This window comes from Bacillus cereus group sp. Bc010 (genome assembly GCF_027716745.1).
Taxonomy (GTDB): Bacteria; Bacillota; Bacilli; order Bacillales; family Bacillaceae_G; genus Bacillus_A; species Bacillus_A pacificus.
In genome coordinates, this window is sequence record NZ_JAQFUY010000012.1 from 1 (window position 1) to 57,248 (window position 57,248).

Consider the following 57,248-nt stretch of genomic DNA (forward strand, 5'->3'; position numbering starts at 1 on the left):
CCTCCATTGAATTTGCATACTTAGTATGCGAATTCAGGAGGTGTTTTTTTCATGTACCACTATTCGGGTTCACTTCATTATTCAAGTGGTCTTTTTCTATATACATTTTGCAATTGTTCAATTACGTTATCTGCTTCTTTCATCACTCGCTCCACTACATGCTGAGCTGATTCTATTCTTGCTAATGATGACGCTTGTCCTGCCCAAAGTGACATATATTCTCCATTATTTTGCTTTGCTGCTTGTTGGCGTATTTTAGAGGTTAATACATTTTGCACCGGATACATCGGAAGGTCTTCTTCTTTCCCTTCATGCTTCTCTATAAATTCATTACGAATACCTCGTGCATATTTCCCGGAAAACGCACGAGTCACAGTTGTACTCGTATCTGTACTACGTAAAACCGCTTTTTTATACACGTCATGCGTAATACTCTCTTCACTCGTTAAAAAGGCTGATCCCATTTGAACAGCTTCTGCTCCCAGTGTAAATGCCGCAACAAGCCCTTGCCCGTTCATTACACCACCTGCTGCAACAATCGGGATATGCGGAACTGCTGCTACTAACTGCGGAATTAATGCGAACGTCCCAATCATAGCGTCCTGTTCTTTCCCGATAAACGTTCCTCTATGGCCCCCTGCCTCACTACCTTGACCGACAATAATATCTACTCCTAATTCAGCAAGTACTTTCGCCTCTGCCACATGAGTAGCTGTTCCGATGACTTTTATTCCGCTTCTTTTCAAGTCATTTATTTCTTCTTTTTCTAACGTTTGAAATGCAAAACTAACGACTGGCACGTTTTCTTCTACTAACACTTGTAATTGTTCTTTATAACTTTTTGGAAGCTTTAACTGTTCTTCTTCCTCTATACCGAATTCTCTATTCACTCCGCTAAGTAATCCCTTGGCCAAGTTTATCTTCTCTTCTTCTATTTGTATCTCTTTCGTTAATAGTAAATTAACACCGAAAGGCTTATCTGTTCGTTCCCGTATTTTATAAATCGCTTCACGAATTTGTTCTGGGCTCATATAGCCTGCTCCAAGCGTTCCTAATCCTCCGCTATTACTCACAGCTGCAACGAGTTCTGGCGTTGTAATCGCACCCGCCATACCGGCTTGAATGATGGGATACTTAATTTGTAATGTATCTATAACTCGACTTGTAAACATCATTTCTCCTCCTATTCCCTTTATATCTTCTTTATTTGACAAACTTTCCCCTTCTTTTACAAGGGTTGAACTTCCTATGAAGCGAATATATTGAAAGTGAAGGAGGCTGAAAACAATGATATATCCAAATGCATTACAACAAGGTGATACAGTAATGATTATTGCACCATCCGGGCCACCAACAATTGAAAATGTATTAAAAGGTGTAAAGGTATTACAAGAAATGGGTTTATCTGTAGTAATCGGGAAGAGTGTCTATGAGAAATATGGATATTTAGCTGGAAGGGATCAAGTCCGGCTCAATGACATACATGAAGCATTTTCAAATCCTGAAGTAAAGGCTGTTTTCTGTGCACGAGGTGGTTACGGTAGCGCTCGTCTCCTCCCTCACATTCAATATGAAATCATTCGGCAAAATCCAAAAATCTTTTGGGGATATAGCGATATTACAGCTTTACATACTGCTTTTTCACGTTATGCAAAGCTTGTGACATTTCATGGCCCAATGGTTGAAGAATTAGGGAAAGGTGTAGATTCTCTTTCTTTATCTTCTTTCAATCAACTCTTTCATCCGTATTCAACCATTTTATCTGCATCAGAATGTATCGTACCTAGCCCTTCCCGTACAGTTACAGGTCAGTTAGTTGGAGGCAATTTAGCGGTGTTAACGAGTATCATTGGCTCCTCCTACGAGATAAATACAGCCAATAAACTTTTATTGCTTGAAGACATTGGGGAAGAACCATATCGCATTGACCGTATGTTAAATCAGCTACTTTTATCTGGAAAGTTTCATGAATGTAGTGGTGTTATTTTTACAAGTTGTCATGACTGCACTCCTTCTAAACCATCTCAATCATTGCAAACAATACTATATGAATATTTCACTTCATATGCTATACCTGTCCTATTCGGTTTACCGATTGGACATATAAGCCCAAACATTGGGATTCCTCTTGGAGCTACAGCGACAATAAATACAAATAATAAAACACTCTCTATTTCTTCTGGCGTAGCCACCCCGTGTTCAAATTAAAAAGGAAAAGCGATTCCGCTTTTCCTTTTATCCCACTTTAATGGGCAGTAAGACCCCCACCTCAAAATGCAGCGAAAGCAAAGAAGTTAGGTGGGGGTCGGGCTGCCCATTAAAGCCCGATTGGTTCAACTAATAATCAGTGGGGGATGAAGAAAACCCCCACTGATTAAAGTTTCACTTTATTTATAATAGTTAAAAATTCGTCCAGATGCGATATCTGCAATTTCTTCTGGAATAAATGTTTTACTTATATCAGTACCGACATTTAATACTGCTGTAGCATCTTTCTCAATACTACTAAATAATTCTTTCCCACGTATCGTAATAAGGGGTGTTCCTTCTGGCAACACGTCTTTTACAAATTCCATTTGTGTAAAGAACGGAACGATCCATCTACCCTCTCCTTGGAAATGACGCAAGCGAAGTATTCCTTCTGTTGCCCCTTCCTCTGCTTCTAGTGAGCCAGCAACATAAAACTCAGTAGATAAGAGCAATTCATAAAATTCCTTTTGCTTTTGTTTGTCATCCCCTGCTACAACAAGTACTTCTTCTATTCTCTTTACCGGAATTTGCTCCATATGATGCCACCCCTATTTTCAAAATGATTATACTTAAATTATACGAAATATTCTTATTTTTTTCTACATAATTCGCAATTATTTTCTTAAAATAATTTTAATGCTTCGTTTGGCTGTAATTGAAATAGAAAACCAAGTTGTTGCGATGCAGTAATAAAACAAATATAAGCGCAAAGCTCTACAATTTCTTTTTCCGTCCAATATTGTTTTAATACATGAAACATATTATCATCTATCGCCTTTTTGTCATGAATAAATGTATGCGCAAAAGTTACTGCTACACCAATTTCTTCTACCTTTTGCATATCATCAGGCCTTCCCTTTGCCATACAGTACGGGCATTCATTCCCGTACGCTAATGTTCTTCTCACTTGTTCCTTCAGCTCTGCTGAAAGAGTTCCTTTATTGTACAGTGTATTTTCTAATGTACTCCACGAATGTAATATTTCCGGATTATGACCTAATAACTTTTGAAACTTTGTATCTCCTACATTTGATAATGAAATTCTCTCCATCATTTCCCCTCCTATTTCCTTCTGTTTTATTGTAAAATAAATAAAGCTTATTTTACATTTCATATGAATCTTAATTTATATTTTTTCTTTACAAAAATTATTATTTTACTGGAGGTATATTTACAAATGCAACTAGACCGTGTTGACCGAAAAATTTTAAATGAATTATATAATGATAGTCGCCTTTCCATGCGTGAATTGGCGAAACGAGTAAACTTATCTGCTCCGTCTACTGCAGAGCGTGTTCGTAAACTCGAAAGTGAAGGCGTGATCCAAAAATACACAATCGATATCGATTATAAAAAAGCAGGACTTGTTTTAGACTGTATTTTAGAAATCACTTTAAAAAACGGGGATACAACACGTATGCAACAGTTTATTCAGTCCTATCCATCTGCAAGTTTTTGTTACCGCGTAACAGGAAGCTTATGCTACATTGTAAAAATTTCTGTTCCTTCACTCGTTGAACTTGAAGAATTTATTAATGATGTTTCTTCATATGCAACGACTGTTTCTCATATCGTATTATCAGAAATATCTCTTACCCCTGATATTGAACATATCTTCCCAGAAGATTAATTAATTTTTATTCATAAAATATATAAAAACCTCTTACAATAAGAATAAAAATAATATATTATGTATTAAAATACATAAAGTTCGAGAAAGGGGCTTTACATTGAAAATCTGGTTTTATGAAAAAACGGGACAATTAGATGACTTGCTTGGCATTTGGGATAATGTTCCGACTATCCCTCGAATTGGTGAAAAAGTTGAGATTTTAAAAGCAGTTCGTACTGTTACAGATATTAAATATGTAAAGAACGGCAATAATTTTCGTGTAGAAATTATTACAAAGTAAAAAGTAGCTCACAAAGAGCTACTTTTTACTTATCTATTATGTGCTTTCTTTATAACGATTTTATCGTCTTCTACAGATACTGTTACATAATCATTTTCTTCTAATCGGAGCTTATTTACAGCCTCATCTGGTAGCTCTACAGCCATCAATCTATCTGTTACAATCACTTGACTATACACTTCATTTCCTTCTGATGCACTCACTACTTTTTCCTCATGTATGAAGCGCACTGGTGGCACACCCACTTCTTTTACCATACGCCATTGTTTCCAAACATAAGGAATTAACCAAAGTAATCCAACGACTGTAAGACCGATACCGATCCATAAATTACTTTGCGCTTGTAATTCAGGAATTGAAATGGCGCTGCTCTCTTCTCCGCCGACAAATTGCATACTTGTTGCAATGAAATTATTTAGAGCGTGCACAGCAATATTCGTCCATATATTTTTTGTCTTTATGTATAAAAGACACATAACAACACCAAACATAAACGCACCAATAACATCAAAATGTCCTAAGCCAAAAATAATGGAAGATATAATGACAGCTTTTTTAATTCCCCATTTATAAGCCATTCGCTGTAAAAAGAAGCCTCTAAAAATAACCTCTTCCATAATTGGTGCTAATACACATGCTGAAATGAAAGTAAATATCGTCATATATATGTTACTCGTATTAATAACAGTTCCGTCTTCTAACATAGTAACTAAGAAATTCGGTAACGTATGTGCTAATATATAAAATTGAATATGAGATATACCAACGGAAAAAATCATTCCCATTATCGTTGCTAACACAATTAATCCCCACGGTAAACGTCCTGGTTTATCAAAAAAACTGTTAAATATAACATTATTTTTATTGGTTTTTACGTATAACCAAAATATCGGAAATACAAAAAACACAGTTATTTGTGAAATAACCTCCGTCGTATTCTCAGAAACATTTGATAGACCTAATGGGATCATCGTAAGGAACAGCCCTATAATCATCCATCCAAAAAAACTGCGTAGTCTTATGCGTGAAAATGCATCGTGCATATCGAACACCTCCAAAGATAGTAAAAGTACATGTTCAGATAACTAAATTATAATATGAATATAGTTGAAATTCTTCCTATTTTTCTCAAATACTTTTAAACACCATATATAGTAATCATTCTTTTCTTTCGGTTGAAATATACGAGAAAGTTATGTAATAAAAATCCCCGTTTTTACAAGCGGGGATTTCTTTTATTATAATACGTCACGTTTTTGGAATAATGCACTTGATGCTACAAGTAATACAACAAAGTATGCAGCTACAAGTAATAATGAAGTTGTAAATGTAAACTCTGTAAATGTTGGTTCTATTCCGCCACTTACTAGCTTATTGCTATCGTACACACTTAAATTTAAATGGAAGAACACTACAAACTTCGCTACACCTTTTGCAAACATCATCAGTACCATATTAATTGGTCCTTGTAAAAAGAAGAGGAACATCGTAATAATTAATGGTAAGACAGACTTTCTAAATACGTTTGCTAAGAAAAATGCAAGCGTCGCAAAGAAGAACGGTGAAAGTACTTGATATAAAGTAGATTTCATTACGATTCCTATCGTTAATTCTGTTTTACTACCATCCATTGCAATTCCGCCAATAATCATTGAAATAATCGTGTTAGCAAATATGATAAATACTATAGTAAGTAACACTGTAATATATTTAGAGAATAAAACTGTCATTCGTTTTCTTGGACGAATTAATAACTGCTTAATTGTACCTTTTTGGAATTCATCCGTAATTATACGAGAAGCAATCGTAATGCCAAAAATCGTTGCAAACAAAGTAATTAAACCAATCTCTGAACTTGCAAAATCTAAATATGATCCTTTAAATTCAGTTCCATCTCCCCATTTCAGCATCGCTAAAACTCCCAAAATCTCCAATACTGCAATAACACCAATTAAAATATACATACCTTTTTTCGCATGCAACTTTAAAAATTCATTTTGAATTAATTTAAACATTACGCTTTCACTCCCCCTGTAATCGCTAAGAACTCATCCTCTAACGTTTTATTTTGAACGGTAACTCCGTATACAAGCACATCTTCATTCACAAGTTTCTTTACAAGTTGTGGAATTTCTTCTTTCTTTACAGATACTACAATGACATTTCCTTGCGCCTTACCTGTAATGATTTCATTTGCTTTCTGAACTTCATCTACTTCAAACGCTACAACTACTGTCTCATCATGTTTTGCTTGTTCATGTAAGTTGTATTCTTGTACAAACTCACCTTGCTTAATAATAACGACGCGATCACACATAAGTTCAATTTCACTTAATAAGTGACTTGATACGATTACAGCAATATTCTCTTCTTTCGCTAAACGTTGTAAATAATCACGAATTTGGCGAATACCAGCTGGATCTAATCCATTTGTCGGCTCATCTAAAATTAAAATTTTCGGCTGATGCAGTAATGCCTGTGCAATTCCTAAACGTTGTTTCATACCAAGTGAATATGTTTTCACCTTTTTATGAATTGCATGCTCTAATTCAACCAGTTTTACAATTTCAGCAATGCGCTCTTTACTAATTGGTGTAATTGCCATGTTCGCAAAATGCTTCAAGTTTTGCATCCCTGTCATATAATCATATAGTTCAGGATTTTCTACAATCGCTCCAATTTGCTCTAGCGCCTTTTCACGCTCCGTGCGAATACTATGACCACAAATTGTAATATCGCCCTCTGTCATTGAAATAAGACCTGTCATCATACGAATCGTTGTTGTCTTACCGCTACCGTTTGGTCCAAGGAACCCGTATACTTCCCCTTCACGAACTTCAAATGATAAACCACGAATAATGTCAGTTCCACCAATTCTTTTTCGAACATTCTCTAACTTTACTACTACGTTTCCCAATGCTGATTCCTCCTTTAGACTTCTAGTTTTTTATCGATAATATAAGCAATTACATATACTATTAGAGCACTAACAATTACCATAAAACTTATATTAAAAATGTTTAATCCATTTTCTTGAAACATATCAAGAAATAGATTTTTACTTTCACTACGATATTCTACTCTTCGTAGTCCTTGGAAAGCTGGAGCTAATTTTCCTAATACAGTTGTAACAAAAGTAATCACTGCACTTACTATTAGAAAAATAATGACAATCAGTATATTTTGTAACTTTTTCTTCTTAGTAAACAATTTAACTAGAGTAACTACTAATAAAATTTGTAACACCCCAAATGAAAATTCAAATAAATCACTCATTGTATATATTAAATTGTTTACTATACCTGTTTGTATCATCTCTTGTGCATCTCGATATACATACGTCGTAGGAAATGCTAATACATAACCTATATAGAAAAGAATTCCACATATGCCATACCATATAGCCATTACAATAAAAAAGTAGATAAGTATAGAAAAAACATATTGCTTCCCAGATATTGCTGTAACCCGTAACAATGGATTTGTTAGTAAACGTGAACACGACTTCATCGTTTGTAAAAACATATACAACACATAAAACATGAAAATAATAATAATAAATCCAAATATCGCTTCTTGTTTCACAATAGCTGCCTCACTCTTTTTTACCATCATTTGTGAAAATAAAACTGCTTCAATTAACACAAAGACTAAAAAAGTAACAATATATTTTTTCTTATTCACATTCCATAAATAAGAAAGTAACGACTTCACTTACTAAACACCTCCTTAAACAATTCATGAACTGCTTTTCCTCTTTGAAAACGGAGGTCTTCTACATTCTCATATAGCACAATTTCTCCATCTTTTAAAAAGATCACTTCATCAAAAATATTTTCTATTTCATTTATTAGATGGGTTGAAATTAACATTGTACAATCTTCTCTATAAAATTGTAATATTAAATCTAATACATGTTCTCTAGAAACAAGATCAATCCCGCCAAGCGGCTCATCTAGTACATATAATTTCGCCCTCCGAGAAAAAGTTAAAATGATTTGAAGCTTTTCAACCATCCCTTTTGATAATGCTGTAATTCTCTCTTCCAGTGGTATTTTAAATTCTACTATCGTATCTACCGCTTTTTGCATATCAAAGTCCTTATAAAAGTCTCTGTAGAAAAATAAAGAATCTTTTACAGTCATCCACTCATCAAATACTGACTTATCAGACATAAATGAAACGATTTCTTTCGTCTTTAACCCTACCTTTTCACCAGCTACTGTAATACTACCTTCCGATGGATGCTGCAGGCCAGCAATCATTTTCAATAACGTCGTTTTCCCGCTCCCGTTATCTCCAACAAGCCCTACGATTTTTCCTTCGGTAATCTCTATGTTCAATTCACGAATCATCGCTTTTAATCCGTATCTTTTCCATAAGTTTTCTATTTTTAATAGCTCTGTCATTCGCTCTCCTCCCTTTTCTCATGTAATGAAGAACGAAGGATTGTAAGAATTTCTTCTTCCGAAAAACCTAAATTGTCCATTCCATCTATAAAAGAATGAAGTAATTCTTTCGCCATCTCTTTTCGCAGCTCCATAATTTTCTCCCCTTCATTCGTTACATATCTTCCCATTCCTCTACGTGTTACAACAACCCCATCTCGTTCGAGCTCTTGAAATGTACGCTGGATCGTATTTGGATTTACTTGTAATTCACTCGCTAATTCACGCACAGAGGGAATTTTATCACCAGGCAACAAATGTCCTGTTACGATTTCTTTTTTTATGTATTCCATTACCTGAATGTAAATTGGTATATTTGGAGAAAACTCTATTTTCATTTCTTCCCTCCTTTCGTATCAGTGTACTAGTTAAATAATACACTGATACAAAAGGATTGTAAATACCCATTTACTTACAAAAAAATTCTATCCAGCTAATGGATAGAATTTTTCAACAGAAATCGTTATACGAAAATAATAGTGTTATGTAAACAAAATTATAAAGAAAAGCTGTCTTATTCATTGATAAGACAGCTTTTCTTTATGATCATATATTAAAAATTAAACACGAAGTCATCATCAGATAACTTTTCAACGTTCGTTGCTTTTACGTAACCATTTCCCTTTACAGAGAAGAAATCATGGTTTTTCGTATCTGTACGTAAACCATTTAAAACGATTGGGTTAATTTCTTCTTCTTCAAACTTCGGCTCTAGTCCTAAGTTCATAAGTCCTTTATTCGCATTGTAACGAACGAAACGATTTACATCTTCTACAAGACCGATAGAAGTATAAATTTCTTCTGTGTATGCCATTTCAATTTCATATAGTTCCATTAATAACTCTTGCGTTTCTTTTTGCACTTCTTGTTGATCTTCTGCAGAAAGTTCCGCGAAGATTTGTTGTGCTAAAATACCGACGAATACGCCGTGAATTGACTCATCCTTTACCTTCACATAGATTCGCTACTCCTATGCCGTTTACACAGCTTACAGTTTCCTGCAAGAAGAGACTATATCATCTACCTTCTCAGGTAGCCCTCCATTTCGATTTAAGGGATTCTCACCCACCGCTTGGCCCTACTCCTATTGCGGAATTTCACCGCCATTGGGATAGTCGTTGAACGTTCCTTTATCTACGTATCGCACCCACCACTGTTTATACAGTTTTCGGTGTCTAATACTTCCGTACATGTTATCGCTAAATAAAGGCTTCGCTGCTGATTGCCCTATCAGCTATTCTCCTTTCCATCTATTGATAGTTAGAGAATAACCTGAATGTATATATTCATCAATAATAAAACAGATAAATTTACAATAGGGGTTCCCAGCAATTAAAAGGGTTTTTCAATTGGTATCTCTACCAAAAGCCGCTATTAGTTAACGGATAATAAGGTTAATAATCTCACCACTTGCTGTTAGTTTTCCTTGACCAGCTAAGTAAAGTGGATAGAAGAATCCACTATAGAATAGGTAACTTTCTAAGAACACACTTGCTACCATTGCCATATATAACTCTTTTTTCGTTACTTCAGGCTTTAATAAACGACGATAGTAACTTGTAATAATACCAGCCTTTTTCTCAAGTAACGGATGGTTGTCTACCCATTCGAAAATATCATCGATTTCTTCTTCAGTAGCTAACGTTGTGAAAATATGACTGTAACTCTTCGCATGTACTTCTTCCATAGCACCCATGAAAGCTAATACACTTTTTGCTTGTAAATTTTCAAGATGAACAAGTACAAGAGGCATCCCTTCGCCACCTTGTTTCGTATCTAAAAGTGTTAAACCACCTAATACACGCTTATAAGCAATTTGCTCTTCTTTCGATAATTGCACCCAAGTATTTTTGTCAGACGAAACCGCAATTTCTTCTTCTGTCCAAAACTGAGCGATGTTTTGCTTCCAAAACATTAAACTGAAATCGTCTTCTTTTTTATTCCAGTTAACAGCGCGCATTGAATCACCCCTATATCTATTATTGTTCTACTGAACGGTTAAATTTCCATCTAATAATGAAAAGCTAACCGTTTAGTAGAACAAACCAAGTATGAGCAGGGTTCATAACCCTGCTCATACTGTTGGGTTATTCATTTAGTATGGCAATATGCCATTAAACAGTACAAGCCACACACTCTTCCACGCTTAATTTACGTGTTCTCGTATAATACAGACTCTTTAAGCCTTTTTTATGTGCATAGATGTAATAACGTGCTAATTCACGTGTTGAAATATCACTATTAACGTAAAGAATTGTACTAATTCCCTGGTCAATATGTTCTTGAATTTCTGCGATTAAATCAATTAATTTAAACTGATTCATATCGTAAGAAGATTTATAGTACCAGAACGTATCTTTTGATAAATACGGCATTGGATAATATGTTGTCGCATTCGCATACGTTCTTGATTCAATTTGACTTACAATCGGCATTACGCTTGAAGTTGCATTTTGAACGTAACTGATCGATTGCGTAGGAGCGATGGCAAGACGATATGAGTTGTATAAACCATTCTTCTGCACTTGCTCTTTTAAACTTGTCCAATCTTCTTTTGTCGGAATATGAATTCCTTCAAATAATTGCTGAACTTTTTCAGTTACTGGGCTATAATCTGTCGTTTCATACTTTTCAAAGTATGTGCCGCTTGCATAATCAGACTTATCAAAGTCTTTAAATGTTTCGCCTTTTTCTTTAGCGATTTCCATACTTTTCTCAATAGAGTAGTAATTTAACATCATAAAGAATGTACGAGCGAACTCTTTCGCTTCTGCACTTTCATAAGCGATTTTATTTTTTGCTAAATATCCGTGCAAGTTCATTGCGCCAAGCCCTACTGAATGAAGCTCATCATTTGCTTTTTTCACAGTTGGTGCATTCGGAATGATTGTCATATCAGAAACAGCTGTTAAAGCTTCCATTCCCGCATGAACTGCTTCACGAATTTCTTTATTTTCCATTACGTTTACAATATTTAACGATCCTAAGTTACAGTTAATATCACGACGGATAATGTCATCTGTACCGTAATCGTTAATTTCAGAAGTTTCTTGAAGCTGGAAGATTTCTGTACACAAGTTCGACATCTTCACAGTTCCAATATCCTTCAATGGATGTTGGTTATTTGCATTTGATTTAAACATTAAGTACGGATAACCAGACTCAAGCTGAATCATAGCAATTTTAATAAGCATATCACGTGCACTAATATCTAGCGGCTTCTTCTTCACTTTCGGATTGCTCATTAATTCATCGTACATTTCATCGATATCAATATCATCTAAATGCTTTCCGTATTCTTTATACACTGTATAAGGCGCGAAAACATGGAAAGGTTCGTTTTTCTCAGCAAGCTCAAAGAACTTGCTTGGAACGATAATTCCGATTGATAGAGACTGAATACGGCTCTTCTCATCGGCATTTATTTTTTTGGTCAACTCGTCTTCATATTTCTATGAAGGTTGGACTATATCATCAACCTGCAACTGGTTGCCTTGCACTTCGACTGGTACCTATTTCCAGCCTACTCTACTAGCTTTCGTCTAATGACGTGCGTTCGATAGTCTCTACACCTTCTTGAAAGTATTGATAATTAGGAAAGTTATTAGAACTACCAATATAAAACTTCCTATTTTCCTTATTAATTATCAAATAAATTCCACAATTCATGGAATCTCGCCTCCGGTGAATATAAGATTCCACTTCACCCAAATAGCATTTCTTCCAAGCTTGGCACGGTATTACCTGCTATCCACGTACATGGACCGTAGGCTCTCTTAGTCAGCTTCTTCGCGGGTTCTTTTTCTTTTACCCCTTATTCAACTGATACCGTTAGCCGCTAATGCGACACCCTATTGGTTAGGTTCACAAGGTTTTCTCATACACATTACTGTATAGAGGGACTACCAATTAATCCAAGAATTCAATAATATCCCAATGGAAAATGTTTAAATATACTGCGCCAGCACCTTTTCGTTGGCCAAGCTGATTCGCATATGAAAACGAATCTTCAAGTAATTTCATAACAGGTACTACACCACTTGCAGCGTTGTCGATACCTTTAATTTGCTCACCGCGTGCGCGTAGCTTAGATAAGTTTAAAGCTACTCCACCACCGATTTTTGATAATTGCATTGCAGTATTAATGTTAAAGCCGATTGAATTTAAGCTATCATCCATCTCTAACAAGAAACAAGACACCATTTCTCCTCTTCTGCTTCTTCCCGCATTTAAAAAGGTTGGTGTCGCTGGTTGGTAGTTTTGTTTGACAATCATGCTTGCGAATTGTTTTGCCTTCGCAACATCACCGCGTCCTAAGTATAATGACACAATTGCTACACGATCTTCATAGCTTTCTAAGTATTGTTTTTGATCATTTGTTTTTAACGCATAATCTTTGTAGAACTTAGATGCTGCCATATAAGATTGGAACTCGAAGTTTTCACCATAAGCGATGTTATATACCTCTTCTACTTCCTCCAAGTTATACTCGTCCAGAACGTTGTAATAGTAATCATGTTCTTTCATATACTCCATTCGCTCTGCCACGCTATTAAAATGAACGGTATTCTCTCTAGCTTCTTCCATAAAGACTTCTAATGCCTCTTTATCTTTATGAAGCTGATAAAAACCGTCCTGCATTTGCGTGATTTCATTATTCAGTTCAATGTGTCGCAATCTCCCGCACCCTTTCCTTAAAATATTCTACATCGTTATTTGTTCCTGATAACTCAAATTTTGATACAATAGGCACTTCATATTTAGCAGAAATTTTGTCAGCACTTGCACCGAACATGTCTCCCCAGTTACGATTGCCGCTTGCAGATACGCCTTTTAATTTTTCATTATTGCGCTCTAAAAATTCTAAAACACGTTCTGGTACATTGCCAAAACCTGTTGTATACGTAATTAAAATAAAGTCTTCATCTATTACTAGATCTTCACCAATTTGAACGGCCGGCATATTTAATTTGTGGATGAAACGCTTCACGTTTCCTGTCATAGAATCATATGCAACTAACATTTCCGACCCTCCCTTTTCAATCTATACTCTCTGTATGTTGTTTCTTGATTTCTCTATATATTGTATTACGTTTCAAAATAAGACACAAGATATATGTATAAATTCTTTCTTTTTTTAACTTTTACTTTTCGACAAGACCGTCGATTTTTTTCAATACAATGACTATGAAACAACATTCTAAAACTCATGTCAATAAAGTGCTTTTCAAAAAAGTTGTCAACGAATTTAACCTTATTTTAAAAAAAGTTAACAATATATTTTGTCATAAAACGGCAAATGCTGGAGGAATATATTTCTCCAGCATCACGCAAAAAAGAACAGACATGAAACGATAATCTGTTCTAAAAAACGATTACATTTATCAACTTTGCTTTATTCAATATTATACATATACTTTCAGTTCGCGTTACATACTAAAAGATAACTATTATAGAAAAAGATTATCATTATGGAAATTCAACTTATTTATGAAAAGATTATTCAGAGTGCTCAATACGCAAAATATCTTTTACAAATATATGATGTGGATTTTCATCTTTATCAATCATTGTACATACAGGAGCTTCTTCATCAAAGTACACAATCATTCCTTCAACGTACTGATATGTATGTTGAACTTGTACCGTTACTTTAATTTCTACAGCCTCTTCATATGCTCTTTTTATTTTCTGAAGCATTTTTGCCGAACACTTTCGTTTCTCTGGATATATGACCATCCCCATAAATCGATTTCCGGCTCTATCTTTCCACATATAATCCCAATGCGGTAATATGCCTTGTTTAAAATCGCCCATAAGTCTCCTCCCTATATTCTTTTAGTTACGAACGTGGCGTTTCTGAATATGTATAAATGACCTGTCCGCCGCGCTGTGCGTTACCAATGAAATGTTTAAAGTCTTCTCGATTTACTAAAACTTCTCTGAACGTATAAAATACATCTTTCGTAACAACATACTCCTTTATTTCACCATTTTTCAGCTGATCCAAAATTGTATTTGCTAATTCTTTATCCATGTATTTCACCTCTATGCAATATTTTATTTTATCTTATATTCTATAGGTCAACAACTGTAAAATTATCCAGATGCTATACCTTCATTTCATTTTCATTATTTTTCAAAAAAGATATCGTTAGTAGATGTCCACTAAATATCATATACTAACATAGCTACTTCTCTATATCAATCATTTCATCATTCCATTATGCAAAGTTCCATACCACTATGCTACAATATATAAATAGAACTAGGAGGGATACTATGATTCGGAAAGCAAAAAAGACAGATGCGAAACTGGTAGCACCTTTATTGTATAACGCTCTGCACGAAATTGCTGAAAAAATCACAGGTAGCACAGTTGAGACAGAAGTATTACTAGGACTTGAAACATGGTTCTCAAAAGAGAGAAATCGACTGAGCTATGAAAACTGTTTTGTATATGAGCAAGACGGGGGTGCAGTTGGAGTTATTGTCGCTTATCACGGTAGTGAAGCAACAAAGCTTGATGCACCAATTGTACGTCACTTAAGAGAATTACATAAAGATGAATCGATTACGTTAGAAAAAGAAGCCGAGCTTGATGAATATTACATTGATACTTTATCCGTTTCAAGTGCATATGGCGGAAAAGGAATTGGTTCTAAATTAATTGAAGCTGCTGAAATACATGCAACTGAAAAGGAGTATGAAAAAATCGCATTACTTGTTAATTTAGAAAACAAACGCACCTATTCACTATACGAAAAACTAGGTTATAAAAAAGATCAAATCGTCATGCTTGTAGGCGAACCTTATGCACATCTCATAAAGCCATTAAACATCAAAATTTCTATATCTTAAAAAAAGCACACGATTTATATAAATCGTGTGCTTTTATGTTAAATTCGTATTCAATACATTTCCATTCATCGCCTCATGAAACGTATATGTTGTACATCCCCATGGCTCTCTGTGCAAAATAGGAGAACCAGACCATCCCATCGCTCTCAGTTCGGCACCAATCATTACATTCACATAATTATGACCTACAAGAGCAATACTTCCATGTACGAGAGCGTAACGATGTAATAAGCAAGCCGCTTGTCTTGCCCTCTCTCTTACTTCCTTATAAGACTCCACACCTTTATGGTAACCAAGTATCCATGCTGTTCGTCCGATAAACATCCATACGTTAGGTTTACACTTCAACCATTTTGGAGCATAAAAACTCGTCGGAACTTCTGCTTCCCTAAATAGAGTATTTTGCATAAAAGATAAAGAATCCGTTAATTCAGCTGCTGACTGTACAGCACACCTTTGATCACTCGTTACAATCAATTTTGCCGCTTCAACCGCTTCCCTTGTTTCCGTTGGTATAGGTGCTTTTTCTGTTATAGTATGTAAGTCATATCCTTTCATCCATTCACGAAAGAATGTAACCGTCATTGGTTCTATAGTACGGTCTAAGCGACCATGACGAATAAAAGAAATCTTCATTCTTTCCACTCTCCATTCATCACTTACGAACTCTATTATGTACTATTTTTACATATCATACCACGCAAAAAAAGAAAGTTATACACCTTTACATATCCACGCCACTCTCATTTGTGACCCCAGCATGTATCCCATCCATCCCATCAAAATATGTAGTCGTTTCATGATGACGGATCTTTTTTAAATGTATATAAGAAAATACAAATAAAATTAATGCTATAACACTCCCCACAAATTCAAACACCATTTTACCGCCTCTAATTTCTCCCACTTTAGTAGGTTATTGTATTTTTTATTATACCCCTATATAAAGATATCTGCATTTAAACCTTTCTTTTTTTTCTAATAACATGACATTTTTGCATATTTCCTTACAAAAAGTGAATATTTTTCGAATTTTTACTTTGGAAACATTTACAAAATGGACAATATGGTTCAAAATAGGAAGAAATAAAAAAACCAAAATTATTCTTTTTTGGGAAAACTGTAACAAGGAGAGTTGCTTATGCAGATCGCAGAAACTGGAGATATCATTGAATTTAAAGGTGGAATGCAAGGCCGTGTTCAAAAAGTAAATCAAAACTCCGTTATTGTAGATATAACAATTATGGAGAATTTTAGAGAACTAGATATGGAACCTCTTACAGTTGTTAGTCATAAAAACTATACTGTCATTAATCAAAATGCATAATATAATAGAAAGAAAGGATCTGTATGTTATACAGATCCTTTCTTTCTATTATATATTAACGATTATCAATTGTTTCTGGATATAAATCATGGTTCATCATGCGGTAGTCAGCCATTTGTTCATACTTCGTTCCTGGGCGACCGTAGTTGCAGTAAGGATCAATGGAAATCCCTCCACGTGGTGTGAATTTACCCCATACCTCGATGTAACGTGGATCCATTAATTTAATTAAGTCATTCATAATAACGTTCATACAATCTTCGTGGAAGTCACCATGATTGCGGAAACTAAATAAATATAGTTTTAAAGATTTACTCTCTACCATTCTTTGTTCTGGAATGTAGCTAATATAAATTGTTGCAAAATCCGGTTGGCCTGTTTTCGGACATAAGCTTGTAAATTCAGGGCAATTGAATTTAACAAAGTAATCACGGTTTGGATGATTATTATCAAATACCTCTAAAATTTCTGGGCTATATTCAAATAAATATTTTGTATTTTGATTTCCTAACAATGTTACATCTTTTAAATCTTCATCTAATCTTCCTGCCATTTTAAACATCCCTTCTCATTATACTCCGCGTTTATTTCCCCATACTAACGCATGAAGCTGCGGCAATACTTTTGCATTATTCATTTCTTTACGATTAACTGCTTTTTCAATTAACCACTCATACTTATCTAATAGCTTTTTAATCAACATCGCATCATCCACAGTTTTTGTATCATCATTTCCTACTTGTAAGAAAAATGGTACATGTGGATAACGTTCGTGCATCTTAACTGCATACTCGAAATCATAATCGTCAAATACTACTACCTTTAAACTAATATCTTTTCCTGCTAGTTTCTGAATCATAGCATCTAACTTCTGAAAATCAGTTTTCATTGTCGAACTTGGTGGTTTTGGAGAAATCGTTATCTCATCAATTTGAAGTAACCAATCTTGCCATTTACTCCCTTGCGTTTCGATTGCTGTTCGCATTCCATTCTCTTTTAATATAGAAAGAAGAAACTCAATATTTTTCAGCAATGCCGGATTTCCACCTGAAATCGTAACATGAGAAAAATTTTCGCCGCCAATTTCTACAAGCTCATTCCAAACGTCTTCCGCTGTCATCTGTCTAATTTGATCTTTAGCAGATCCATCCCACGTAAAAGCTGAATCACACCAAGCACAGCTATAATCACAGCCAGCTGTACGGATAAACATCGTCTTTTGTCCTACAACCATTCCTTCACCTTGAATAGTCGGACCAAATATTTCTAAGACAGGGATTTTACTCATCTAGCATCCACTCCCGTCTTACTTCCGCATAACTAGTTGGAGTCTCAAACAGCCGAACAAATTCAACACGAGCTCCTTTATATTCGTTCGCACGATTATCTTTTGTTAACGCTTCTGCCATCTTTTCATAAATCCAAACGACCATATTTTCAGCAGTTGTATTCATCGCTGGTAACGTTTCGTTTAAATAACGATGGTCTAAATAAATTTCTATTTCATTCTTCCAAATTTCTTTTATATCTCCAAAGTCAATTGCAAGACCGATTTCATTTACATATCCACTAATCCCAAATACAACTTTATATGTGTGACCATGTAAGTTTTTACATTTCCCTTCATAACAGTGTAAATGGTGTGCTGCATCAAATGTAAATTCCTTGCTGACCATTACTCTTTTATTATGATATTTAAGCTGTTTACGCTGAATATCCTTGTCCATTTTTTGCAAACTTTCTACAACGCGAAATCCAAAGAAATTATCCATTAGTTACTCGCCCCTTCGCGTTCTTGTAGGTACGTATCTAATCCTGCTTTACGAAGTTGACATGCTGGACATTCACCGCAACCATCACCAATGATTCCGTTATAACATGTTAATGTTTTTTCTCGAACAAACTCGAATGCTCCAAGTTCATCTGATAATTTCCATGTTTCCGCTTTATCAATCCACATAAGTGGTGTATGAATCACAAACGGATAATCCATGGATAAATTTAAAGTAACGTTTAACGATTTCACAAACACGTCACGGCAATCTGGATAACCACTAAAATCAGTTTCACATACACCCGTTACAATATGACGTGCTCCAACTTGTTTTGCTAATACAGCAGCAAATGATAAGAATAGTAAATTTCGTCCATCTACAAACGTCGATGGTAATTCCCCTTCTTCATGTGTAATCTCCATATCCGTTCTCGTTAACGCGTTTGGAGCAAGTTGATTTAATAGACTCATATCTAGTACCGTATGTTTAATTCCTAGCTCTTTTGCAATTTCCGCTGCACAATCGATTTCTAGCTTATGACGTTGATTGTAATTAAACGTTACAGCCTCTACTTCTGCAAACTGCTCTATTGCCCAAAATAAACATGTCGTACTATCTTGTCCTCCACTAAAAACAACAACTGCCTTTTCTTTTTTCATTTCACTCATTCTCCTTCTCTACTACGAATAAGAAGAAAGAACGTTCTTGAACTGTCACAATAAAAAAACAAAACAATACCTAATGATATTGTTGTTTCCATAGTTTTTTATAGAGGGAGTTCGCGAACCTCTCCCGTGCATTACACGGAATTCCTTCTTTCATTGACAAAGCTTATTGTAACATATTGTATACTACCAGAAAAAATTTCTGATTTTTCCGCTATTTCGCATTTCATTTCTTGCATTTTATAGTATGATTAATCTAATGTGAGAAGAGAGGAGGCATCCCACTGAAACCCTTTATTATTTATCTCTTTTTAAATATATTATTCATCCTTGTTACAATGCTCGTATACCATTTATTTTGGAATCAAAAAGGGAAACGTTCTCCTAAATTAAATTCAACTATATTTATTACATTATGTTGCCTCGCTACCATACTATGTATTACTTTCGGAGCAAAAACAAATTATGGATTTCAATTTGATATGCGTCATATCGTATTAATTGTCGGTACATTAACAGGAGGTCCTATTGCCGGTGCTTCCATCTTAGCTGTATTAAACATATATCGCTTTTTATTAGGCGGAATTGGTGTCTTTCCATCCCTTATCGCCTCGGTTCTACTGTTTATCGTTCTACTGTTAACATACAAACTATTTAACCGCAGTTCTAATCGTATAAAAATAGCACTCGCTATCTTTTACAGTCTCATATTTGGCTTGGGCTGGATACCATCTTTCCTTTCAGAGGTTACAAATAGCGCAGATTACATACCACATATTATCGTGTACGAAATATGTACAATAATTGGAACAATTCTTATCTTATATTTGCTACATATACTACAAATGCAAGTTCGTCTTCAAAACGAACTTATGAATGCTGAAAAATTCCATTTAATCGGCGAAATGGCAGCGTCTATCTCTCATAAGATTCGCAATCCATTAACTTCAACAAAAGGATTTTTACAACTTTTGCAGTCAGATACATGCACTGAGCAAGAGCGAAAATTATATATCGACATAGCCATCAACGGAATCGAACAAGCAAATCATGTTCTTACAGACTACTTAACTTTTGCGAAACCAAGTATTGAAAAAGAACAACAATTACAAATAGAGGAAGAATTATTGCATGCCTTATCTTTAATCACACCTCTTGCTAATTTAACAAATGTTCGTATCCACTACATCAAACAAAGTACATCTTTCTTTATTGCTGGTGAAAAACAAAAACTGAACCAATGTTTATTAAATATTTTCAAAAACTGTATTGAGGCTATGCCTACAGGCGGTGATCTCGTACTTACTTTAGTTCCAGAACATAAACATATACAATTGTATATAAAAGATACAGGAATTGGTATGGATCAAGAACAAGTAAAACGCCTTGGATCCCCTTTCTACTCAACAAAAGAAAAAGGCACTGGTCTTGGAATGATGGTCGTATTCAGTGTTGTGCAAGCTATGAACGGAAAAATTGATATTATAAGTGAAAAAGGTACAGGTACAACTTTCTTATTAACTTTTCCACTCATACAAAAAACGTGATGAAATACTCATCACGTTTTTTCTGTTCCTTCAACTAATTCAGCAAAAGCTTTCACTTTGCCATGTGGTTTTTGATTTTCTTTACGTGCTTTCCATGCGCGCTCTTCTTCTTTCTTTTTCTTGGACATACTTTTCAACTCCTTCTTATCTTTCTCTCTGTAGTATTCCAAAATAAGAAGAAAAACTATGCACATACGAAAAAGAAGTGGTCTCCCACTTCCTTCTAATTATCGCTGTAAAATTGCGTGTTTCGCCTCTTTTAACTGCGTAAGATGTCTTTGTTCATGCAAATCAAGAAATTGAACCCACTGATACAAATTCAAATCATTAAAAACAGGATGCTTTAATCCATTTTCAAATAGATCTTTTTCATCTAAAACACTATGAAGCGTGTGTAATAGTTCTTGTCGTGAATGTTCTAGTAATTGAATTCCTTGCTGTTTTTTCATTAGCGTTTCTGTTGGTTTCATTTGCTGAGGAGCTTCTCGTTTATGTGTGCGATCCAGCGTAAGTTGGAGGTCTTTAAATGGAGTCGTGTTTCTTTCGTTTTTTTGTAAAGCATATGCAAGGGCAGACGTGACAGATTGTTCAACTAAATGCAAGTGATGCAAAATTTGAATAATACTCCATTTATCACGACGTGGCTTTACATTCACTTCTGTATCATTTAACATTTCAATTTCTGATAATAGCGTGCTTCGGGTAGACTGTAATGAGTTCACCAAACTTTCTAAACTCACATCCATATTAGATTGAAGCATACTTCTTTCCCCCCTTTTGTTGGTGAAAAGAGGTGCTCCTTATTAGAAACACCTCTTTAGTATTCTGAATTTTCTTTTATTATCTCATCATTTTCTCGTTATGTCGATGTTAAACATGTGAAAAAAAGCGCATGTTTTTTACAATTTTGTGTCGTCAATTGCTTGTAGCCATGCTTCAATTTCTGTAATAACACTTTTCACACAGCCTTCAGCAAATGGTGATGTTAAATTTGCAACTTCTACTAGTTCCAAGAATGATTTACTTCCACCTTGTTGGCACAGATTCACATAATCTTCCCACGCCTCTTGTCTATTATCTCTTGCACGTTTCCAAAATTGCAGTGCGCAAATTTGTGCTAACGTGTAGTCAATATAGTAGAACGGGGAGCTATAAATATGCCCTTGACGTTGCCAGAATCCACCGCGCTCTAAATAATCATTATCTTCATAATCACGATGCGGTAAATACTTTTTCTCTATATTACGCCATGCTGCCTTGCGCTCTTCTGGTGATGCTTCAGGATTTTCATATACATAATGTTGATATTCATCAACAGATACACCATACGGTAAAAACAGAAGTGCTGAACTTAAGTGAGAGAAATAATATTTATCTGCATCTTCTTCAAAGAATAACTTCATCCATGGCCATGTGAAGAATTCCATACTCATAGAGTGAATTTCACACGCTTCATATGTTGGCCAATTATATTCTGGAATTTCAAATTTACGACTTTCATATACTTGAAAAGCATGGCCTGCTTCATGTGTTAATACGTCAATATCACCAGACGTTCCGTTAAAATTCGAGAAGATGAACGGCGCTTTATAATTCTCAATATATGTACAATATCCACCGCCAGCTTTTCCTTTTTTCGCAACTAAATCTAATAAATCATTATCTAACATGAAATTGAAAAATTCATCTGTTTCAGCCGATAACTCTTTATACATCGTTTTTCCATGATTAACAATCCAATCCGCATCTCCTTTTGGAGTTGGGTTACCTGTTGGAAATTCAAAGTTTTCGTCGTAGTACGCTAACTTCTCTACACCGATACGCGCTTGTTGACGTTTTCTTAATTCCGTTGTAACGGGAACGATATAATCTAGCACTTGCTGACGATAATTCGCTACCATTTCCGCATTATAATCTGTACGGTACATTCTTGCATATCCAAGTTCAACAAAGTTTTTGAAACCTAAAGATTTGGCGATTTTCGTTCTCACTTTAACAAGCTCGTCATAAATACGATCTAACTCTTCTTCATTCTCAGCTAAAAATCCGTAATACGCCTCACTTGCTGCTTTACGTTCACTTCTCTCTTTCCCTTGCATAAATGGAATAAGCTGTGATAACGTTCTTTCTTCTCCTGCAAAATCAATTTTTGCAGATGCTAATAACTGTGTATATTGTGAAGACAATTTATTCTCTAATTGTAAATCCTTCACGACTTCATCAGAATATGTTTTTAAATCACACTCCGCAAGAGCAAATAATTGCTTCCCATAATACGCTTCTAATTCTTCACGGAATGGAGAATGAATTAACGCATTATAATACTTTGTACCATATCCTTGTACAACTGGAGAGAATTCATCAAAGAAATCTTGCTCTTCCTTATAAAAAGCATCTGTTGTATCAACAGAATGACGAATGTAACAAAGATTCCCCATTGTACCAAAATCGTTACGAATTTCGTTAATTGCATGAATGACTTGTTTTTGTTCCTCTACAGTTTTTGCGTTATCAAACTTCTCTAAAGCAGCTGTAAACTTCTCTTTTAATTCTTCAATATTTGGCCTTTTATATTCATAGTCTTTAAATGACATGAACGAGCCTCCTCTCCATTATATGCATCCTTACTATAATTCAATGCTTACTTCCAAATCTCCTCTTATTCTTCAACAAAATATGGCATATACTGCCATCATTACATGTAAACAAAAAAGCTTTGGATTTCTTTATCCAAAGCTCCTTTGGAACATATTATTACTTTTCATACTTTCCAATCTTTTTTAATAGATCAAGTAATTCGTCCTTTTCCTCTTTCGTTAACATTTCAAAAGACTGATGAATAACTTGCTCATGCCCTGGAAAAATAGAAGCAATAAAGTTCTCTCCAGATTCAGTTAATTGTGCATAAATAACACGTCTGTCATTCGGGCACGGAATTCTTTTTACTAGTCCCTTTTTCTCTAACTTATCTACAACATATGTAATGCTGCCACTAGCTATTAAAATACGCTCACCAATTTGCTGAAGTGGTTGACCGCCTTTATGATATAGCAGTTCTAATACAGCAAACTCAGTTGGATTTAAACCGTTACTTTGTATAGACTTATTTGTAGTATCCATAACAGAACGATGTACACGAGATAATGCAATAAATACTTTTAAAGATTGAGAAATATCTTCTCGTTCATTATTTGATGTCATACAACTTTCAACCCTTCACTTAAATTCTCAGTAATAAAAAGAACAAAATAGTACTTCATATAAATTCCGAATGAGTATTCACTCATTCATTACCTCTCCCCAAATATATTATGAATGATTCTTGAATAAAAACATGACAATTTTAACATAGTTTATATATAATGATAATAAAAAAGAAGGAGTACCAAATTTGAAATTCAAATTCCACAGCATAGTTATATATATATTGCTTGTTATCCTACCAACAATAGGGATTGGTGCTACATTTTATTCATATCATTCGTATAAAATGAAACAAGAAAATAAACAAGTTGCCCATACGGTTCTCTTTTTATATAGAGACTATTTAGATCACCACCTTGGCGAAGCAATTTCTGCCCTAGAAATGCTCGCAAAGGTCGTAGGAACCGAGACTGGAAATATTAATGGAATGAAAGAAATTGTACATGATACGGATGGAAACGATGCACATTTTTCTGGTCTATATTACGCTACACCAGAAGGTATCATTACAATCGCATCGGAAGGTGACCGACCACCTGTTGATGTCTCAGATCGTAAATATATTCAAAACGCATTACAAACTAAGAAAACAACTGTATCATCCGTCATTACAGATCGTGTTCTTGGCCATCAAGCTATTATGATTGCTTCCCCCATTTTCAATAAACAGAAGGAGCTCTCAGGCTTATTGTTAGCAAGTTTACGCTTTGACTACATTTCATCATCTTTAAATGCCATTAAGCCACAATACCATTTTGAAGTAACTGATAAGTATAATGTAGTTTTTCTAAACGATGATAATAACGAAACAAGTGATGCTCATTCTAATATGCTTACTACTCCACTCCAAAGATTAGATTGGAAAGTCTCTGTTTCTCCGTTACCTATTCATCAAAAAACTTTAAACCAGTGGGTTGCCATAGAATGTATAGCTACTTTATTTTTAATGTCAATTTTATTTTTACTCGCTCAATATATGTTGTTAAAACGACAAACAAAACTGGAAAGACAACAAAATGAACTACAAAAAATTGAATTAGTTGGAACTTTTGCAGCTAGTACAGCCCACGAAATCCGTAATCCACTTACCGGAATTAAAGGGCTCGTCGCTCTATTAAAAGAGAAATATAAAGATGAACAAGATCAGTTCTATTTTTCCATCATCGAACAAGAAATAGAACGAATTAATGAAATTGTAAGTGAATTTCTTATTCTTGGAAAGCCAACTGCAATCATCGAACAAACATATGATGTGAGAACCATTCTAAATGAGGTAGCATTAATTATTCAATCTGAGGCGAATCTACATAATATTGTATTCCATTTACATTTGCCAGACCGTCCTGTTCATATCCGGTGCTCAAAAGACCATATGAAACAAGTGGTTTTAAACATTACAAAAAATGCAATTGAAGCTATGACTTCTGGCGATACACTAACTATTTTCGTAACAAACAATGAAACACACGCACAATTGCAAATTATAGATACTGGAAAAGGGATTCCAAAACATATTCAAAAACACCTCTTTCATCCGTTCTTTACTAATAAAGATACTGGAACAGGTCTTGGACTTGTCATATGTAAACGAATTATAGAGATGTACAACGGGCATATTTTTATTAACAGTATAGAAAACGAAGGAACGACAGTTCATATCGAAATTCCGTTACACATAGTATAATTATCCTTATCCCTAAAGGGTAATTATACTTATTTCATAAAACCAGCCACAAGCATTCGCCAAAAATTACTTGATTTCCCTTCATACCCAATTTGAAAAATAGGTACCTTTATAATTGATAACCATTTTGGTGTTTGTTTTTCTTTATAACACTGGTACTGTAAAATAAGCTTGTCCAATTCTTGACTCACTTGAATCGTCTCCGTACTATTTAATCCACTCGTTAAACCTAATTGAATCATCTCTTCACGTTTCATATGAATATCACGTGAAAGCTTTTCTAATGTGTACTTCCTTTTTACAGTAAACATTCATATCCCCCTTATTATACTTCCATGCTCTCTACTTCACTTCTCCATTGAACTTTTAACTGCTTATCATATTTGAATTTGAAGAATCAGAAAATTTAACATTTTCTCCCTGTAATTTACAAATCTTTACCCTCACTTTGAGAATTATTACAAATTATTCTATCTTTGTAAATACATTCGCAATAATAGACAATTTTTTCATCTTCTTTTTTTACAAACACCAATTAAATAGCGGATTCCCTATTTTCCATATACTTTTCTTCGACATTTTTTGTTTAATTTATATAAAAACGCAAACCATAATGGTGATTGATAATATAGAAAGGAAATAGTTATATGCGCAAATATACGATTGCATTGCTTATTTTGACTATGTTTTTACCATCTTTCTTGTTTCCTGTTGAGGCCAAGGCTCATACAAATAAAGTAGCTATTGTCATTGATGACTTCGGCAATAATATGAAAGGAACTGATAAAATGTTATCACTTCCTATTCCACTAACTGTTGCTGTTATGCCTTTTCTTCCTTCCACAAAGGAAGATGCGATAGCGGCTCATAAGAAAGGACACGAAGTTATTATACATATGCCAATGGAACCGATTAAAGGTAAAAAAGAATGGCTTGGACCAAAAGCAATTACAACTGATTTAAGCGACGAAGAAATAAATAATCGACTCGAACAAGCGATTCAAGAAGTGCCACATGCAATTGGGATGAATAATCATATGGGATCAAAAGTGACTGCAGACGAAAGAATTGTACGACTTATACTTGCAGCTTGTAAAAAACACGGTTTATTTTATTTAGATAGCAAAACAAATCCTAAGAGTGTCGTCCCAAAAATCGGGAAAGAATTAGGAGTGCCAATTATTGAAAATCAATTATTTTTTGATGACGTGTACACAGCGGCACATATTTCAAAACAAGCCCAATTACTCATTAAAAAACTTCAAGAAAAACCGATTATGGTAGCTATCGGACATGTTGGGCCTCCAGGTGAAATTACATCACGTGTTATAGAAACCTCTATTCCTAAAATTCGTGAACATGCAGATTTTATTTTTTTATCCGATTTAGCATTATCTCCGCCTCCTGTTTCAAAATAAGATTCATGACTCAAACTAAAAAAGAGAGCAATCTGCATATAGCAAATTGCTCCCTTTCCTTTTCATCTTAAATATAATCTACATGACTCACCCTGAATCCTTTTTTCTCTATTTTTTCGATTAATTGCTTTAATCTTTTTTCATTTAACTCATCTGTTATATTGACAATAACGCGGCGAATATATTGATCGCCGTTATCTAGCGTAAATAGTCCACCGATATGAAATGCTTTCAACAATGTCCCAAGTTCTTTAATCGTTCCCTTACAATCTTGTGTTGCAATCGTTAATATATAACCACCCGTCCGCATACCAAATGAATCCTCAATAACATCAAATATATTGGAATGAGTTAAGATGCCAACAAATTCATTATAATCATTTAGTACCGCTAAAAACGGCAAACGACGAATAACATAAAATGCTCTGAAAAAAGAGTCCTTTTCAAAAATAAATGCAGCGGAATCTTCTAGCATATGTTCCGTACTTAATTCCTCTAATCCACCATTACACTTCTTTTCTAAAAGATCCACTTTATAAATAATCCCCATGAATTTCTTTTCATCTTCTGCTAATACAGGGATTGCTCGAAATCCCGTTTCATTCATAATTTGCAGAGCCTTCTTACCTGAATCGTTCATTTTGCAAAATGTTACTTGCTGTTTTGGCAGAAAATGATATTTAACTCGCAAAATATGTTCCTCCTTACATGTCAACATGTAATCTATATATAATAAGGAGACCTATATTTTATGAGTAAAATTATTTTTAAAACGCTTTCATTCATTTGTGGATTTGTAACGAAATCACAAACATTTCATATAACAGAACTCTTTGCGCCTTTTATCATTAACAATTTTACATGGTAGTTCATTAAATATTCTATACCCTCCAACCATTTTTTCGCGTATTCTGGAGTTTTTCCCCACACAATCATGCCATAATTATGAACGAGAACTACTCCTCCACCTTCACTAAAATTCGGCACATTATTTTCTAATAAATCAGCGAATTTTTTCTCATCTTCTACAATGGGAATTGTCATTTCTTTTATACCTTCTTTTCCAAAAACACGTTCCACGCTACGTTTATCGAATGTTACTTCCCCTTTTTCTCCATACAACTCTGATATTAAATGACTATCTACAGTCTGTACTTGTAAAATACATTCTGCACTACTTTTTTTATAAATATCTGCATGCATAAATGATTCCGCAGCTGGTTTTTCTTCATTTTCAAATACTGGTTCACACATACAGTTTACAACAATAAAATCTTCTTCTGAAAATAACCCTTTATCTCTTCCTTCAACGTTTACTAAAAAAGTTAACGGCTCTTTTGACGTACAAAGTGATAAGCTAATTTTTGTACCATAAAACCAATCACGAAGTGCTAGTTCAGATTTCACATCTTTTAATTCATTCCATTTCTTTAGAAAAAATAACATTTCGTCACCCCCGGCGTAATATTCATATAATGTTCGAATCCTTTCTATGTAAAAGGAGTATTTTTTGATTATTTTAAAAATTTAATTGAATTATCACATGAGAACGCCTTTTTGTCAATATAGTTTCACGTCTCTTCTTTAAAAAGGGCTATTCATATGTCTATACTCCTGTATATTGACTATTTCATTTTATACATAAAAAATACGTTATTCTTTTTCAATCAAAGAATAACGTATTTTCTCATCTTTTATTTCATTATTGCGTTATATAAGAACTGTGCATATTGTTCACGTGTTACAAAATCATCACCTAAAAAGTTTCCTTTTCCATCACCTTTTGATATGTTATTGTCCGCTAACGCTTTCACATATTCTTCTGCCCAATGACCAATTGGTACATCATTAAAGTTCACTTTATTATTTTCATCTTCTTTTAGCTGAAATACTTTATATAATACTACAGACATTTCGTATCGAGTTAATACTCCATCTGGACGAAACTCCCCAGTACCATCTCCTTGCATAATTCCAGCTTGCGCAACTGTAGCAATATCTTGCTCAAACATATGTCCTTTCGTATCTGTAAATCTCTCTTTCTGCTCTACTTTATTTTCTAATTTCAAATACCTTTGTACTAAAGACGCAACTTGTCCACGAGTAATACGATCCCCAAATCCAAATTGTCCATTTCCATATCCCTTGAAAATATTTTCTTTCGCTAAATAATGAATTGCTTCCTCTGACCAATGTCCTTTTGGTACATCTTTAAATTCTACTACTTCTACTTTTTCATCTTCTTTAGAATTATTGTCTTCTTTACTTTCTACCACATTTTGAATCACAGATCCTGTGAAGAAGATTCCTGTATCCGCAAATGGATCTTTTACACCAAATTCATATACTTTCTCACCTGGTGTACTCCACTTAACTGCATCATTACTATACGTACCACCTTCGCTCTTTAAACGAATTTTTGTAGAGATTTTACCATCTTTCTCGTATATAGGTACTTTTACTTCTTTATTTACTTCTGTTTCCTCTAAAAATACTTTTTGATTTTGAACATTGATATAGGCTGTTTTACTTAGTTCTATAACTGGTCGAACATCACGAATTTCATTTGCAACAAAACTTAAGAATACTAACTTTTTCAAATTGCTAGCTGGTGTTAAGTCTGAAATATAATTCGCTTCTAAATCAAGCTTTTGTAAGTTTACTAGACTTGATAATGGAGTAATATCCTTTAACTCATTGTTAGGTAAGTGTAATTGTTTTAACTGTGTCATCTTACTTAGAGGAGTAACATCTTTTATTTCATTTTTCCCGATCCACAATTCTTCTAATTGCTTCATTTGCTCAATACCGGATAAGTCTTTTACTTTATTACGTGTTAATACTAAGTCTTTTAAAGGTAATGAATATAACGGTTTAATATCTTCAATTTGATTACCTGCTAAAGTTAAGTATGTTACATTTTTCAACGCGCTTAATGGCGCAACATTCGTAATTTTATTATTTGCTAAATTCAAGTAATCTAGTTGTTCCATTTTCGCTAATGCTGTTACATCTTCTATTTGGTTGCCTGATAAATATAAACTTTTTACATTTTTCATTTCAATTAGTGGTGCAACGTTCGTAATTTTATTATTACTTAAATCAAGAGAATCTAAATTATCCATCTTAACAATTGGTGTTACATCTGAAAATTCATTACCACGTAAAGCTAAATGTTTCAATTGTTTTAAGCTCGTAAAGAATGATGGATCTTTTATCTTCGCATTCGCAACTGTTAAAGATTTTAAATTTGGCATATATTTTAATGCACTATAATCCAGTATCTCATTCGTATTTAAAAACAAGTCCTTTACTTGTAATAACTCTTCTTTCGTGATTGGTGTATTTAAATCTTTTCTATTAAATACCTTTTTATTAACAAGCTCTCTTAATTTATTATCTGTTATCATATTTTGATTATCAACTGGATGATCCGTCTCCGTATTGCCTGAATTAGAGTTATCATCTGGTTTCTCTGTTTCTTTGTCACCTACAGTTGGATCTTTAATTTCAAATTGAACTTGATATTTGTGATCATATCCAATAGCCGGAATAAGTATATGCATTTGCATATTGTGCTTCTTCTCAAACTCGCCAATTTCAAATTGAACTACTTTCGTTCCATTCTTCCTCTTATCTTCTGACAAAACTTTTACATCATGAAATACGCCAGGTTGGTTTTTATCCTCTATTCTAAGGTATTGAAAATAATCGCTATCTTGCATTGTTACAGTTACAATTTTTTTCCCGTCCGCAATCGTTACTTTAGGATCTTTTATATATTGAGAAACCATAGATGGCTCGTCTTTTTGATCCTTATATATTTTAATCTCAGTATCGTATGTACGTTCACTAGCTGCCGCTACCGATTGGTTTGCTTCAATTTTTATTGCTGCTAACGCTGGAGTAGAGTATGCAGCAAATGGAATTGCTAATGTTGTCGCTACTACTAGCGCCTTCATATAATTTTTTTTCAAAATAATATCCCCTATCATATATAATCTTTATAATTGATAAGCATTATCAATTAATCATAAATAAATGATAATGAATATCATTATCGATGTCAACGAGAATATTACATTAAATTTATATTTTTAAAGGTAAAAAATATAAAAGCCCTTTATTCAAAGAGCTTTTTTACCTATCGTATGAAGAATTTCATTTTTTTCCTTCTCATTGATGACACCAATTTTTTGCAAAATGTTTGCATACAAGACAAGTTTATTATATATCCGTTCTGACATACTTCCCCTTCTTTCCTTCGACCAACTTTTTTTGTATTGGTAAATTATATGAAAGAGATGGGAAAATGTGTCCACTTTTTTTGCATAAATACAAATCTTTTATCCCGCTATTTGCAGGCAATAAAACCCCCACCTCACAATCAGGTGGGGGTTCTACGTATTTAACAAATTGTCCATTGAATATTATGCCTTTTAACTTCCTCTTCAAAACTATAGGGCATTTTCTTATCACAAATTACATGTTGAATGCGCGAAAACGCTGCTATTCGGTAATTTCCTTTTACGCCTACCTTTGTATGATCACATAAAATATATGTTTTCTCTGCTAATTTCATCATCGCTTCTGACAGTTTCGCCTTTTCTAATTCAAAACTAGAAACTCCAAAACCAGGTAATAATCCATCAATCGAAACAAATGCTTTATGAAAATGAAATTGCTGGATAACTTGCTGCGAAATAGATCCTGATACGCGTGAATGTTTTGGAGATACTTTTCCACCAATAAATAAAACTTCACCGTGAAACATCTTTTTATTAATAGAAGAAATTAATTGTGTCGCTACTGGAAATGAACTTGTTACAATCGTTAAATTTTTGCGATGTACAAGATATGGTACCATTTGAAGTGGTGTACTTCCGTCATCAATCGCAATAACATCTCCATCTTCTACAAATGTTGCTGCTTTATACCCAATTCGCTTCTTCTCTTCTATATGTAGCATCTCTCGTTCTAACATTGGTGCCTCTATTCCAGCTCCCGGAAGTTGGACGGCTCCACCATACACTTTCTTCAACTTCTTTTCACGATCCAATTCTTCTAAATAACGACGAATCGTCTCTGTTGATACAGCAAACTCTCTCGCTAATTCTGAAACTTTTACCTTCCCTTTAAACTCTACCTTCTCAAGAATGGTTCGCTTTCTTTCTTCACCTACTACAGACATAACCTCACCCCATTGATTTCTACCTCATACACTGCCTTACTTATACAAAGTTATAACTTTCCTTTTCAACGAAAACTTCCTCGTGAATATGAATACCACGCTTTTTTAGTTCATCAAAAATAATTTGTGGTTTGACAAAAGCTTCCTCGGGTGTCACAACACCAACTTTATTTACATTCCCTTTTGCGATTAGCTCTGTAGCAATCCCAAATGGAATACCGACGTTTCTCGTATAAGCTCTTAATTTTTCCCATCCTACAACAGATCCATCAGATAACGGGTGTGTATGATATAATACACGTCTTTGTTTCTCATTATTTTTCATACCTATTACTTCTACATGAAGTGCATAACCGTAAATCTCTGTTTCTTGTCCTTCTTTCGAGTGCAATAAATACTTCGCAATACAATCCATTATGCCGATTTCTTTTCCATTTATTTCAACTGGATCATTACGCAATATACCGTAATCATACAATGCACGTACGAGCTGCATATTTTGCTTTGGCCAAGTTCCTCTCGTCTCTATTAGTTTAACGCCTTTATTTTCTAATGCTTTTGCTAACGTAATCGTTTCAGAATGCGGTATGATATACTGCGTTGTCTTACCATAAGGCGCCGGTAATTCAATTTCTCTTGGACGCGCAAACGGAGGCACTTGCTTAAACTCACCATCTTCATACACTGTACGCGATGGCAAATGTGGATCATATTCATATGTCGTTGTTTCTGTAATGGATGCAGAAAAAGCAATGGGACGATACGAACCATGACTTACACGAACTGACTCTACAGTATGTAACTGATTTGCCGCATACATCGCCATCATTTGCGTTACACCTGGCGTCATACCAAACCCAGGTAAACATGTTTTTCCGTTTTGAACAAATATAGAATGCGAATCATTTTCTTCACCAAATCCATTTAAATTCACACCGTGACAACCTGCTTCTGCAATACATCGAGTAGATAATCCATTTAACTTAATTGTTGTACCATCCATTACAATGTCATAGCCCTTCATTTTTGCAACCGTATCCTCATGATTCGTTACATCTACTTTCACAAAATCAACGCGAGGATCGTTGAGCCATTCTACTACTTTAAGCCCCTCTTCTTCGTTAAAATCTGCTACTGTAATCGTCTCAAAAGATGAAAATTGCACTAAATCTAAAATTGCTTCACGACAAATTTTACCTGCTCCACCTAAGCAAAATACTTTCAACCTATAACAACTCCTTTAGCGATACTATCAACTAAGCGATTAATATCTGCCTCATGTACATCACCGATATTTCCAATGCGGAATGTATCTACTTTTGAAATTTTACCTGGATATATAACAAATCCATCACGCTTTAATTCATTGTATAATTGCTCAAAATCAAACCATTCTTCTGGATAAATGAAAGATGTAATAATAGGCGATTGATATTTTTCATCTACTAGTGGCTTAAATCCGATTTCTCTCATTCGATTCACTAATACTTTTTGATTGTTATCATATCGATTGTAACGTGCTTTTACTCCGCCCTCTTTTTCTAATTCAAGTAGTGCTTGATAAAAAGCGTGTACAACATGTGTAGGTGATGTAAAACGCCATTTTCCATTTTGATTTTCCATCGTTTCCCATTGATCGTATAAATCTAAAGATAATGAACGTGCCTGCCCTTTACATTTCAACAATTCATCGCGCTTTGCAATAACAAATCCGAACCCTGGAACCCCTTGAATACATTTATTCGCACTACTAATTAGAAAGTCAATTTGCAACTCAGCGATATCTATTTCAATACCACCAAAACTACTCATTGCATCAACTAGTGTTACTTTTCCGTATTTCTTCCCTAATTTACATACGTCTACAATTGGATTAATAATACCTGTCGTTGTTTCACAATGGACAATTGCAATATGTGTAATCTCTTTATCTTGTTGTAATATCTTTTCTACTTCTACAACATTAGTAGGCTCCCACTCTTCTGTTTGACTTACCACCACATCTATATGTAACATCTCTGCCATTTGTACAATTCGCTTACCGTACGCACCATTTGTACAAACAAGCAACTTTCCATTTTTAGGAATAACAGAACCAATTACTGCTTCAACTGAAAACGTACCGCTTCCTTGCATAAGAACAGTCGTATATTTCTCTTCTTCCTTCGTTGCTAACGATACAAGTTTAGCTCTTACATCTTGCACCATCGTGTTATATTCAACATCCCACGTACACCAATCGTATAGCATAACTTCTTTTACTGTTTTTGTTGTCGTTAATGGTCCTGGCGTTAATAATAAGTAGTGATTTTCAGTCATGATCCTCTTCCCCTTTTATGAAATAATAAGTTGTTGTTTCTCAATATGTTCCATTACGGTTTCAAGTTCTTGCATCGTTTCAATCGTAAAGTGCGCTCCATTTTCAACAAAGCGATTACGAACTACTTCTATTTTTTCACGAAGCTCTACTGGATCCATATTCTCCACTTCCTCTTCACTTAAGCCGAGTTCGCTACTACCAAGAATTACACCAACTGTCCACATACCAGCATTTCTTCCCTCTTTCATATCTGATACCGTGTCTCCAATTTTTATCATATGATTCATCGGGTATACACCAAGTTCCATCGCATTTTTATAGCACATCCACGGATATGGACGCCCAGCAGGAACATCATCTGGTGTTACAAGAAAATCAGGTTTATATCCTTGTAGCGCTGCTTCTTTTGCTACAATGTCCATCATCTCTCTCGTATAACCAGTCGTTGAACCAATTTTAATTCCTCTTTCACGCAAAGAAGCAATCACTTCCTTTACTCCATGAATTGGCGACGCATAGCGCGGTAAAATAGTGAAGAGAATCTCTTCAAATTCTTCATACATCTCCTGAATGTCTGTTTCTGTTGGTAATTGTCCAAAAACGCGATTCCACTCACTCGCAATACGAGGCATTTCTGTTAGCGCCCTTACATGATCAATTTTTAATAATCCCATTGGTTTACGGGCTTCTTCTGCTGTAATTACCACACCGCGTTTATGGAAAATCTCCATAAATACTTCCAGTGGTGCAAAACATCCGTAATCAACTGTCGTACCTGCCCAATCAAAAATAACTGCTTCTATTTTCATACAATCCATCACCCTTCTTATTTATCCCGCGTTAACGGGCAGTAAGATTTCCCCCTCAAAATTCGGCTGGAGCAAAAAAGTTAAGTGGGAGATCAACTGCCCGTAAACGCCCGATTGGTTCAACTAATAATCAGTGGGGGAGGAACCCCCCCACTGATTAAAGTTTCACTTTATCTTTTTTGCCATTGTGAAGTTCGGTTGCGAAGTGCTTTCGTTCCCCATTCATATACAACTCTTACTACAATATTTGTAACAACAATAAGTACACTCATTGCAGCTGCTGGCGCTACATTTCCTGCATCATCCATATTTACGATTGATACGGCCGCTAGTTTAAAATCAGCTGCGTATAAGAATACAACCGCTGACACAGTTACCATCGAATTTACGAAATAGTACATGACCATTTCTAAAATTGCTGGTAAGCACATTGGTACCGTTACTCTAAAGAATGTTTTATAAAACGGAATGCCCATCGACTGCGAAACAAGCTCAAACTCTCGGTCTAATTTCTTTAAAGCAGTCGTTGCCGTAACGAATGTTACAGAATAAAAATGAATGATATTGACTAGTACTAACACAGCGATTGTTCCATATAAAGAATGAAACGGATTCGTTACTGATAATCCAAGTATTTGAATCGTTGGTTGACTAAAGAAAAAGACGTATCCCAATCCAAGTACTAGACCTGGGATTGCTAAAGGTACAATTGAGAAAAAATAGCCTATTTTTCGGAAAAACTTTAGCTGATTTATTTTTTTAATCGCATATGCGAACATAAATGTTAAAATTGCCCCAATAACTGCTGTTACCGCTGATACAATTACACTATTTTTAAACGCTTCAAGTCCATCTCCTGTTAAACTCGAAAAATTAAAATGTTCAAATGTAAAACTCATATTATATGGCCATACTTTCACACTTGCCGCAATACCAACTGCCACAAATAAAAGAATAATCATAAATGTAATCACACTACAATATATGAACGAGGCTACATCTCTTTTCTTATTAGCCGTTATTCTATATGGCACTGCTTTTGAAGATAAGAAATTTGCCTGCTTTCTTTGCGTAATACGATCAACTGCAAACGCAAATATAGCTGGGATTAATAAAATCATTCCGACAGTTGCACCCATCGGCATATTTTGTTGTCCAATTACTTGTTTGTATACATCAGTAGCAAGTACATTATATTGCCCACCAACAATTTTTGGTGCACCAAAATCAGTAAAACTAAGTGTAAACACAACAAACATCGCACTAATTAATCCATACTTTACACTAGGTAAAGTAACAGTGAGAAATTGCTTTGTTTTACTCGCTCCCAACATATTAGAAGCTTCGTATAAACGATAATCAGAACCTTGGAAAGCAATTAATAATATAAGAAATGCTTGCGGAAATGTATACATGACTTCAGCCATTACAATTCCTACTGGTCCATATAAAGGGATTTGTATGCCTTCAAATAAACCAAACATCCCTTTCGTTACTAATCCTTGATTACCAAATAAATATGTAAGTGCGATACCATGCATCATCGTTGGTGCGAATAATGGTAACAACGCGACATATTGAAATACACGCTTTCCAAATACATTCGTACGAGCGATTGCATAGGCGTAAGCGAAAGCAAGTGCCACTGCAATAATTGTTGTCACGCCCGAAATCCATATCGTATTTTGTAATGATTGAACTAATGTTGGGGTTGTGAAATATTTACTGAAATTCGCAACACCAATGAAAGCTCCATCTTTATCATAAAACGCTTGTGTAAACAATTGTAATAGTGGCAATACAAGCATAATCAAAAAGGCAAGAATCATACCAATAATTAATAGTCTTTGTATCCATTCTTCTTTACCGATACGTCTCTTAATCTTTTTTTTCGTACTTTCTACCTTTAAATTTTCTAACATCTCCATCTATACAACAACCTTCTTTCCATATGACAACATATGATTTTCTGAGAAAGAGATTTGAATCGGCTTTCCTTTCCTAATAGCTGTTTTTTCTACTTCTGATGCCAATATATCTACAACGATTTTCTCATTATATAGATGCGTTTCCTCATCTATAACGCGCACTTCTGTCCGGTATACAGATCCGCGAAACTCCATGCTTTCTACAATTGTTTTCATACCATTATTTTGTACAACTGTTACATGTTCCGGACGAATTGCATGTTCTTCGTTATTTTTCGAAAAGAAATTAATAGAACCAATAAAATCTGCCACAAATGGATTGGCTGGCCTTTGGTAAATCTCCTCTGGTGTGCCAATCTGCATAATTTCCGCATGATTCATTACAACAATTTTATCAGCCATCGTTAATGCCTCTTCTTGATCATGCGTGACCATAATAGTTGTCACTCCTACTTTTTCTTGCAAATCACGCATTTCTCTACGTAACTTTTCACGTACTTTTGCATCTAAAGCAGATAACGGCTCATCGAGTAACAAAATATCCGGAGACAGAGCGAGTGCACGTGCAAGTGCTACTCGCTGCTGTTGTCCACCAGACATTTGAGCAGGATATTTATCTTTTACATTCAGTAAATCAACTAGCTCTAACGCCGATAGCGCCTTCTCTTTTACTTCTGCTTTTCCATACTTTTTTGTCTTTAAGCCGTATTCAATGTTTTCAAGTGCTGTTAAATTCGGAAATAACGCATAGGATTGAAACACCATTCCGAAATTCCTCTTTCCAGGAGGTAATGCTGTAATATCTTTTCCATTCACAGCTATACTACCTGTTGTCGCCTCTTCTAGCCCTGCTAAAATTCGAAGCAATGTTGTTTTCCCACAACCACTTGGGCCTAATAAACATACAAACTCATTTTTTTTCACAGTAAAAGAAATATCTTTTAACGCTGTAAATGCATCAAACTGTTTTTGAATGTGTTGAATTGATAAATATTCGCTCATTTTTTCTCTCTCCCACTCACTTACTTTTTCGGTTCTGCTTTTTGGCCAAACTCTTTTTCCCATTTTTCTAAAATTTTGTCGCGATTTTCTGCTGCCCACTTAAAGTCGTTCTTTTTGTATAACTTTTCCGTCACATCTTTAGGGAATCCGTCTGGAAGTTTATAATCATTTTTAATTGTCGCAAATCCATTTTTCTCGAAGTATAACTTCATTACATCATCAGTAATTGCCCAATCTAAAAATGCTTGCGCTAATTTTTCATTTTTTGCATTATCTTTTTTAATAAGTGCATTCGCTTCTACTTCCCAACCTAATCCTTCTTTTGGCAATACAACTTCAACTGGTGCACCTTTTTGTTTCTCTTTCAAAGCACTATAAACCATCGATACACCAACTGGATATTCACCCGCACCCGCTAATTTCGCTGGTTTTGAACCTGAATGAGTATAAGTTGCCATATTATCATGAAGTTTCTTCATGTAATCCCAGCCTTTATCTTCACCCATAATTTGTAACCATGCAGAAACTGTTAAAAATCCTGTTCCAGAAGATGCTGGATGTGGCATAACAAGCGTTCCTTTATACTCTGGTTTCGTTAAGTCTTCGTATGATTCTGGCATCGGTAAATTTTTCTTCTTTAATTCTTCTTTATTTATAGCAATCCCCGTCATAAATGCAGTATTTCCTACCCATTTTTCTGGTTGTTTATCATCTTTAAATTGCGGTAAAACGCGATCCGCTCCTTTTGGAGAGTATCCTTTTAACATATCTTTTTTATCTAAAGCTAATAGACTTGAAGCTGCAGTTCCCCATACAACATCTGCTTGTGTATTTTTTCCTTCAGCTAGCAATTTCGCTGTAATAACTCCAGTTGAATCACGAACAATATTCAGCTTCACATCTGGATATTTCTTTTTAAAAGAATCAAGATAAATTGGTACAAGTTCTTCTTCAATTGCTGTGTAAACAGTTAATGATCCAGATAATTTATCATCTTTTACTTTTGCCCCAGCACTTTCTTCTTTCTTTGCACCACACCCCATTAATAACGAAAATACCATTCCAGTTGCTACAGCTTTAAAGATTGTTTTTTTCACTGTCTCTCTCTCCTTTTACAAATCTTATGTACAACTCAAATATAAACAACTAGTGTAAAAGCAGTATTAAACCAACATTAATCTTTTGTTTGTTGTTTGTTTTTGTGTAATACGTTGCTACTTCTATGTTTTTTCGCATTTTTCTGCTAATAATGAACACTAAATTTACAAATAATTAAAAAAACCTTTATAATCCCACAAAAAAGTGAGGCGTTTGTAAAAAACGCCTCACTTTTGTTTACCTTTTTTTGAATTACGATTTGCATACTTCGCGCTATTTTCTCCTTCATACTCTAATGCAAATTCTGCATCTGGTAAGCTTTCTTTCGGAGTTTTATTATTGTTGATTGCCGCATTTTGTTTCACTTTTCTTTTTACCAATACATTCACCTGCTCTCAAAAATTCACTTTCTACTCTAGTTTGAAGCAAGCTAAAATAATTATTACTGGCAAGTGTTAACAAGTACATAAGAACTGCTAGATGGAAATACTACATATGAAGAAATCATAATAAAAAGGAGCTCTTATTTTGAAGAAGAAAGATAAAATCCAGTCACCCATTTTAGATGAAACGCTCCCGCATCAAATGAATTTCCCATCTTTTAAAGGAACAGGAAAGAAGATGCAACAACCTTTCATAAATCAATATGACGTCGTAATCGGAGATAGTAAATATGATTCCGAGAACAGTCCACTTCACAATTGGAGTGATGATGTAGACCCTGCCATTATGGCTGGAGAAGAATGGATCCATCCTACAAATGATATTGGGTGGATTTCAGAAGAAAATCAAGAGTTACTAAAAAAAGAAGGAGATAATAAGAAGGATACTTTTATGCATCCGCAATTTGGCATTAACGACTAAAAAACCATTCTACCTAACATAGGTAGAATGGTTTCATACTATCCAATAATAATTCTCTCTTTCGGGTATTTATAGCGAGGGGGCTGTTCTCTTCCACCACTAGCTAGTATAAATGTTAAAATACCTACACGCCCGATAAACATAAGTACAATGAGTACAAGTTTACCAACAGTTGTTAAATCTGGCGTAATACCTGTCGATAGTCCTGTCGTCCCGAAAGCAGAACAGACTTCAACAATTAAACTCATAAGCGGTACATTTTCCGTAATAGATAAAATAAATAGTGCTGTGGCACATAATAAAATCCCCATTGTCATAACGACAGATGCTTTCAGCACGTCCTCTTCATGTAGCTGACGTTTGAAGACTCTAACCGTTCTCCCGCCTCTTGCAAAAGTGTATAGTGACAATATACTAACAGCAAATGTTGTTGTACGTATCCCGCCCCCAACCGAACTTGGAGATGCTCCTATAAACATTAATATACTCATAAATAAAAGCGTCGGTTGTGACAATTCAAGTATATCCATTGTAGCAAGTCCCCCACTTCGCGTCGTCACAGATTGGAATAGTGTATAGAAAACTGTTTCATGCCATGACTTTCCTGCTAAAAAATGATTTCGTTCTAGTAAAAAAATCATAATCGTTCCAACGACCACGAGCGCAAAAAATGTTGTTGTCGTCAATTTTGTAAATAACGAAAAACGAAATAGTTGCTGTCTCCTTTTACTAAGGAATTGTTTCACTTCCATTAATACAGGGAAGCCGATTGCTCCTAAAATAATAAGTAACATATGAATCATTTGAACAATGTAATCTTTTTTATACGGAATTAGCGATTGTCCTGTTAAATCAAATCCGCCGTTCGTAGTTGCACTAACAGCTGCAAAAAAACCGTGAAAATAAGCTTCTTGCCAAGTTGGAAAGTAAAGTAAGAATCTTGTACCTAATAATATTGCTCCAATAAGCTCTATTGAAATAATTACAATTAAAATAGAACGCATCAATTCTACAAGACCTGATAAATTCCCTTGGTTATGGTCTGCCATAATCAGTCTTCTTCTCTGCAAACCAATCTTTTTTCCTGTTATAATCCAAACAAATGTACCTAGCGCCATAATTCCTAAGCCGCCCAATTGTAAAATAAGGGCTAAAATAATAATTCCTGCCGTAGTAAATGTATCTGAAATCGTAACAACAGACAGTCCCGTAACACTTACCGCACTAACAGATGTAAAGAGGGCATCGATAAATGTCCATTTCACATCAGCCTTTGTAACAAACGGTAAACTAAGTAATATTACCGATACAACTACTGCTAATAAATAAAACAAAACAATGAGTTGTACAGGACGCAATTTTTGTAAAAACTTTTTTATATCTCTCATTCCATCACTTCGCTACCTTTTTTCTATCGATTAAACAAAGAAAAATCTTCACTTTCTTTATTTGTAAATAACTGCTCAAATACTTTAGCAAATACCATTCCATACACAGTTCCATTACCTCCATATGGCAATGCATAAAATAAATTATGTATCTTATTATCTTCTTTTAAAATAGGGAGACCATCATGACTAGCGCCAAATGCTGCCGCCCAATAATACTCCGCCTGTATATCTTTATACTGCGGGAACATCTCTTTTATAATGTTAATAAGGACATCACGCTTATGCAATAATTTCGTATCACCGATTGTTTGAATTTTCATTGCTTCATCCAATCCACCTACAATAATACGATTTTCATACGTCCTAAAATATAAGTAAGGCCTTGCTGTTTCCCAAATTAATGATTGCTCATACCAGCCTTCAAATGAATCTACCTTATTTGTCACAACTGCATATGATGTTTCCACTGTTGTATTTTTTTCTTTCTTTCCGAAAAGTGCTTCATAACCCGTCGCCATAATAATATTCTTTGCTACAATTTGATTTCCTGTTTTCGTATAACAAATTAAATCATTTTGACGTTTTTTTATATGTATGGCCTCTGTATGTTCATATATAGTAGCACCCATTTGATTTGCTTTATGCAAAAGGCTATGCGCTAATAAATACGGATTTACCTCAGCATCACCATGTGTATATAATGCCGCTTGTCTTGTAAAAGGATACCGTTCCTTAATATCAGATGCTGTAAAATACTCAACTGGAAACTCATAATTCTGTAACGTTTTGTATTCTTCTTGTAAAAATGAGACATCTTCACTTTTACTTGCATAATATAAACTACTTCGCGGAATAAACTGGGGATCAATATCGAGAGTCGGTACAACTTTCTCCATTGTTCGTAACGCTTCGTAACAAAGCTTATATGCTCGCACCCCTTTTTCTTCGCCAAATGTATGGATAAGTGAGGTTAACGATTTATCATGAAGAAATTGTAATAACCCTGTATTAGCAGCTGTGCTGCCACATGAAATCATATTTTTTTCAATAAGTGTAACACGCATTCCCATTTTCGCTAACGAATACGCTATTTGAGCACCTGCTTCGCCACTTCCAACTACAAGCACATCACATATCATATCATTTTCTAACGATGGATAACAAGGCATAGAAGCTCCTGTATCCCAAAACAACTTACCAATCATAAGCTTCATAATTATACTCCTAAAATATAAATTTCTCCTTCCTATGTTTTGTTATTTTACATAAAAAAATCCAACTAACATATGCTAGTTGGATCTTTTTATTTTTACTTAGAGCGCTCGTCAAGCCAATCTCCAATCGTCGGATACGTTTGTTTTACCGCTGTTCCACCGTAAACAATCGACATATGTCCCGTTGGTAAACATACATATTGTTTATCTGTGCTAGAAATATGATCTAGCAACGCTTCTACTTGGCACGGCAGGGCGATATGATCACGTTTCCCTGAAATATTTAAGACATTCGCCTTAATATTTGCAAGGTCTACCTTTTGTCCGCGAATAACGAGTTCACCCTTAACCAATTTATTGTTTTGATAAAAATCACGAATCCACTGTCTGTATGATTCACCTGGGAACGGAATGCCATCGCCAACCCACTTTTGAACTAACCTCCAGCTTTCAACGAAGCGCTCATTCTCTGAACGATCTACTAAAGCAACATATGGACCAACAAAGTTCGTAATTGGTTTTAACATTTTGTTTCCGAAATCAATCATTTCTGGCGGAATATTTCCAAATGTATCAACCGCTTTATCTAGATTGAAGTATTTCTCATCTAATAAAGGAGCATATAATCCTGTTTCAGAGAAATCAAAAGGACTTGTCATAAAGATTAGGTTACGAATTGGCATATGTGGATGAAGTGCCGCATAAATAGAAGTTAGCGTTCCCCCCATGCAATAACCAAGTAAAGAAATCTCGTCCGATTTTGCAGTTCGCATTACTTTTTTCACTGCTTTTGCAATATAATCAAACACAAAATCATCAAATTTCAAATGACTATCTTCTAAACCAAATGTGCCCCAATCAAGCATATACACATCAAAACCACGGTCCACTAGATATTCCACTAAACTATTTCCAGGAGTTAAATCCATAATATATGGTTTATTAATAAGAGCATATATTAATAGAATTGGAACTCTTTGTGTTTTTTCTTGTTTTGGAATGTAGCGATAAAGCTTCGTCTTATTCTTCGTCCAAATAACCTCTTTCGGCGTTAATCCTACTTGTGGCTCTGGTTCACGTAATAAAATTTCACTCGCCCTTTTCACTCGGCGATATGCTTTTCGGTACTCTTCTGGGTATAGCTCTAATTGCTTTTCCCATTCTGTTGCGAATGTAGTCATTTTTCTATCTCCTTTTTGGTCAATTTCCTTCTAAAAAAAGAAGTGCATTCCTGCTATGGATATGCACTTTTTTCTTACTTCATTACATATATAATCCGCCGTTAATGTTTAATTGCTGACCTGTGATATAAGCACCGTCACGGCATAGGTATACTACACCTTTTGCAATTTCATCAGCTTGACCAAAACGTTTTTTCGGGATTTTAGCGACGATTTTTTGACGTACTTCTTCTGGCACTTCTGCTACCATTTCAGTATCAATAAATCCTGGGCAAATAGCGTTTACAGTTACATTTGTTTTTGCAAGCTCTAATGCTAATGATTTTGTAAATCCTAGCATACCTGCTTTCGCTGCTGAGTAGTTTGTTTGTCCAAATCCACCCGCTTGACCAATAATAGAAGAAATGCTAATAATTCTACCTTCTTCCGCTTCCGTTATGTATGGAAGTACCGCGCTTGTCGTATTAAACACACTGCTTAAGTTCACGTCAATTACGCGTTCCCAATCTTCACGATTTAACTTTTTGAATGTACGATCTCTTGTAATACCAGCATTATTAACAAGAATATCAACTTTACCAAAATGATTCACTGCTTCTTCCACAAGTCGGTTTGCGTCTTCTACTTTAGAAACATCTGCTTGAACTGCATAAACGTCATGTCCTTCTTTTCCTAGTTCATTTACTAAGTTTTCAGCTGCCTCTTTACTGCTGTTATAGTTAATAACAACTTTTGCGCCCTCTTGTGCTAACGCTACTGTGATCGCTTTTCCAATCCCTTTTGCCCCACCTGTTACGATTGCTACTTTGCCATTTAATTGAACCATTTCTTTTCCCCCTTAAATGAATTTGTGAACGACTATTATGAATCATTTTGGTACTCATACTATGGAGTCCCTATATAATTATGTTTCGCTGTTTATACATAGAAAAGAGATTCTCCCTTTCTCTTTCATATGTTATAAACAAGCGCTATTATCACTTTTTATTTTCTGGCTTATTCGTAGGTTTTACTTCTTCTTTTACAGGTTCTTGTAGTTTTGCTAGTACTGCATTTTGCTTTTCTAGCAATTCTAAAATTTGATCAACTTTCGTTTCTAATGTGCGAATATCTTGTTTTACTTTCGTAACATCGCGCTTTAATGTAGGAGCTTGTCCTACTGACTCTACCTTATCTTCTAGAAACTCCTCAATGTTATCCACTTTATTTTCTAAGTTAATAACAAGCGTAGCCACTCTAGCGATATCCTCTTTCGTAGGCACATTCACCTGCTCTAAATAATTTTTTGTCGTATCATTTAATGCTTTTTGATAAAACAAATTCAAATCTAGAACGCTGCCCATCCAAGCAGAATATTCTTCTGTTTTAATTGTTTCATTGAGCGCTTTTCCCCAAAATGTTTCGGTTTGTTCATAAGCATTTTTCCATGCTTGTAGTGGATCGAATTTTTGATCAATCACTTTACCTACACTCCCTTTTTCGTTTTTGAAACAATTCAACCTATTCATTATTTTCTAATATTCTGAATAAAACTTCAAGTCTATATTTTATTTTTTTCTATTTTCTAACAAATGTATTGACTTTAAAAACAGATAGGTGTAAATTGCACTTATAAGCAAAAAATTCCATCTAACTGATTCATGAGGTGATGCACAATCATGCTACATAATGAACCAGAACAACGCGAAAGTTTGGAGAACAACCAAGCAAAACAACCAAACTCCATGCCAAAAAACTTCTTAGTTCCCTTCTTACTTCTATGTCTAAAAGACTGGAGTCTTCATGGTTACAAACTTATTCAAATGCTAATGGATATCGGCTTTTCTTCTGTTGACCAAGGTAATGTCTATAGAACACTACGCAAATTAGAAAAAGAAAACCTTATTTCTTCTACTTGGGATACAAGCGAAGGAGGGCCAGCAAAAAGAATTTATTCTTTAACTGAATATGGAGAGAAATATTTAGCAACATGTGCAACTTCTTTTGAGCATTACCAAAATATGCTGCGAACGTTTTTCACGTTATATACGAACGCATTCTTTCCATTTGCCACTTCTCCAGAAAAGGATGAAAAGGATTCTTCATCTTCACCTGGTGGTACAGCAGAGTAATCTGCGTTCACAATATGCAAAAAAACATTTGGGGGTCAAACAATGGAAACTAAACCATACGAATTGGTCGATGCATTTTGGAAAAACTGGTCTCAATCTCTTTCCCTTTTCTCTTCAGCTGGGAAACAATTAGAGCAACTTACTTTAGAAACATTAAAACAACAACAAGACGCTTTGCATAAATTAACATCAGGAGTAGATGAACTGGAAAAAGAACTGCAACAATTCACTACTCAATTCAATAATCAATATACAGATTACGTGAAGCAATTAACAGGAAACTCCTTAAATGATCAAATTAATGAGTGGCAAGACAAGTGGAAAGAACTTTCTGCTCATATGCAACAGCTAACTGTTTCTCCTACAAAAACATCTTTGTCTATCCTTACTCAAACAAGCGGTCAATTTGAAGAAACAACGAAGCAATTTATTGAACAACAACAATTACAACGTGAAGAGGCTCAAAAACAGTTAGAAGGTTTTTTGGAAGATTTCAAGACAAAACAGTTGGAACTCGCAAAAAAGTTCGAGGAAAACTCAAAAAATCTATTTACTTCCATCAAGTAAGAAAAATGTGGGAGCTAACTGCAGCACAAACAAAACTCTTTCTTCCTCCTACTACATCAAGATGGCTAGCATTTTTCGATATGGAAAAGAAGGAGGACAAAATGAATCCATTTCAAGAAGCACAAACCGTCCCGGAGCTTCGTTATGATGAGATTCAAGTCGGTGATCAAGCATCACTTACAAAAACGATTACGGATGAGGACGTTATCAATTTTGCAAAATTGACTGGAGATGTGAATCCTATTCATATTTTAGATTCTTTTGCAAAAACGACAATGTTTAAAGAACGTATTGCTCATGGTATGCTCGTTTCAAGTTTTATTTCTACCATCCTTGGAACGAAACTCCCGGGTAAAAATACGATTTATTTATCTCAAAACGTTTCATTCCGCGCTCCTGTCAAAATCGGCGATACACTTCGCGTTGTGGCAGAGGTCATCAAAAAACGTGACGATAAAAAAATCATTACGTTACAAACAAATATATATAATCAATCGGATGATATTGTCGTGGAAGGTACAGCGACAATACTAAAAAAAGAGTAGCAAAAATTGCTACTCTTTTTTCTATCCAATAACTTCTAATCACACCGATTACTTCCGCGTATGAGCACGCCGGTTCCACATAAAATAACGGTACCAGTTCAGATACATACTTAGCTGAACTGGATTACTCATAAGGATGTGTATCATCATGGCAAAAACAAACAAATTACTAGTTCCAGGTGCTGAACAAGCACTTGATCAATTTAAATATGAAATTGCACAAGAATTCGGCGTAAGCTTAGGGTCTAATACTGCATCACGTTCTAACGGATCAGTTGGCGGTGAAGTAACAAAACGTCTTGTTTCTTTAGCTCAACAACAATTACGTGGATAACAATATAACATATGGCTTAGAGGCAGATATTCTCTGCCTCTTTCTATTTTTAACATACATAATGGTGCTTTTTCACATACTAGTAAAAGCAAACTGAAAGGAACGATATGTAACATGAAACGGATTAACATTCACATGAGTCCTCCCCGTGTTCTTACTTTGTCTTTTATTATGTTATCAATTATCGGTACATGCTTATTAAAATTGCCAATTGCTACAACGACGTCTATTTCATGGCTCGATGCTTTATTTACAACCGTTTCTGCTTGTACGGTTACAGGGCTTGGTGTTGTGGACACTGGGAAAGTATTTACCTTATTTGGCCAATGTGTCATTTTAACACTTATACAAGTGGGCGGACTTGGCATTATGAGCTTTGCTGTTTTAATTGCGATTATGCTTGGCAGAAAAATTGGCCTTCAAAACCGAATTTTACTACAACAAGCATTAAATCAAACGAATATAGGCGGTGTCATTCGTCTTGCCAAAGCATTATTTTTATTCTCTTTTACAGTCGAATGTATCGCTGCTTTCATTCTTTCTTTTGAATGGGTACCGAAATATGGGATTGCTAAAGGGATCTATTATAGCTTTTTTCATTCCATCTCTGCTTTTAACAATGCAGGTTTTTCTGTTTGGAGCGATAATTTAATGTCCCACTCTCACAGCATTCTTGTCAATCTCGTCATTTCCTCCCTCATTATTTTAGGTGGGATTGGTTTTACAGTAATCGTAGATATAAAAAGAAAGAAAAATTTTAAAAACCTTACATTACACTCAAAACTTATGCTCTCTTCTACTCTAATCATCAATATTATTGCGACTGTTTTTATTTTTATATTCGAGTTTCACAATTCTCTTTCTATGAGAGGCTTTACCCCATTTGAAGAAGGCATGGCTGCTTATTTCCAAGCTATTTCAACGCGTACTGCCGGGTTTAATACAGTTGATATTTCCGCATTATCAAAGCCTTCCCTTTTATTAATGATGCTTCTAATGTTTATCGGAGCCGGTAGTGCTTCAACTGGCGGTGGGATTAAATTAACAACCTTTTTAATCATGTTTTTTGGGGTATTTAAATTTTTACAAGAACAAGACGATATTGTCGTGTTTAAAAAATCCATTAAAGATACTCTCATTGTCAAATCATTGACCATCGCTATTATTTCTATTTCATTTATTTTTTTTGCTATTTTAATTTTAAGCATTACTGAGCGAGTTCCTCTATTGATGAGTGCTTTCGAAGTATTTTCAGCATTTGGGACTGTCGGTCTCAGTATGAATTTCACACCACACTTAACGATGATTGGAAAAGCTATTATTATCTTTATGATGTTTTTTGGGAAGATGGGGCCTTTAACATTAGCTTTTTCATTTGCACGTAAAAAGAACCGGAAAATAAAATATCCGAATGAAGACATTTTAACAGGTTGACAACCGTATAAATTATCCATATAATGAGAGTACAATAGCATATCTCCAAAGGGGAGTAGCGTCCAAGAATATTTCTTGGAAACAAAGTCGTCATTACGTAGAACTTAGTTCTTCCGGCTTTGTTGGCATTTTCATTACATATGTCTAGCAAGACCTTTGCCTATTAACGGCAGAGGTCTTTTTTGCATCCATTTCCAAATTCTTCTAAAGTTAATAGGCAGGAGTATGGGGAAACTAAATAGTGGGGAATTCTTCACTTATTTAGTACTTATAGAAATGAGAGGAGAATGTACATGGATGTATCATTATTATTGGAGTATGGTTGGGTATTACTCATCCTAATTGCACTAGAGGGGATTTTAGCGGCTGACAACGCTCTTGTTCTTGCAATTATGGTAAAACATTTACCAGAAGAAAAAAGAAAGAAAGCACTATTTTATGGATTAGCAGGGGCATTTGTTTTCCGTTTCGGATCGTTATTTATGATTTCGTTCCTAGTGGACGTATGGCAAGTGCAAGCAATCGGTGCCATTTACCTTATGTTTATCGCTGGTAATCACTTATTTAAAACGTATGTTAAAAAGAATACAGATGAAGAAACAGAAGAAAAAGAAGCAAAGAAAAAACAAGAGAACTTTTGGTGGACTGTATTTAAAGTTGAAGTTGCAGATATCGCCTTCGCAGTTGATTCTATTTTAGCTGCTGTTGCATTAGCAATGACTTTACCAAAAACAGGATTAGGTACAATTGGTAGTCTTGATACTGGGCAATTCGTTGTTATCTTTGTAGGTGGACTTATCGGATTAATCATTATGCGATTTGCAGCAACTGCTTTCGTACAAATTTTAAAACGTAAACCAGGACTTGAAACTGCGGCATTCTTAATTGTAGGTTGGGTTGGTGTGAAACTAGCAGTTTATACGTTAGCACATCCTGCATTAAATGTAATTCCGCATTCATTCCCAGAATCTACACCATGGAAGCTTACATTCTGGATTGTATTAGTTGGAATCGCAGCTGGTGGTTGGTTCTTCTCAAAAGAAGTAGAAACAAAAGTAGAAAAGAATTTAGACGAAAAAGCGCTGTAATTACAGCGCTTTTTCTTTTTACCCTTCCCCCACTCAATGTCCAGAAAAAATTCTATTATACTATTTTTTGTAAACGTTTTCTTAATATATGTATGTCCTTTTTGTGAAACATTGCACAAACTTATTGAAACTAAGACAGAATCGATGTACTTTATTCATATAAGGAGTATTTATCCCGCTTTAATGGGCAGTAAGACCCCCACCTCAAAATTCAGCGAAAACAAAGAAGTTAGGTGGGGATCAACTGCCCATAAAAGCCCGATTGGTGAGGGCTGATAATCAGTGGGAGATGAAGAAAACCCCCACTGATTAAAGTTTCACTTTATAGATGATGTACTAAAGGAGCGTATTACTCATGCTAGAACAAGGATTAGATTATGTTGTCAAACTGGCTAAGAGCAAAAAACAAATGTTAGATACAAACCCGATGCAATATTTCATTCGTGCCGCACTTGCGGGTATTTATATCGGTTTTATTATTGTACTATGTTTTAAATTAGGTAACTTTTTTCACATTGCAGATTCACCAGCAACTTATTTAGCTGCTTCTATGTTTTTCGGAATTGCCCTCGTACTTATTATATATGGTGGTGCTGAATTGTTTACTGGAAACACAATGTACTTCACTGTAGCAACATTAAGAAAAGAAACAACAATATCTGATACACTTCGTAACTGGGTTACTTGTTATGCAGGCAATTTAGCTGGCGCTTTATTCTTTGCCTTACTATTTTATGCCACTGGAATTTTCGAAACAATTGATCACGGTCATTTCATGAATAAAGTCGTTGAGGGAAAAATGAATACACCTACAATGCAACTATTCTTTAAAGCAATTTTATGTAACTGGCTTGTATGTCTTGCTTGTTTCTTACCTTCTCAAGTTAAAGGTGATCCAGCAAAAATTATGATGATGATGATGCTCGTTTTCACATTCTTCTTATCTGGTTACGAGCATAGCATCGCAAACTTATCGCTGTTTGCTTTATCTTTAGTTTCACCGCATCCGGAGACAATTTCTTTTGCAGGTGCTATTCATAACTTAATTCCAGTTACAATTGGTAACATTATTGGCGGGTCTATATTTGTCGGTATGGTATACCATTACTTAACAAAGAAAGTACCTGACGTGAAACAAGAAGAAACTGAATTAGGAGCAGCTCAACAAGAAGAAATCATTCCGTTGCAAGCACATATGAAACATTAAAAACTCCAAAGTTTTACTTTGGAGTTTTTAGCTCCCCACATATTTAACAACAAGATTAGGGTTAATCTCTCCCTCTTCCTTTCCCTTATTCATTCTCTGTTTCATCTTATGCATACCGATAACATCATTCGTATGAAAGTGTATTTCATTTACATATAGACCCTCTTTACAAAAAGTCTCTACAAAATCTAATCCACTTTTTTCTCCCCATCCCATATTGAAATCAAGGGAAAGAACATTCACCTCATAATCTCGTACCATTTACAAAGCACATTCTACTGTAGTTGCGAGCACGTAACCGTACGGACAACTTCTTTGATCATCCATATATACATTCATTTTCTATCCCCTCTCTATTTTGCATACGTGACCAACATGTAACATATTGCCCCAAGACTAATAAAAGGACCAAACGGTATTTGAGTCCTCATTTTCATACGTTTTAATACGAGACCAGCTCCAAAGAAACAAAGACTAAAACAAGATGCTAAAAATAAAACGATAAAAATCCCTTTCAGTCCCACTATAAATCCAAGTAACGAAAGTAATTTTATATCCCCTCCCCCAAGCCCTTCTGGATATATCTTTTGCATGCAGTATAACAAAATGAATATAACGCAACTACCAACTATACTATCTATCCAAGTAACTAACGGTATAAAAACACATTCTAAAATGAGTAAACAAGCAAACCAAGCTAAAATACGATTTGGAATTAACATATATATGTAATCTGTAACTGAAATAATAAGAAGTAACGAAAAAAGTGATAAAACGATAATAAGCTCTCGTTCCACCCCAATCATATATACAGTTAGAAGACATATCATTCCAGTTATAAGTTCAAATACTACGTACAAAATTGAAATTTTCCTCTTACAATTCGTACAACGCCCTCTTTGCATACAAAAAGAAATGATTGGAATCAATTCTTTTGGCTTTAGCACATACTTACAATAATGACAATATGAACGCGGGGTTATGATAGACTCCCCTAGCGGAACTCTCATCGCAATTACCATAAAAAAAGAACCAAACACCATCCCCGCTAACAATGCATATACATAAGTGAACATCCCTTCCTCTCCTTTCCAGAAGAACATAGCAAAAAAAGGAGAGAACTTCTACTTCATATTATCTCTATTCTATTAAAAAAGCAGGCCATTTTCTGGCCTGCTTTCCCCTATTTTATACGATGAAATATACTGCTTTTAATGGTCCATGTACTCCGACAACAAGATTCATTTCTATATCTGCCGAGTTACTAGGTCCTGTAATAAAGTTAATACAAGATGCCACTGTCTCGCCATTTTCTACACGCTTGTTCATATCCTCAACTGCTTGTGTAATACGAGGTACAAGTGTTTCACGTGGAATAATAGCAAAGTATACAGTCGGTAAAAAGTGTAAAGAACGACCTTGGCCTTTATGACTTTGTACAACGATCGTACCAGATTCAGCTAAAGTATAATCACTAAATACAATTCCAATATTCGCTCTTTCCGCGATACGCATATTCTCTTCTTTTTTCTCAGAATCCCATACGTTCACTTCAACATTTTGCTTTGGAAGTTCTTCTTTAAATAAAGAAGTCAATCCATAAGAATCAAAACGTTCATCTGCCGATAACATAATAGGTCCCCCGCCGTTTTCAACGATTACTTTTTGAATATCTTCACGTAAACGGTCGTTTGTCGTTTCCACAACAGTTGTATGAATGTTTGTACATTGATTTTTAAATACTTCTAACAATTCTTCTTGTGAATAATTTTTTAACGTTTCTTTATTCACATTATTTTTCCATACTGGACGTTTTACACCATCCGTTTTACGCGCGCGTCCAAGTTCTTTTGCAATATTCTCTAGAAAGGACTCACGGTTTTGAATTAATCCTGTCATTATTTGTCCCCGCCTTTCTTATGATCTTTATACCAATCACGGAATCGTTCTTTACTTGGAGCCGGGAATTCACGAATATCTGTCCAGTTTTTAAGTGGCCCAACACCTTTTGATACACGGTTACCAGATGTAAATGGACTCATTGCTGCTGGCGCCATCTTTGATCCCATTTTATATAAAGCTGCTGAAGATGCACCCATACTAAACATTTTCATTGCTAATTTTTCTGCAAGTGGAGCACGCCCTTCTTGCTCAACGATAACTTGACGATGTTTTAATAATAAATCATGCAATGGAATTTTTACTGGACAAGCTTCTGTACACGCTCCGCATAAACTAGAAGCATAAGGAAGCTCTTTGTAATCATCATATCCACCTAAAAGTGGTGTTAATACCGCCCCAATTGGTCCTGAGTATATAGAGCCATATGAATGTCCACCAACATGTCGATATACAGGGCATACGTTCACACAAGCAGCACAACGAATACATTGCAACACTTGACGGAATTCAGATCCAAGAATTTGAGAACGACCATTATCAACCACAACTAAGTGGAATTCTTCTGGGCCATCTACTTCCTCTTCTTGAATTGGTCCCGCTACCGTTACATAACTTGTTAACTTTTGACCTACTGCACTACGACATAGTAAACCAACTAAAACATCTAATTCTTCCATTGTCGGAACCATACGTTCCATACCCATAACCGCAATTTGTGTTTTTGGAATCGACATAACAAGGTCAGCATTACCTTCATTTGTTACTAAACAAAGAGAGCCAGTATTTGCAACAGCGAAGTTACAACCTGTCACACCAATTTCTGCATCCATAAATTTTTCACGAAGTTGTTTACGAACAAACTTTGTCATTTCGTATGGATCATCAGAATTTTCATAGCCAAGCTTTTCTTTAAATACATCACGAATTTGCGTTCTATTTTTATGAAGAGCAGGCGCAATAATATGTGAAGGTGGATCGTTATCTACTTGCAAAATATACTCTCCTAAATCACTTTCTAACACTTCACAACCGATTTCTTCAAGCGCATGGTTCATACTAATTTCTTCTGTTACCATTGACTTTGATTTTACTACCTTTTTTGCCTGCTTCTTTTTTGCAACGTCTTGAATATACTTTGCTGCTTCCTCTTTCGTTTTCGCAAAGTACACATGTCCGCCTCTTTTTGATACATTTTCACTTAACTGCATTAAGTAATAATCAAGATTTTCTAACGTATGTTGACGAATTTCTTCACCAAGTTCACGCCATTCTTCCCAGTTTCCTAATTCATCTGCTGCTTTTAAACGATTCGTATATAAGCGTGTTTGTGCAGAAGATACTGCTCCGCGCATAAACGAATCTTGAATTCCATCGCCAACGCGATCATTAAATTTTTTCTCACTGATTTTCATAGACATAGCTTATGTTCCCCCTTCATGAGCGACTATTCAGTACCTCAGCAATATGCATGACTTTTATTTCTTTTCCTAAACGCTCAATACGTCCGCCAATGTTTAACAAACACCCACAATCTGCACCGATTAAATAATCAGCGCCTGTTTCCATTGCACTATCTACCTTTTCATCTACCATTTGCTCAGAAATTGGAGTCATCTTCACTGAAAACGTTCCCCCAAACCCGCAACAATTTTGCACATTTGGTAACTCTCTCACTGTTAACCCTTTTACATTAGATAATAAAATTCCTGGTGCCTCTGTTACTCCAAGCATACGTGTCATATGACATGATTTATGAATAGTAGCAATCCCTGGTAAACTTGCACCAACATCAGTAACCTTTAAAACGTCTACAATAAATTGTGTAAATTCATATGTTTTATCAGCAACTTTTTGTGCACGTTTAGCCCACTTCGGATCATCTTTAAAAACATGCGGATACTCATGAAACATTGTCGCACAAGAACCAGATGGCGTAACGATATATTCTGCATCTTCAAAAGTTTCAATCATATGTTTCATCGCTTCTTTTGCCGCTTCTACATGGCCGCTATTATAAGCTGGCTGGCCGCAACAAACTTGTGCTTCTGGAAATTCAATTTCACAACCTAAACGCTCCAACACCTCAACTGTTGCTTTGCCGACATTTGTTTCAAACATATCGACTAAACAAGTAACAAATAAAGTAACTTTCATAATTATTACTCCCCCTTTTTACAACTCCACCAACAAACATATGGTCATCAGATGACTAAGGAGAGAAGAAATAGGCTCAACCATGGCCTATCCTCTCCCTCTTCTAAAGAAAACGCTTACTTAATCTCTCTCTATTTTATCAGAAAATTAGATTTTTAAAAGATTAAATTAAGAATTTATATCGTTTCTACCTGTGACAATATGTTCTACATTTGTTAAATGATCTAGCATTGCTTGCTGCGCTAATTCTACATCTTGCTTTAACACTGCATCATATATAACTTGATGCTCTTCTATAAGTCGTTCTGATGTTGTTTGTTCACCATATAAAATAATGCGTCTTGATTCACCAATCGTTTCAGCAATCATCTCTGAAACATGATTCATAAGTTCAAGCAAAATGTTGTTATGCGAAGACTCTGCAATTCCCATATGGAACTGAAAATCTGCTTTTTCACCAGCTTTTTCATCTCCAACGCTCTTTGCCATTTCATCTAACCAATGCTTCATATTTTGCAAATTATCTTCCGTACGTTTTGCCGCAGCTGCTCGAACTGCCCCCACTTCAAGCACCTTTCGTACTTCTAATAAATTCAAAATATCTTCTTTCTTCATCAATAATCTATTGTTTAATGATTTTGTTAATGAAGAAGAATCGAAGTTCTTCACATATGTACCTTCTCCTTGTTTCATCTCAATTAAGCCCATTGCTCTTAGCGCACTTAGCGCTTCACGAACAGCAGATCTACCAACTTGAAACTGCTCAGCTAATTGATGTACAGGAAGTAGTTTGTCACCAGGTTTTAACGTACCATTTTTAATCATTGTTAAAATAGCTTCAGATACTTCTTCGTAAATCTTTTTCGGTTTAATAGATTTGTACTCCAGTTAAATCACCTCAGTATCTTCCAAACAACAATTGAAACGATTTATAAGAACTTTGCATCATAACTATTTTAGAACGAATTAGTAAGAAGTACAAATGTTTTGTTCATAAAATCGTCAAAATTCCGATATTTATTACATATTAATTTATATCTTACGTATAATTATTGTCTTCCATATAAAGAGCATGCCCTAAAAATTAGAACATGCTCTCCTCATCCTGTACTTTCAATTTAATACTAACCGTCGTACCGTTCCCTTTTTCACTTTCAATCCGCCACTGTCCGTCATGTATATGAACAATTTGTCTTACAATTGCCAGGCCTAAACCTGTTCCACCATGTTGACGACTTCTCGCTTTATCAACTCGGTAAAAACGCTCGCCAAGGTTTTCCAAATGCTCTGTATCAATACCGATCCCCGTATCTTTTATGTTCAATTCACAATAATCATCTATCTGTCTGAGCGTTACCATAATATCCCCGTTTTGATTCGTATACCGTATCGCATTATCTAACACGTTATGAAGCACTTGTTGCATACGATCCTCATCAATCATTACAATGATTTCTGGATTTAAATTTGTTGAAATACGAATTTTCTTTTCTATAAACTTAATCTCATACGTATCTAACACATCTTCAATTAGTTGTGAAAAAACGATAGGTTGTTTCTTTAACGGAAAATGTTCCCCTTCTAATTGTGCCAAATCTAATAAATCATGAACGAGACGCTGCATACGATCTGCTTCTTTATGAATAAGCTGTGTTACTTTTTCCTGCTGTGGTCCCTTCGCTACACCATCTAAAATAGCCTCGCTATATCCTTTTATATAACTAAGCGGTGTTCTTAGTTCATGCGAAACGTTAGCTAAAAACTCCTTACGCTTTACGTCTTCTGTCTCCAAAGAATTTGCCATTTTATTAAATGC

Annotated in this window: 62 protein-coding genes, 6 pseudogenes and 2 riboswitches (1 of these 70 running past the window's edge); of the genes and pseudogenes, 16 read left to right on the forward strand and 52 right to left on the reverse strand. The window is 35.0% G+C overall.

All coding sequences use genetic code 11. The annotated features are described in order from the left end of the window. Positions 1–77: 77 nt before the first annotated feature. On the reverse strand, positions 78–1,172 hold the full coding sequence (locus tag PDQ68_RS14810) for an NAD(P)H-dependent flavin oxidoreductase (RefSeq protein WP_000495255.1): 1,095 nt from the start codon (positions 1,170–1,172) through the stop codon (positions 78–80). 115 nt (positions 1,173–1,287) lie between these two features. Between PDQ68_RS14810 and PDQ68_RS14815 the strand changes: the two genes are divergently transcribed. Then, positions 1,288–2,208: a S66 peptidase family protein gene (locus PDQ68_RS14815; protein WP_061182678.1), complete on the forward strand. Its 921-nt coding sequence runs from the start codon at positions 1,288–1,290 to the stop codon at positions 2,206–2,208. Positions 2,209–2,387: 179 nt separating this feature from the next. Here the strand turns inward: PDQ68_RS14815 and PDQ68_RS14820 are convergent, their stop codons facing one another. Both PDQ68_RS14820 and PDQ68_RS14825 read right to left on the reverse strand, forming a co-directional pair. Then, positions 2,388–2,786: an SseB family protein gene (locus PDQ68_RS14820; RefSeq protein WP_000435209.1), complete on the reverse strand. Its 399-nt coding sequence runs from the start codon at positions 2,784–2,786 to the stop codon at positions 2,388–2,390. An 86-nt stretch (positions 2,787–2,872) separates the two neighbouring features. Beyond that, positions 2,873–3,364: a carboxymuconolactone decarboxylase family protein gene (locus PDQ68_RS14825; RefSeq protein ID WP_153016923.1), complete on the reverse strand. Its 492-nt coding sequence runs from the start codon at positions 3,362–3,364 to the stop codon at positions 2,873–2,875. A 63-nt stretch (positions 3,365–3,427) separates the two neighbouring features. Between PDQ68_RS14825 and PDQ68_RS14830 the strand changes: the two genes are divergently transcribed. Together PDQ68_RS14830 and PDQ68_RS14835 are read left to right on the forward strand one after the other, a co-directional pair. After that, a complete protein-coding gene (locus tag PDQ68_RS14830; protein ID WP_001175495.1) occupies positions 3,428–3,880 on the forward strand; it encodes an Lrp/AsnC family transcriptional regulator in 453 nt (150 codons plus the stop codon). Positions 3,881–3,980: 100 nt separating this feature from the next. Continuing rightward, positions 3,981–4,163 carry a DUF3913 family protein gene (locus PDQ68_RS14835; RefSeq protein WP_000708112.1) on the forward strand — a complete coding sequence of 61 codons (183 nt, stop codon included), beginning with the start codon at positions 3,981–3,983 and terminating at the stop codon, positions 4,161–4,163. A 29-nt stretch (positions 4,164–4,192) separates the two neighbouring features. Here the strand turns inward: PDQ68_RS14835 and PDQ68_RS14840 are convergent, their stop codons facing one another. From PDQ68_RS14840 to PDQ68_RS14905, 15 genes and pseudogenes are all read right to left on the reverse strand, one after another. Further along, complete coding sequence (locus tag PDQ68_RS14840; protein ID WP_270786880.1) at positions 4,193–5,206, reverse strand: CPBP family intramembrane glutamic endopeptidase; 1,014 nt, start codon at positions 5,204–5,206, stop codon at positions 4,193–4,195. 195 nt (positions 5,207–5,401) lie between these two features. Continuing rightward, a complete protein-coding gene (locus tag PDQ68_RS14845) occupies positions 5,402–6,178 on the reverse strand; it encodes an ABC transporter permease (protein ID WP_000475446.1) in 777 nt (258 codons plus the stop codon). Beyond that, entirely contained in the window at positions 6,178–7,080 is a 903-nt protein-coding gene (locus PDQ68_RS14850; protein WP_061182675.1) for an ABC transporter ATP-binding protein, read from the reverse strand. The genes PDQ68_RS14845 and PDQ68_RS14850 overlap by 1 nt, the downstream gene beginning before the upstream one ends. 14 nt (positions 7,081–7,094) lie before the next feature. After that, positions 7,095–7,877 carry a hypothetical protein gene (locus tag PDQ68_RS14855; RefSeq protein WP_061182674.1) on the reverse strand — a complete coding sequence of 261 codons (783 nt, stop codon included), beginning with the start codon at positions 7,875–7,877 and terminating at the stop codon, positions 7,095–7,097. Beyond that, positions 7,874–8,572 carry an ABC transporter ATP-binding protein gene (locus tag PDQ68_RS14860; protein ID WP_061182673.1) on the reverse strand — a complete coding sequence of 233 codons (699 nt, stop codon included), beginning with the start codon at positions 8,570–8,572 and terminating at the stop codon, positions 7,874–7,876. The genes PDQ68_RS14855 and PDQ68_RS14860 overlap by 4 nt, the downstream gene beginning before the upstream one ends. After that, on the reverse strand, positions 8,569–8,949 hold the full coding sequence (locus tag PDQ68_RS14865) for a GntR family transcriptional regulator (protein ID WP_000687504.1): 381 nt from the start codon (positions 8,947–8,949) through the stop codon (positions 8,569–8,571). The genes PDQ68_RS14860 and PDQ68_RS14865 overlap by 4 nt, the downstream gene beginning before the upstream one ends. A gap of 215 nt (positions 8,950–9,164) precedes the next feature. Next, positions 9,165–9,560 (reverse strand): annotated as a pseudogene (locus tag PDQ68_RS14870) (ribonucleotide-diphosphate reductase subunit beta); the annotation flags it as partial. Positions 9,561–9,695: 135 nt separating this feature from the next. Further along, positions 9,696–9,791, reverse strand: a pseudogene (locus PDQ68_RS28885) (nuclease); the annotation flags it as partial. 201 nt (positions 9,792–9,992) lie between these two features. Further along, positions 9,993–10,571 (reverse strand): annotated as a pseudogene (locus PDQ68_RS14875) (ribonucleotide-diphosphate reductase subunit beta); the annotation flags it as partial. 154 nt (positions 10,572–10,725) lie between these two features. Then, positions 10,726–12,045, reverse strand: a pseudogene (locus PDQ68_RS14880) (ribonucleoside-diphosphate reductase subunit alpha); the annotation flags it as partial. 97 nt (positions 12,046–12,142) lie between these two features. Continuing rightward, the gene (locus PDQ68_RS14885) at positions 12,143–12,313 is read right to left on the reverse strand and encodes a GIY-YIG nuclease family protein (RefSeq protein ID WP_100655561.1); all 171 of its coding nucleotides are present in this window, start codon (positions 12,311–12,313) and stop codon (positions 12,143–12,145) included. A gap of 210 nt (positions 12,314–12,523) precedes the next feature. Beyond that, a pseudogene (locus tag PDQ68_RS14890) lies at positions 12,524–13,288 on the reverse strand (ribonucleoside-diphosphate reductase subunit alpha); the annotation flags it as partial. Beyond that, positions 13,275–13,634 (reverse strand): class Ib ribonucleoside-diphosphate reductase assembly flavoprotein NrdI, encoded by a 360-nt coding sequence (nrdI, locus tag PDQ68_RS14895; protein ID WP_000959450.1) that lies wholly within the window; start codon positions 13,632–13,634, stop codon positions 13,275–13,277. The pseudogene PDQ68_RS14890 and the gene nrdI, both read right to left, overlap by 14 nt. A gap of 476 nt (positions 13,635–14,110) precedes the next feature. Beyond that, positions 14,111–14,428, reverse strand: a complete 318-nt coding sequence (locus PDQ68_RS14900; protein WP_016716954.1) for a hypothetical protein — start codon at positions 14,426–14,428, stop codon at positions 14,111–14,113. A gap of 25 nt (positions 14,429–14,453) precedes the next feature. Beyond that, positions 14,454–14,648 carry a hypothetical protein gene (locus PDQ68_RS14905; protein ID WP_000356683.1) on the reverse strand — a complete coding sequence of 65 codons (195 nt, stop codon included), beginning with the start codon at positions 14,646–14,648 and terminating at the stop codon, positions 14,454–14,456. A gap of 245 nt (positions 14,649–14,893) precedes the next feature. On the opposite strand from PDQ68_RS14905, the gene PDQ68_RS14910 reads away from it, so the two are divergent. After that, the gene (locus PDQ68_RS14910; RefSeq protein WP_061182672.1) at positions 14,894–15,472 is read left to right on the forward strand and encodes a GNAT family N-acetyltransferase; all 579 of its coding nucleotides are present in this window, start codon (positions 14,894–14,896) and stop codon (positions 15,470–15,472) included. 33 nt (positions 15,473–15,505) lie between these two features. Here PDQ68_RS14910 and PDQ68_RS14915 read toward each other — a convergent pair whose 3' ends face one another. Both PDQ68_RS14915 and PDQ68_RS14920 read right to left on the reverse strand, forming a co-directional pair. Further along, positions 15,506–16,108, reverse strand: a complete 603-nt coding sequence (locus PDQ68_RS14915; protein ID WP_061182671.1) for a histidine phosphatase family protein — start codon at positions 16,106–16,108, stop codon at positions 15,506–15,508. An 88-nt stretch (positions 16,109–16,196) separates the two neighbouring features. Then, complete coding sequence (locus PDQ68_RS14920) at positions 16,197–16,379, reverse strand: hypothetical protein (protein WP_270786881.1); 183 nt, start codon at positions 16,377–16,379, stop codon at positions 16,197–16,199. Positions 16,380–16,613: 234 nt separating this feature from the next. Here PDQ68_RS14920 and PDQ68_RS14925 point away from each other — a divergent pair, with 234 nt between their 5' ends. Continuing rightward, on the forward strand, positions 16,614–16,799 hold the full coding sequence (locus PDQ68_RS14925) for a YkvS family protein (RefSeq protein ID WP_001165081.1): 186 nt from the start codon (positions 16,614–16,616) through the stop codon (positions 16,797–16,799). A 55-nt stretch (positions 16,800–16,854) separates the two neighbouring features. Here PDQ68_RS14925 and queF read toward each other — a convergent pair whose 3' ends face one another. Genes queF through queC form a run of 4 tightly spaced genes read right to left on the reverse strand, consistent with a single transcriptional unit; the run spans position 16,855 to position 19,233 of the window. Then, positions 16,855–17,352, reverse strand: coding sequence for a preQ(1) synthase (queF, locus tag PDQ68_RS14930; RefSeq protein ID WP_000918895.1), 498 nt, complete (start codon positions 17,350–17,352; stop codon positions 16,855–16,857). A gap of 18 nt (positions 17,353–17,370) precedes the next feature. Continuing rightward, positions 17,371–18,087: a 7-carboxy-7-deazaguanine synthase QueE gene (gene queE, locus PDQ68_RS14935; protein WP_000036279.1), complete on the reverse strand. Its 717-nt coding sequence runs from the start codon at positions 18,085–18,087 to the stop codon at positions 17,371–17,373. Continuing rightward, a complete protein-coding gene (queD, locus tag PDQ68_RS14940; RefSeq protein WP_061183615.1) occupies positions 18,080–18,571 on the reverse strand; it encodes a 6-carboxytetrahydropterin synthase QueD in 492 nt (163 codons plus the stop codon). The genes queE and queD overlap by 8 nt, the downstream gene beginning before the upstream one ends. After that, entirely contained in the window at positions 18,571–19,233 is a 663-nt protein-coding gene (queC, locus tag PDQ68_RS14945) for a 7-cyano-7-deazaguanine synthase QueC (RefSeq protein ID WP_000711596.1), read from the reverse strand. The genes queD and queC overlap by 1 nt, the downstream gene beginning before the upstream one ends. 93 nt (positions 19,234–19,326) lie before the next feature. After that, positions 19,327–19,370: riboswitch (PreQ1 riboswitch) on the reverse strand. Positions 19,371–19,577: 207 nt separating this feature from the next. Here queC and PDQ68_RS14950 point away from each other — a divergent pair. Then, positions 19,578–20,786, forward strand: coding sequence for an ATP-binding protein (locus tag PDQ68_RS14950; protein ID WP_061183616.1), 1,209 nt, complete (start codon positions 19,578–19,580; stop codon positions 20,784–20,786). Positions 20,787–20,797: 11 nt separating this feature from the next. On the opposite strand, the gene PDQ68_RS14955 is transcribed toward PDQ68_RS14950, so the two are convergent. The 4 genes from PDQ68_RS14955 to PDQ68_RS14970 form a co-directional block, all read right to left on the reverse strand. Next, on the reverse strand, positions 20,798–20,914 hold the full coding sequence (locus tag PDQ68_RS14955) for a DUF6254 family protein (protein WP_000038254.1): 117 nt from the start codon (positions 20,912–20,914) through the stop codon (positions 20,798–20,800). Between the two features lie 99 nt (positions 20,915–21,013). Next, complete coding sequence (locus PDQ68_RS14960) at positions 21,014–21,547, reverse strand: DinB family protein (RefSeq protein ID WP_000941965.1); 534 nt, start codon at positions 21,545–21,547, stop codon at positions 21,014–21,016. Between the two features lie 138 nt (positions 21,548–21,685). Then, positions 21,686–23,380 (reverse strand): M3 family oligoendopeptidase, encoded by a 1,695-nt coding sequence (locus tag PDQ68_RS14965; protein WP_061183617.1) that lies wholly within the window; start codon positions 23,378–23,380, stop codon positions 21,686–21,688. 160 nt (positions 23,381–23,540) lie between these two features. Continuing rightward, complete coding sequence (locus tag PDQ68_RS14970; protein ID WP_000203340.1) at positions 23,541–23,987, reverse strand: MarR family winged helix-turn-helix transcriptional regulator; 447 nt, start codon at positions 23,985–23,987, stop codon at positions 23,541–23,543. Between the two features lie 190 nt (positions 23,988–24,177). On the opposite strand from PDQ68_RS14970, the gene PDQ68_RS14975 reads away from it, so the two are divergent. Beyond that, entirely contained in the window at positions 24,178–25,674 is a 1,497-nt protein-coding gene (locus tag PDQ68_RS14975) for a DUF3149 domain-containing protein (protein ID WP_016716946.1), read from the forward strand. A gap of 29 nt (positions 25,675–25,703) precedes the next feature. Here the strand turns inward: PDQ68_RS14975 and PDQ68_RS14980 are convergent, their stop codons facing one another. Continuing rightward, the gene (locus PDQ68_RS14980) at positions 25,704–25,985 is read right to left on the reverse strand and encodes an aspartyl-phosphate phosphatase Spo0E family protein (protein ID WP_000495540.1); all 282 of its coding nucleotides are present in this window, start codon (positions 25,983–25,985) and stop codon (positions 25,704–25,706) included. Between the two features lie 336 nt (positions 25,986–26,321). Between PDQ68_RS14980 and PDQ68_RS14985 the strand changes: the two genes are divergently transcribed. After that, entirely contained in the window at positions 26,322–27,092 is a 771-nt protein-coding gene (locus PDQ68_RS14985) for a divergent polysaccharide deacetylase family protein (protein WP_001234123.1), read from the forward strand. A gap of 67 nt (positions 27,093–27,159) precedes the next feature. Here PDQ68_RS14985 and cbpA read toward each other — a convergent pair whose 3' ends face one another. The 11 genes from cbpA to PDQ68_RS15040 all read right to left on the reverse strand — a co-directional run bounded on the left by cbpA (position 27,160) and on the right by PDQ68_RS15040 (position 39,820). Next, positions 27,160–27,783 (reverse strand): cyclic di-AMP binding protein CbpA, encoded by a 624-nt coding sequence (gene cbpA, locus PDQ68_RS14990; protein ID WP_001264217.1) that lies wholly within the window; start codon positions 27,781–27,783, stop codon positions 27,160–27,162. Between the two features lie 125 nt (positions 27,784–27,908). Beyond that, positions 27,909–28,538 (reverse strand): class II aldolase/adducin family protein, encoded by a 630-nt coding sequence (locus PDQ68_RS14995; RefSeq protein WP_061183618.1) that lies wholly within the window; start codon positions 28,536–28,538, stop codon positions 27,909–27,911. Positions 28,539–28,786: 248 nt separating this feature from the next. Next, on the reverse strand, positions 28,787–31,087 hold the full coding sequence (locus tag PDQ68_RS15000; RefSeq protein ID WP_080444165.1) for an NEAT domain-containing leucine-rich repeat protein: 2,301 nt from the start codon (positions 31,085–31,087) through the stop codon (positions 28,787–28,789). 413 nt (positions 31,088–31,500) lie between these two features. Continuing rightward, complete coding sequence (locus PDQ68_RS15005) at positions 31,501–32,283, reverse strand: DeoR/GlpR family DNA-binding transcription regulator (protein ID WP_000117662.1); 783 nt, start codon at positions 32,281–32,283, stop codon at positions 31,501–31,503. Between the two features lie 40 nt (positions 32,284–32,323). Then, positions 32,324–33,508, reverse strand: coding sequence for a saccharopine dehydrogenase family protein (locus PDQ68_RS15010; RefSeq protein WP_061183620.1), 1,185 nt, complete (start codon positions 33,506–33,508; stop codon positions 32,324–32,326). Continuing rightward, the gene (gene phnW / locus PDQ68_RS15015; protein ID WP_061183621.1) at positions 33,505–34,602 is read right to left on the reverse strand and encodes a 2-aminoethylphosphonate--pyruvate transaminase; all 1,098 of its coding nucleotides are present in this window, start codon (positions 34,600–34,602) and stop codon (positions 33,505–33,507) included. Before phnW ends, PDQ68_RS15010 begins: the two co-directional genes overlap by 4 nt. A 15-nt stretch (positions 34,603–34,617) precedes the next feature. Then, the gene (phnX, locus tag PDQ68_RS15020) at positions 34,618–35,412 is read right to left on the reverse strand and encodes a phosphonoacetaldehyde hydrolase (protein ID WP_000687378.1); all 795 of its coding nucleotides are present in this window, start codon (positions 35,410–35,412) and stop codon (positions 34,618–34,620) included. 170 nt (positions 35,413–35,582) lie between these two features. Next, on the reverse strand, positions 35,583–37,340 hold the full coding sequence (locus PDQ68_RS15025; protein ID WP_061183622.1) for a putative 2-aminoethylphosphonate ABC transporter permease subunit: 1,758 nt from the start codon (positions 37,338–37,340) through the stop codon (positions 35,583–35,585). Continuing rightward, positions 37,341–38,342: a putative 2-aminoethylphosphonate ABC transporter ATP-binding protein gene (locus tag PDQ68_RS15030; RefSeq protein WP_000006185.1), complete on the reverse strand. Its 1,002-nt coding sequence runs from the start codon at positions 38,340–38,342 to the stop codon at positions 37,341–37,343. Between the two features lie 20 nt (positions 38,343–38,362). Next, positions 38,363–39,439, reverse strand: a complete 1,077-nt coding sequence (locus PDQ68_RS15035) for a putative 2-aminoethylphosphonate ABC transporter substrate-binding protein (protein ID WP_000750887.1) — start codon at positions 39,437–39,439, stop codon at positions 38,363–38,365. A gap of 228 nt (positions 39,440–39,667) precedes the next feature. Beyond that, entirely contained in the window at positions 39,668–39,820 is a 153-nt protein-coding gene (locus PDQ68_RS15040) for a hypothetical protein (protein ID WP_000240799.1), read from the reverse strand. A gap of 148 nt (positions 39,821–39,968) precedes the next feature. Between PDQ68_RS15040 and PDQ68_RS15045 the strand changes: the two genes are divergently transcribed. Beyond that, positions 39,969–40,304: a DUF3905 domain-containing protein gene (locus PDQ68_RS15045; RefSeq protein ID WP_000725962.1), complete on the forward strand. Its 336-nt coding sequence runs from the start codon at positions 39,969–39,971 to the stop codon at positions 40,302–40,304. 38 nt (positions 40,305–40,342) lie between these two features. On the opposite strand, the gene PDQ68_RS15050 is transcribed toward PDQ68_RS15045, so the two are convergent. The 5 genes from PDQ68_RS15050 to phaR all read right to left on the reverse strand — a co-directional run bounded on the left by PDQ68_RS15050 (position 40,343) and on the right by phaR (position 45,550). Then, positions 40,343–41,692 carry a TrkH family potassium uptake protein gene (locus PDQ68_RS15050; RefSeq protein ID WP_001204696.1) on the reverse strand — a complete coding sequence of 450 codons (1,350 nt, stop codon included), beginning with the start codon at positions 41,690–41,692 and terminating at the stop codon, positions 40,343–40,345. A gap of 23 nt (positions 41,693–41,715) precedes the next feature. Beyond that, a complete protein-coding gene (locus PDQ68_RS15055) occupies positions 41,716–42,909 on the reverse strand; it encodes an NAD(P)/FAD-dependent oxidoreductase (protein ID WP_061183623.1) in 1,194 nt (397 codons plus the stop codon). A gap of 95 nt (positions 42,910–43,004) precedes the next feature. Then, positions 43,005–44,090, reverse strand: coding sequence for a class III poly(R)-hydroxyalkanoic acid synthase subunit PhaC (phaC, locus tag PDQ68_RS15060; RefSeq protein WP_061183624.1), 1,086 nt, complete (start codon positions 44,088–44,090; stop codon positions 43,005–43,007). An 82-nt stretch (positions 44,091–44,172) separates the two neighbouring features. Beyond that, positions 44,173–44,916 carry an acetoacetyl-CoA reductase gene (locus PDQ68_RS15065; protein ID WP_000250412.1) on the reverse strand — a complete coding sequence of 248 codons (744 nt, stop codon included), beginning with the start codon at positions 44,914–44,916 and terminating at the stop codon, positions 44,173–44,175. A 151-nt stretch (positions 44,917–45,067) separates the two neighbouring features. After that, entirely contained in the window at positions 45,068–45,550 is a 483-nt protein-coding gene (gene phaR / locus PDQ68_RS15070) for a polyhydroxyalkanoic acid synthase subunit PhaR (protein WP_000566940.1), read from the reverse strand. Positions 45,551–45,748: 198 nt separating this feature from the next. Here phaR and phaQ point away from each other — a divergent pair, with 198 nt between their 5' ends. From phaQ to PDQ68_RS15105, 7 genes are all read left to right on the forward strand, one after another. Next, positions 45,749–46,201 carry a poly-beta-hydroxybutyrate-responsive repressor gene (gene phaQ / locus PDQ68_RS15075; protein ID WP_000903021.1) on the forward strand — a complete coding sequence of 151 codons (453 nt, stop codon included), beginning with the start codon at positions 45,749–45,751 and terminating at the stop codon, positions 46,199–46,201. A gap of 42 nt (positions 46,202–46,243) precedes the next feature. After that, a complete protein-coding gene (phaP, locus tag PDQ68_RS15080) occupies positions 46,244–46,768 on the forward strand; it encodes a polyhydroxyalkanoic acid inclusion protein PhaP (RefSeq protein ID WP_000448589.1) in 525 nt (174 codons plus the stop codon). A 101-nt stretch (positions 46,769–46,869) separates the two neighbouring features. Further along, entirely contained in the window at positions 46,870–47,313 is a 444-nt protein-coding gene (locus PDQ68_RS15085) for a MaoC family dehydratase (RefSeq protein WP_001067916.1), read from the forward strand. A 148-nt stretch (positions 47,314–47,461) separates the two neighbouring features. Continuing rightward, positions 47,462–47,647 (forward strand): alpha/beta-type small acid-soluble spore protein, encoded by a 186-nt coding sequence (locus tag PDQ68_RS15090; protein WP_001140707.1) that lies wholly within the window; start codon positions 47,462–47,464, stop codon positions 47,645–47,647. Positions 47,648–47,761: 114 nt separating this feature from the next. After that, positions 47,762–49,081 (forward strand): TrkH family potassium uptake protein, encoded by a 1,320-nt coding sequence (locus tag PDQ68_RS15095; protein WP_000822320.1) that lies wholly within the window; start codon positions 47,762–47,764, stop codon positions 49,079–49,081. 38 nt (positions 49,082–49,119) lie between these two features. Beyond that, positions 49,120–49,285, forward strand: a riboswitch (yybP-ykoY riboswitch). A gap of 89 nt (positions 49,286–49,374) precedes the next feature. Then, a complete protein-coding gene (locus PDQ68_RS15100; RefSeq protein ID WP_000383322.1) occupies positions 49,375–50,169 on the forward strand; it encodes a TerC family protein in 795 nt (264 codons plus the stop codon). Between the two features lie 355 nt (positions 50,170–50,524). Beyond that, positions 50,525–51,376, forward strand: a complete 852-nt coding sequence (locus PDQ68_RS15105; protein WP_016716941.1) for a formate/nitrite transporter family protein — start codon at positions 50,525–50,527, stop codon at positions 51,374–51,376. Between the two features lie 27 nt (positions 51,377–51,403). On the opposite strand, the pseudogene PDQ68_RS15110 reads toward PDQ68_RS15105, so the two are convergent. From PDQ68_RS15110 to PDQ68_RS15140, 7 genes and pseudogenes are all read right to left on the reverse strand, one after another. After that, positions 51,404–51,715, reverse strand: a pseudogene (locus PDQ68_RS15110) (cyclic-phosphate processing receiver domain-containing protein). Between the two features lie 14 nt (positions 51,716–51,729). Further along, positions 51,730–52,452 carry a prepilin peptidase gene (locus PDQ68_RS15115; RefSeq protein ID WP_020465262.1) on the reverse strand — a complete coding sequence of 241 codons (723 nt, stop codon included), beginning with the start codon at positions 52,450–52,452 and terminating at the stop codon, positions 51,730–51,732. A 112-nt stretch (positions 52,453–52,564) separates the two neighbouring features. Continuing rightward, positions 52,565–53,275 (reverse strand): LutC/YkgG family protein, encoded by a 711-nt coding sequence (locus tag PDQ68_RS15120; RefSeq protein ID WP_016716938.1) that lies wholly within the window; start codon positions 53,273–53,275, stop codon positions 52,565–52,567. Next, a complete protein-coding gene (locus PDQ68_RS15125) occupies positions 53,275–54,696 on the reverse strand; it encodes a LutB/LldF family L-lactate oxidation iron-sulfur protein (RefSeq protein WP_000061914.1) in 1,422 nt (473 codons plus the stop codon). Before PDQ68_RS15125 ends, PDQ68_RS15120 begins: the two co-directional genes overlap by 1 nt. Positions 54,697–54,712: 16 nt before the next feature. Further along, positions 54,713–55,432 carry a (Fe-S)-binding protein gene (locus PDQ68_RS15130; protein WP_000869149.1) on the reverse strand — a complete coding sequence of 240 codons (720 nt, stop codon included), beginning with the start codon at positions 55,430–55,432 and terminating at the stop codon, positions 54,713–54,715. A 168-nt stretch (positions 55,433–55,600) separates the two neighbouring features. Then, on the reverse strand, positions 55,601–56,290 hold the full coding sequence (locus PDQ68_RS15135; protein WP_254912616.1) for a FadR/GntR family transcriptional regulator: 690 nt from the start codon (positions 56,288–56,290) through the stop codon (positions 55,601–55,603). A 226-nt stretch (positions 56,291–56,516) separates the two neighbouring features. Further along, on the reverse strand, positions 56,517–57,248 hold the 3' portion of the coding sequence (locus tag PDQ68_RS15140; RefSeq protein ID WP_000494834.1) for a sensor histidine kinase. The gene runs 669 nt beyond the window's last position; 732 of the gene's 1,401 nt are visible here — the last part of the coding sequence; its start codon lies off the right edge, out of view; it ends in the stop codon at positions 56,517–56,519.

What these genes read in the sequence shown, in the direction of transcription:
- PDQ68_RS14810 (WP_000495255.1), bottom strand. Translation starts at nt 1,172, where the DNA reads ATGTTTACAAGTCGAGTTATAGATACATTACAAATTAAGTATCCCATC.
- PDQ68_RS14815 (WP_061182678.1), top strand. Translation starts at nt 1,288, where the DNA reads ATGATATATCCAAATGCATTACAACAAGGTGATACAGTAATGATTATT.
- PDQ68_RS14820 (WP_000435209.1), bottom strand. Translation starts at nt 2,786, where the DNA reads ATGGAGCAAATTCCGGTAAAGAGAATAGAAGAAGTACTTGTTGTAGCA.
- PDQ68_RS14825 (WP_153016923.1), bottom strand. Translation starts at nt 3,364, where the DNA reads ATGAAATGTAAAATAAGCTTTATTTATTTTACAATAAAACAGAAGGAA.
- PDQ68_RS14830 (WP_001175495.1), top strand. Translation starts at nt 3,428, where the DNA reads ATGCAACTAGACCGTGTTGACCGAAAAATTTTAAATGAATTATATAAT.
- PDQ68_RS14840 (WP_270786880.1), bottom strand. Translation starts at nt 5,206, where the DNA reads ATGCACGATGCATTTTCACGCATAAGACTACGCAGTTTTTTTGGATGG.
- PDQ68_RS14845 (WP_000475446.1), bottom strand. Translation starts at nt 6,178, where the DNA reads ATGTTTAAATTAATTCAAAATGAATTTTTAAAGTTGCATGCGAAAAAA.
- PDQ68_RS14860 (WP_061182673.1), bottom strand. Translation starts at nt 8,572, where the DNA reads ATGACAGAGCTATTAAAAATAGAAAACTTATGGAAAAGATACGGATTA.
- PDQ68_RS14865 (WP_000687504.1), bottom strand. Translation starts at nt 8,949, where the DNA reads ATGAAAATAGAGTTTTCTCCAAATATACCAATTTACATTCAGGTAATG.
- nrdI (WP_000959450.1), bottom strand. Translation starts at nt 13,634, where the DNA reads ATGTTAGTTGCATATGATTCTATGACAGGAAACGTGAAGCGTTTCATC.
- PDQ68_RS14900 (WP_016716954.1), bottom strand. Translation starts at nt 14,428, where the DNA reads ATGGGCGATTTTAAACAAGGCATATTACCGCATTGGGATTATATGTGG.
- PDQ68_RS14905 (WP_000356683.1), bottom strand. Translation starts at nt 14,648, where the DNA reads ATGGATAAAGAATTAGCAAATACAATTTTGGATCAGCTGAAAAATGGT.
- PDQ68_RS14910 (WP_061182672.1), top strand. Translation starts at nt 14,894, where the DNA reads ATGATTCGGAAAGCAAAAAAGACAGATGCGAAACTGGTAGCACCTTTA.
- PDQ68_RS14915 (WP_061182671.1), bottom strand. Translation starts at nt 16,108, where the DNA reads ATGAAGATTTCTTTTATTCGTCATGGTCGCTTAGACCGTACTATAGAA.
- PDQ68_RS14925 (WP_001165081.1), top strand. Translation starts at nt 16,614, where the DNA reads ATGCAGATCGCAGAAACTGGAGATATCATTGAATTTAAAGGTGGAATG.
- queF (WP_000918895.1), bottom strand. Translation starts at nt 17,352, where the DNA reads ATGGCAGGAAGATTAGATGAAGATTTAAAAGATGTAACATTGTTAGGA.
- queE (WP_000036279.1), bottom strand. Translation starts at nt 18,087, where the DNA reads ATGAGTAAAATCCCTGTCTTAGAAATATTTGGTCCGACTATTCAAGGT.
- queD (WP_061183615.1), bottom strand. Translation starts at nt 18,571, where the DNA reads ATGGATAATTTCTTTGGATTTCGCGTTGTAGAAAGTTTGCAAAAAATG.
- queC (WP_000711596.1), bottom strand. Translation starts at nt 19,233, where the DNA reads ATGAAAAAAGAAAAGGCAGTTGTTGTTTTTAGTGGAGGACAAGATAGT.
- PDQ68_RS14950 (WP_061183616.1), top strand. Translation starts at nt 19,578, where the DNA reads ATGCTCGTATACCATTTATTTTGGAATCAAAAAGGGAAACGTTCTCCT.
- PDQ68_RS14955 (WP_000038254.1), bottom strand. Translation starts at nt 20,914, where the DNA reads ATGTCCAAGAAAAAGAAAGAAGAAGAGCGCGCATGGAAAGCACGTAAA.
- PDQ68_RS14960 (WP_000941965.1), bottom strand. Translation starts at nt 21,547, where the DNA reads ATGCTTCAATCTAATATGGATGTGAGTTTAGAAAGTTTGGTGAACTCA.
- PDQ68_RS14965 (WP_061183617.1), bottom strand. Translation starts at nt 23,380, where the DNA reads ATGTCATTTAAAGACTATGAATATAAAAGGCCAAATATTGAAGAATTA.
- PDQ68_RS14970 (WP_000203340.1), bottom strand. Translation starts at nt 23,987, where the DNA reads ATGACATCAAATAATGAACGAGAAGATATTTCTCAATCTTTAAAAGTA.
- PDQ68_RS14980 (WP_000495540.1), bottom strand. Translation starts at nt 25,985, where the DNA reads ATGTTTACTGTAAAAAGGAAGTACACATTAGAAAAGCTTTCACGTGAT.
- PDQ68_RS14985 (WP_001234123.1), top strand. Translation starts at nt 26,322, where the DNA reads ATGCGCAAATATACGATTGCATTGCTTATTTTGACTATGTTTTTACCA.
- PDQ68_RS14995 (WP_061183618.1), bottom strand. Translation starts at nt 28,538, where the DNA reads ATGTTATTTTTTCTAAAGAAATGGAATGAATTAAAAGATGTGAAATCT.
- PDQ68_RS15000 (WP_080444165.1), bottom strand. Translation starts at nt 31,087, where the DNA reads ATGATAGGGGATATTATTTTGAAAAAAAATTATATGAAGGCGCTAGTA.
- PDQ68_RS15005 (WP_000117662.1), bottom strand. Translation starts at nt 32,283, where the DNA reads ATGTCTGTAGTAGGTGAAGAAAGAAAGCGAACCATTCTTGAGAAGGTA.
- phnW (WP_061183621.1), bottom strand. Translation starts at nt 34,602, where the DNA reads ATGACTGAAAATCACTACTTATTATTAACGCCAGGACCATTAACGACA.
- phnX (WP_000687378.1), bottom strand. Translation starts at nt 35,412, where the DNA reads ATGAAAATAGAAGCAGTTATTTTTGATTGGGCAGGTACGACAGTTGAT.
- PDQ68_RS15025 (WP_061183622.1), bottom strand. Translation starts at nt 37,340, where the DNA reads ATGGAGATGTTAGAAAATTTAAAGGTAGAAAGTACGAAAAAAAAGATT.
- PDQ68_RS15030 (WP_000006185.1), bottom strand. Translation starts at nt 38,342, where the DNA reads ATGAGCGAATATTTATCAATTCAACACATTCAAAAACAGTTTGATGCA.
- PDQ68_RS15050 (WP_001204696.1), bottom strand. Translation starts at nt 41,692, where the DNA reads ATGAGAGATATAAAAAAGTTTTTACAAAAATTGCGTCCTGTACAACTC.
- PDQ68_RS15055 (WP_061183623.1), bottom strand. Translation starts at nt 42,909, where the DNA reads ATGAAGCTTATGATTGGTAAGTTGTTTTGGGATACAGGAGCTTCTATG.
- phaC (WP_061183624.1), bottom strand. Translation starts at nt 44,090, where the DNA reads ATGACTACATTCGCAACAGAATGGGAAAAGCAATTAGAGCTATACCCA.
- PDQ68_RS15065 (WP_000250412.1), bottom strand. Translation starts at nt 44,916, where the DNA reads ATGGTTCAATTAAATGGCAAAGTAGCAATCGTAACAGGTGGGGCAAAA.
- phaQ (WP_000903021.1), top strand. Translation starts at nt 45,749, where the DNA reads ATGCTACATAATGAACCAGAACAACGCGAAAGTTTGGAGAACAACCAA.
- phaP (WP_000448589.1), top strand. Translation starts at nt 46,244, where the DNA reads ATGGAAACTAAACCATACGAATTGGTCGATGCATTTTGGAAAAACTGG.
- PDQ68_RS15085 (WP_001067916.1), top strand. Translation starts at nt 46,870, where the DNA reads ATGAATCCATTTCAAGAAGCACAAACCGTCCCGGAGCTTCGTTATGAT.
- PDQ68_RS15090 (WP_001140707.1), top strand. Translation starts at nt 47,462, where the DNA reads ATGGCAAAAACAAACAAATTACTAGTTCCAGGTGCTGAACAAGCACTT.
- PDQ68_RS15095 (WP_000822320.1), top strand. Translation starts at nt 47,762, where the DNA reads ATGAAACGGATTAACATTCACATGAGTCCTCCCCGTGTTCTTACTTTG.
- PDQ68_RS15100 (WP_000383322.1), top strand. Translation starts at nt 49,375, where the DNA reads ATGGATGTATCATTATTATTGGAGTATGGTTGGGTATTACTCATCCTA.
- PDQ68_RS15105 (WP_016716941.1), top strand. Translation starts at nt 50,525, where the DNA reads ATGCTAGAACAAGGATTAGATTATGTTGTCAAACTGGCTAAGAGCAAA.
- PDQ68_RS15115 (WP_020465262.1), bottom strand. Translation starts at nt 52,452, where the DNA reads ATGTTCACTTATGTATATGCATTGTTAGCGGGGATGGTGTTTGGTTCT.
- PDQ68_RS15120 (WP_016716938.1), bottom strand. Translation starts at nt 53,275, where the DNA reads ATGACAGGATTAATTCAAAACCGTGAGTCCTTTCTAGAGAATATTGCA.
- PDQ68_RS15125 (WP_000061914.1), bottom strand. Translation starts at nt 54,696, where the DNA reads ATGTCTATGAAAATCAGTGAGAAAAAATTTAATGATCGCGTTGGCGAT.
- PDQ68_RS15130 (WP_000869149.1), bottom strand. Translation starts at nt 55,432, where the DNA reads ATGAAAGTTACTTTATTTGTTACTTGTTTAGTCGATATGTTTGAAACA.